This is a genomic window from Arthrobacter sp. NPDC057259, assembly GCF_042668995.1.
In the GTDB taxonomy this organism is placed as follows: Bacteria; Actinomycetota; Actinomycetes; order Actinomycetales; family Micrococcaceae; genus Arthrobacter.
The window spans coordinates 1-54979 of record NZ_JBHUYA010000011.1; the positions used below are offsets into that span (position 1 = coordinate 1).

Here is a 54979-nt window from a genome sequence, read left to right on the forward strand (position 1 = left end):
AACACAAGCCGCTGACGGCCTCCCCGATGCACCCGGGTCTCGTGCGCTCGCAGATGTGTAGCCGCGACCGCCTCCAGCTTCCACGCCCGGCCCGGCCGCACCGGCCTGCGAGCCAGAACAAAGGACCCGTATGACTACCCCAGCCACGCCCGCCCTCGAGGTGGACGGCCTCGGCCTGCAGATCGGCGGCGCCCGCATCCTCCAGGCCGTCGGCTTCACCGTCAACGCCGGCGAGATGATCGGCGTGATCGGCCCCAACGGCGCCGGCAAAACCACCCTCTTCAACCTGATCTCCGGCGTGCTGCGCCCCACCGCGGGCAGCATTGCCCTGAACGGACGGCCGATCACCAACGAGCCGATCCACCGCCGGGCCAGGGCGGGGCTGGGCCGGACCTTCCAGACCTCCAACCTCTTTCCCCGGCTCTCCGTCCTGGAGAACGTCCGGCTCGCCGCGCAGGCCAAACTCGGCGGAAGCCTGAACATCCTGCGCTTCCCCGGTTCCTCGGACGAGGCCACCCGGATCGCCCTGGGCACCATCGCCGAGGTTGGACTCAGCGGCCAGCTCACGACGGCGGCCGGGGACCTCTCGCACGGCGAGAAGCGCAAGGTGGAGATCGCCGTGCTGCTGGCGACGGATCCCGCCGTCGTCCTCCTCGATGAGCCGATGGCCGGGGTGGCGTCGGGGGACGTCCCGTCCCTCACCGCCATCATCCGGGGGATGCACCGGGACCGCGGCTGCACGGTCATGATGGTCGAGCACCACATGGACGTGGTGCTGGGCCTGGTGGACCGGGTGGCCGTGATGCACCACGGCAGCCTGCTGGCCCTGGACAGCCCCGACGCCGTCATGGCCAACCCCACCGTGCAAAGCGCCTACCTCGGAGAACCAGTATGAGCCCCGCCGCGGACCCCCGCCCCGAAACCCCGGGCGCCGCCCCAGGCCCCGTCACGCCGATCCTCACCGTGGACCGCCTCAGCGCCAGGATCGCCGGCCAGCAGGTGGTGGAGGACGTCTCGTTCTCCGTCCCGGCCGCCGGGATCACCGCGCTGCTGGGCCGCAACGGCGTCGGCAAGACCAGCACCATCAAGGCCATCATCGGCCTGATCGACCGCTCCGGGGCGGTCACGCTCGACGGCGAACGGATCGACAAGGACCCCACCTACCGGATCATCCAGCGCGGCGTCGGCTACGTCCCCGAGGACCGCGAGGTGTTCTCCAAGCTCACCGTCGCCGAGAACCTGCGCCTGGCCGAACGCGACGCCGCGCCGCGCCGCCAGCTGGTCGAGGAGCTCTTCCCGGACCTGCTGGCCCGTGCCGGCCAGATGGCCGGGACGCTCTCCGGCGGCCAGCAGCAGATGGTCTCGCTGGCCCGCGCCCTGCTGAACACGAACAAGGTCCTGCTGGTCGACGAACCCACCAAGGGCCTGGCCCCCAAGATCGTCGGCGAGGTCGCCGAGACCCTGGCCGAGGCCGCCCGGACCGTGCCGATCCTGCTGGTGGAACAGAACCTGCAGGTGGTCCGCCAGCTCGCCGGGGACGCCGTCGTCCTCTCCGGCGGCCGCGTGGTCCACACCGGGCCGGCACAGGAGTTCCTCGACGACGCCGCCCTGATCCAGCGCCACCTCGGCGTCTCCAACGACCCGCACCCGGGTGCGGACCAGGCCTCCCACGCTGCCGTGAAAGGCGCCGCCCAGTGAGTACCGTCATCCTCTTGCTCTTCACCGGCCTCGGCCTCGGGGCGCTGTACTTCCTCGTCGCCGCCGGCCTGTCCCTGATCTATGGCCTGATGGGCGTGCTCAACTTCGCCCACGGGGCTTTCCTGACCCTCGGCGCCTTCACCGGCTGGGAGATCGCCCGCCGCGCCGGGTCCGACAACTGGGGGATCTTCCTGGTCTCCCTGCTCATCGGCGCCGCCGCCGGCGCCGCGTTCGCGGCCTTCACCGAGTTCGTCCTGATCCGGCGCCTCTACCAGCGCCACATCGAACAGGTCCTGGTCACCCTTGGCCTCTCGCTGGCCACCGTCGCCCTGTTCGACGGCATCTGGGGGACCGACCCGGTCTTCATCCAGGGGCCTGCCTGGTTCAAGGACACCACCGACATCCTGGGCGCCCGCGTCCCCAACGACCGGTTCGTCTGCATCCTCGCGGCGGTCCTGGTGCTGCTGGCCCTGGTCTTCTTCCTGAAGAAGACCCGCTACGGCATGATCATCCGCGCCGGCGTCGAGAACCGCTCCATGGTCACCGCCCTGGGCATCGACGTCCGCAAGGCGTTCACCCTGGTCTTCACCATCGGCGGTGCCGCGGCCGGACTGGGCGGCGTCCTCGCCTCGCACTACTTCGGCTACGTCTCACCGATGCTCGGCGGCTCGCTGCTGATCTTCGCCTTCATCGTCACGGTGATCGGCGGGCTCGGCTCGCTGACCGGCGCGGCCATCGCCGCCGTCGCCGTCGCCGTCCTCCAGCAGTTCGCCAACTTCTACCTCGGCGGCACCGGCGACTTCGTCGTGGTGCTGGCCCTCGGCGTCGTACTGCTCGTCCGCCCCACCGGCCTGCTTGGGAGAACCGCATGACCACCACCGGCAGCAACACCGAGACCACCACCGACGACGGCGCCGACACCGGCACCGGAGCAGTCCGCCGGTCCCGCCGCCAGGGCGCCACCCACGACGACGGCGCACGCACCGCGGACACGCCCGGCGCCGGCCGCGGCAGGGGAGGCCGCCCCGTCACCGGCCGCCGGATTGCCGGCTGGGCCGCGGGCCTGGCCGGGGTACTGCTCCTGGTCCTCCTGCCGCTGCTCAACCTGTCCCTGCCCGGGATCCTGCCCGGTCCCAGCTACACCCCGGGATCGCTGCAGCTGCTGGCCATGAGCATGCTGATGGCCGCGGCCGCGCTGACCTACCACCTGCTCCTCGGCGTCGCGGGGCTGCTCTCCTTCGGCCACGCCCTCTATTTCGGCGCCGGCGTCTACGGGCTCGCGATCATCCTGAAGAACCTGGAGATTCCGCTGCTGCCGGCCATGGGGCTGACCCTGCTGATCGTGATCGTGCTGGCGCATGTGGTGGGCAGCATCAGCCTCCGCGTCGGCGGCATCCCGTTCGCCATGGTCACCCTCGCCTTCGCCCAGGCCGGCTCGGTGATCGTCGGCCGCAACCCGGACGGCCGGACCGGCGGCGACGAGGGCCTGACCCTGCGCACGGACAACCTGCCCGAGGCCCTGGTGGGCGTGGTGAACACCCGGAACCTCTACTGGCTGGCGCTGGCCGTGCTGGTGGTTGTCTTCATCATCGTCACCTGGGTGCAGTCCTCCCGGGCCGGCCACACCGCCGCCGCGGTCCGCGAGAACGAACTCCGTGTCCGCGTCCTGGGCCTGCAGCCGTACCTGGTGAAGCTGCTGATCTTCGTGGTCTCCGCGATCCTCGTGGGTGTGATTGGCATGGTGTTCCTGCTGCTGCAAAGCGGCGCGGTGCCCCGGGCCATCTCCTCGGACCTGACCATCACCCTGCTGGTCATGGTGGTACTCGGCGGCGTGGGCTCACGCTGGGGCGCCGTGATCGGCGGCGTCTTCTACACCATCCTGGACCAGCGGCTCACCGCGCTGGCCAACTCCGAGGCCGTCAAGGGCCTTCCGGACATCCTGCGGGTACCGTTGTCTGAACCGCTGTTCATCCTCGGCACGCTGTTCATCCTGGTGGTGCTCTTCCTCCCGGGCGGCATCGCCGGGACCGCGGAGCGGCTGGCGCAACGGCGCCGCGGCCGGGCCGGCAACGGCACCACCGAGACGCCGCGGGAAATTCTGGAGGACGCAGCATGACCACCGACACGGCTTCCGCCGCGGTCCACATCGCAGGCCCTGTTCGCGGGGACGGGCTCCACACCCTGGGCCGCTGGACCACCGACCGCAGCCACGCCACCCCGCACCGGGTCGCGATCGATGACCGGGGCTGCGCCCTGACCTACCTCGAACTGGAGCGCCGCGCCGCGGCCCTGGCCGAGGGGTTCCGCGAAGCCGGGTACCGGGTGGGGGACCGGGTGGCGAGCCTCACCGGCAACAGCACCGACCACGTGGTGGCGTTCTTCGCCTGCGCCAAGGCCGGCCTGGTGCTGGTGCCCCTGTCCTGGCGGCTCTCGCCCCGGGAACTGGCCGTGCAGCTGGAACTCGCCGAACCGCACCTGCTGCTCGTCGAGGCGGACCTGGACTCCCTGGGCGCCGCCGCCTGCGCCCTGCTGGCGCACCGGCCACGGACCGCGGCGCTGGGTCCGGGCGGGGTGGAGAAGTCCGTCCCGCCGCCTACCCGGGTCACCCCGGCGCCGGCCGAGCTGCCGCGGCAGTCCGTGCAGGACGACGACGCCCTGCTGATGATCTTCACCTCCGGCACCGAGGGGCCCAGCAAGGCCGCCGTGCTGACCCACGCCAACTGCTTCTGGAACAACCTCTCGCTCTCCCGCACCCTGGACATGGGCAGCAGTGACGTGGTCCTGGCCGTCCTCCCTCAGTTCCACGTGGGCGGCTGGAACATCCAGCCGCTGCTGGCCTGGTGGGTGGGGGCCACGGTGGTGCTGGAGCGCGGCTTCGATCCCGGCCGGGTGCTGCAGCTGATCGACGAACGCGGCGTCACCATGCTGATGGGCGTGCCCACCCAGTACCTGATGCTGGCCGAGCACCCCGACTTCGCCGCCGCGGAACTCGGCGGCCTCCGGCACGCCGTCGTCGGCGGGGCGCCCATGCCCGCGCCACTGCTGCGGATCTGGCACCGCAAGGGGGTGGCGCTGAGCCAGGGCTACGGCCTTACCGAGGCGTCCCCAAACGTGCTCTGCCTGCCCAACCAGGACGCCGAGCGGATGGTCGGCTACTCCGGCAAGCCCTACCCGCACGTCGAGGTGGCGGTCGCCGATCCCACCACCGGGGAGATCCTCGACGGCGCGGCCGCCGGCGAGCTCCTGGTGGGTGGCCCCGGCGTCTTCGCCGGCTACTTCCGCGACCCGGCCGCGACGGCGGCGGTCCTCGCCGGCGGCTGGCTGCACACCGGTGACCTGGTCGAGCGCGACGCCGACGGGTACATCAAGGTGGTGGACCGGCTCAAGGACATCTACATCTCCGGCGGCGAGAACGTCTCGCCCTCCGAGGTGGAGGCCGTCCTCCTGGCCCACCCGGCGGTGGCGCAGGCCGCCGTCGTCGGCGTTGAAGATCCCCGCTGGGGCGAGACCGGGCAGGCGTTCGTGGTGGTCCGGCCCGGGATGGCCACCGACGAGCAGGACCTGCTGGACCACTGCGCCGGCCAGCTGGCCCGCTTTAAGGTCCCGTCGCGGGTGGAACTGGTCGCCGGGCTGCCGCGCACGGCGCTGAACAAGGTGCTGCGCGCCCGGCTCCGGCAGGATCTCGCCGCCCGTCACTCGGACGGCGCCACCCCGACCACCGCATCAACCACCACTGCATCGACCCCCGGAGGCCGGCGATGAGCACCGCACCCCGCACCGCCCGCGGCACCCGCACTCGCGCCAAGCTGCTCGAGGCCGCCGAGGCCGTGTTCGCCTCGGTGGGCTACCACGACGCCTCGATCGTCAAGATCACCGAGGCCGCCGGCGTCGGACTCGGCACCTTCTACCTCTACTTCGACGGGAAGCAGACGATTTTCGACGAGGTGGTGGAGGACCTCAACCGCCGGGTCCGGCACGCCATGACCGACGCCGCCCGCAGCGCCGGTAACCGGATCGACGCCGAACGGGCCGGCTTCCGGGCGTTCTTCCGCTTCACCGCCGAGCACCCCGCGCTGTACCGGATCATCCGCCAGGCCGAGTTCGTCTCGCCCGGCGCCCTCCGCCTGCACTACACCCGGATCGTCAACGGCTACATCGAGGGTCTGAAGTCAGCCCAGCTCGCGGGGGAGGTCCGGGACATGGACCCCACCGTCGCGGCCTGGGCGTTGATGGGCATCGGCGAGCTGATCGGCATGCGCTGGGTGCTCTGGGACGAGGAAGGCGCCGAACCGGCCGCCGGCGCCAGGCCCGAGATTCCCGAGCACGTCTTCGAGGAAATGATGCAGTTCATCGAACGCGGGCTGGCCCCGAACCCCGGCCTTCCCGCCCCCACTACCGCCGCGAACCCCACCCCGCCCCAGGAAGGGACGAACCCATGACCCAGACCACCAGCCAGCAGACCTACCGGACCGTCGAGGTCCCCGTGCGCGGCGGCACCATGCACACCGCCATCTGGGGCCCGGAGGACAGCTCCGACGCCCCGACCATCCTGGCCGTCCACGGCGTCACCGCCTCGCACAAGTGCTGGGCGTACCTGGCCGAGGCGCTGCCCGACGTGCGGATCATCGCCCCGGACCTGCGCGGCCGCGGCCGCAGCAACGCCCTGCCCGCCCCGTACGGCATGACCTCGCACGCGGAGGACCTCACCGCTGTGCTGGCCGAACTCGCCCCCGGCCCCGTCGTCGTGGTGGGCCACTCCATGGGCGGCTTCGCCTCCGTGGTCCTCTCGGACCTGTCCCCGGAGCGGGTCCGGTCCCTGGTGCTGGTGGACGGCGGCCTGCCGCTGCAGGTCCCTGAGGGGCTCTCCGACGCCGAGATCGTCTCCTCCATCCTGGGCCCGGCGGCGGAGCGGCTCAACGCCACCTTCACCAGCCGCGAGGTCTACCGCTCCTTCTGGCGCAAGCACCCGGCCTTCGCCTCCGACTGGGGCCCGTTCGTGGACGACTACGTGGACTACGACCTCACCGGCGAGGCCCCGGAACTGAAGCCGGCCACACGGTACGAGGCGATGGCGGAGGACACCGCGGACCTGCACCGGGGCTCCTCGCTGCTGAAGGCGCTGGCGGACCTCACGGTGTCGACCCAGGTGCTGCGGGCGCCGCGCGGGCTGCTCAACGAACCCGCCGGCTTGTACGCGCCGGGCTACCTCGAGACCTGGGCGGAGAAGCTGCCGTCCCTGCAGGTCCGGGATGTCCCGGACGTGAACCACTACACAATCATCATGGGCGAGCGCGGCGCGGCCGCCGTGGCGGACACCGTCCGGGCCGCCCTCGCGGGGGAGTAGTTTCCCGGCGGGTTCCTAGCCGCCGGCGAACGGCGGCAGGACGTCGACGACGTCGTCCGGGGCCAGCGCCGTGGCGCGGTCCCGGACGGCCACCTCGTTGAGCAGGAAGCTTGAACGGGACAGCAACCGGGCCAGCGGGGGAGTGCCGGCGGGCGGGACCGGACGTTCGACGGCGAGCACGGCTTCGAGCAGGCCGGCGACGTCGGCGCCCTCGGGCAGCTGGAAAGTTTCCTCGTCGACGCCGGCGGCGGCGCGCGCGGCAGCGAAGTAACGGACGATCACGGGTTGGTCAGCCTCCGATGGCGCTCATGCTGCGGTCCGGCTGGACGAAGTCGGGGGCGTCGAGGCCCACGTGGTCCATGCCGTGGGCCTTGGGCTTGGCCCACATGGCGTCCTGCCAGCGTTCGGCGAGCTGTTCGTCGGTGGCGCCGCTGCGCAGCAGCCCCAAGAGGTCCGTCTCCTCGTGCGAGAAGAGGCAGCTCATGATCTTGCCCTCGGCGGTGATCCGGGTGCGCCGGCAGTCGGCGCAGAACGGCTCGGTGACCGAGGCGATGATGCCCACGGTGCCCAGGACGGGTCCCTCCGCGGTGTCCGTGCCGGGGACCCGGGCGCGGACCTCGAAGCGTTCGGCCGGGGCGCCGTCGCGTTCCCGCGGGTCGGTGGACAGGACATAGTCCACGGACAGCAGGTCCCGGATCTCGGCGGCGGTGATCATGTTCCGTCGGGTCCAGCCATGGTCGGCGTCCAGGGGCATCTGCTCGATGAAGCGGAGCTCGTAACCGCGGCCCAGTGCCCAGGCCAGCAGGGAGGGAGCCTCGGCGTCGTTGATGCCGCGCATCAGGACAGCGTTCAGCTTCACCGGTCCCAGGCCCGCGGCCCAGGCGGCGTCGACGCCGGCGAGCACCTTGTTCAGGAATGGACGCCGGGTCAGCTGGGTGAAGGTCTCCTCGTGCAGCGAGTCCAGGGAGACGTTGATCCGGGTCAGGCCGGCGTCCTTCAACGCCTGGGCCTTCTTTTCCAGGCCGACGGCGTTGGTGGTCATGGAGATCGGCAGGTCCGGGTGAGCGTGGCGGAGGGAGCTGATGATGTCCAGCAGGTCCGCGCGGACCAGGGGTTCGCCGCCGGTGAGTCGGAGTTCGCGCACGCCCAGGCTGTCCACGCCGATCCTCACAATCCGGACGACCTCCTCGGCGCTCATCACGGCCGCCTTGGACAGCCACTCAAGGCCCTCGGCGGGCATGCAGTAGCTGCAGCGGAGGTTGCACTTGTCCGTCAGCGACAGGCGCATGTCGGTGGCGACGCGGCCGTAGCGGTCCACCAGGCCCGCGGGAAGCCCGGCCGGGCGTCCGGCCGGCTGCGGCGCCTGCGGGTCGGAGCCACCCTCTGCGCGGGGCTGGGGCATGCCAAGCTGAACAGTCATAGTGTCAGGCTACGCCACCTGCGCCGGGGCATCACCGCCCGGCCGGCGCGAATCCATCCAGCGAACGCAGCCGTGAACCCAGCGGGCGAACGCAGCCGTGAACCCGGCCGCGAATCTCCCCGGCGAATCTATGCTGGGAGGATGAATACCCCGCAGCCGGTGGCGCAGCGATCGGGACCGCCCGGGCCGGAAATCGTAGGACCGCGCGTGTCCCGCTGGGCGGCGGCCTCCGGGTTGGCCGCGGTGGGAGCCGGCGTGGCCGCCGGGGAACTCGCGGCCGGGTTGCTGAGCCCCTCGGTCTCTCCCGTGACAGCGGTGGGCGGGGCCGTGATCGACGCCGTCCCGCCCGGCGTCAAGGAGTGGGCCATCTCCCTGTTCGGCACCGCCGACAAACTCGCCCTGCTCACGGGCATGGGGCTGGCGATCGCCGTGCTGGCCGCCGTCGCCGGTGTCCTGGAACTGCGCCGCCGCTTCGCCGGGGCGGCCGTCGTCGCGGTGTTCGGACTGGCCGGACTCGCCGCGGTGCTGGGCCGGCCGGAGGCGGACGGGGCTGCCGTGCCCGCCCCGCTGCTGGCCGCCGCCGTCGCCGTCGTGCTGCTGCGCTGGCTGATCGGCGCCCTCCGTGACTGGCGGACGACGGCGGGGGAGACGCGCGGTGCCACGGCGCCGGAGAGAGCGTTAGAGCCGGAGACGCCGCCGGAGACACTCCCAGCGGCACTGCCGTCCCCGGACACCGGGAAGGAACCGGCCACCCGACGCCGGTTCCTCCGCAGCTTCTCCATCACGGCGGGTGTCGCGGCCCTCGGCGGCGTGCTCGCCGGCACGCTCCGCGGCGCCACCGCCGCCGTCACCGGCTACCGCAGCACCTTGGCGCTTCCCGCCCCCGCCTCGGCCGCCCCGCTCGTTCCCGCCGGCGCGGACCAGCAGCTGCCCGGCCAGGGCCCGCTGGTGACCCCGGCGGACGACTTCTACCGGATCGACACCGCCCTGCGCGTCCCGGTGGTGGATCCCCGGACCTGGAAGCTCACGGTCACCGGGATGGTGGACCGGCCGGTGGAACTCGACTTCCAGGCGCTGCTCGCCAAACCCCTGATCGAACGGCACATCACCATCGCCTGCGTCTCCAACGAGGTGGGCGGGGACCTGATCGGCAACGCCCGGTGGCTGGGCTGGCCGGTCCGCGAGCTGCTGGCACAGGCCGGACCGCAACAGGGCGCGGACATGGTGCTCTCGCGCAGCGTGGACGGCTGGACCGCCGGGTCGCCGTTGGAGGCCCTCACGGACAACCGGGACGCGATCCTGGCTATCGGCATGAACGGTGCCCCGCTGCCGCTGGAACACGGCTTCCCGGTGCGCCTTGTCGTCCCCGGCCTCTACGGCTACGTCTCGGCCACCAAGTGGCTCACCGAGCTGAAGGTCACCCGCTTCGCCGCCGACGAGGGCTACTGGACCCCGCGCGGCTGGAGCGAGCGCGGGCCGATCAAGACGTCGTCACGGATCGACGTGCCCCGCGCGGGCCGGAAGGTCCCGGCCGGGACGGTGACCTTCGGTGGGGTTGCCTGGGCCCAGCACCGGGGGATCCGCGCCGTGGAGGTGCGGGTGAACCGCGGCGACTGGAAGGCCGCCGAGCTGGCCCCCGGCATCTCCGCTGACACCTGGCGGCAATGGAGACTGGCCCTGCCGCTGGGGCCGGGCAGCTACGAGGTGCAGGTCCGCGCCACGGACGCCACGGGAGCCGTCCAGGTGGAGGCACAGGCCCCCGTCGCGCCGGACGGAGCCACCGGATACCACACGGTTACAGTTGACGTGACCTCCTAACCGGAGCGCCGCCAGACCCCTGCCACACCAGAACCCCAGTCCGCCGAGAAACCCAGCCCGCCGAGCCGAAGGACACGCACCCATGCACTCCCGACCCCAGCCCGCCGCGGCGGGACCGGCCAGCGTCGAGGCGCACCGGGACAAGGTCCGCGCGCTGCTGGCAGGCCTCGCCGTCCGCACCGACACCGTGCCGCTGGCCGACGCGCTGGGCCGCGGACTGGCCCGCGACATCATCGCGCCGCTGGACCTCCCGCCGTTCGCCAACTCCCAAATGGACGGATACGCCGTGCGCAGCGCGGACCTGGCCGAGGGCGGCACCGAGCTGCGCGTCACCGACCCGGTGCCCGCGGGCGCCCAACCCGCCGCCCTGGCCGCCGGGACCGCGGCCCCGATCATGACCGGGGCAATGATCCCGCCGGGTGCGGACGCCGTCGTACCGATCGAAGCGGCCGAGCCGGACGTCTTCCCCGAACCCGGCAGCCCCGCCACCGTCCGGCTGCCCGCCACGGCCACGGGAACCTACGTCCGCGCCGCCGGCAGCGACATCGCCGCCGGGACCCGGGCGCTGGCCGCCGGCACCTACCTGGGCCCCGGGCAGCTGGGACTGCTCGCCGCCCTGGGCCTCGCCGAGGCGCCGGTGCACGCCGCCCCGACGGTGCTGCTGGTCACCACCGGCGACGAGGTGGTGGCCCCGGGCACGCCGCTGGAGGCCGGCAAGATCTACGACGCCAACTCCACCCTGCTCGACTCCGGGCTGCGGCAGGCCGGCCTGGCCGTCACCCGCGCCGGCATCACCGCGGACGACCCGGCCGCCCTCGAGCGGCTGCTCCGCGCCCACGCGCCCGCGGTGGACCTCATCATCACCACCGGCGGCGTCAGCAAGGGCGCCTACGAGGTGGTCCGGCAGGCCCTGGAGGGCCACGGCGTCGAATTCGGCTCCGTCGCCATGCAGCCGGGCGGACCCCAGGGGCTGGGCACCTTCGACGGCGTCCCGGTGCTGTGCTTCCCCGGCAACCCGGTCAGCTGCCTGGTCTCCTTCGAGATGTTCCTCCGTCCCGTCCTCACCGGGCTGCTCGGCAGTCCCGCACCCCGGACCGCCGTCCGCGCCCGGCTGGCCGCGCCGCTGACCTCGCCCGCGGCCAAAGACCAGGTCCGGCGGGGCACCCTTACCCCGGATGGCACCGTGCACCTGGAGGGCGGCCCCGGCTCACACCTGGTGCACGCCCTGGCCCTCTCCAACGCCCTGGTGCACGTCCCGGCCGGTACCGCGGAGCTCGCCGCCGGCGATGAGGTGGAAGTATGGGTGCTGTGAACGACGCAGAACTCTCCCCGCCCGCGCTGACACATCTCCGCCGGGACGGCACCGCCCAGATGGTCGATGTCTCCACCAAGGCCGAGACCACCCGCGAGGCCACCGCCACCGCCACCGTGCACAGCACCGCTGAGGTCCTCTCGCTCCTGGGGTCCGGGGACCTGCCCAAGGGCGACGCGCTCGCCGTCGCCCGGGTCGCCGGCATCATGGCCGCCAAGAAGACGCCGGAGCTGATCCCGCTGTGCCACCCGCTGCCCATCAGCAAGGTCACGGTGGACTTCGAGCTCGGCACGGACACCGTCACCGTCTTCGCCACCGTGAAGACCCGCGGCGTGACCGGGGTGGAGATGGAGGCCCTCACCGCGGTCTCCGTCGCCGCCCTGAGCGTCTACGACATGATCAAGGCCGTCGACAAGCACGCCGTGCTCAACGACATCAAGGTCCTGGCCAAGAGCGGCGGCAAGAGCGGGGACTGGACCCTGTGAGCAGCCACGAATCCCACCAGCACCCCGAACCCCACACCCACGGGGAACCCCATACCCACGGCGAGGTGACCGGCCGGAAGGCGGGGATCGTGATCGCCTCCACCCGCGCCGCCGCCGGAGTCTACGAGGACCTCACCGGCCCCGTCATCGCGGACTGGCTGACCGAACACGGCTTCGAGACCTACCCGGCAATGGTGGTCCCCGACGGCGAACCGGTCGGTGCCGCCCTGCGCGCCCTGCTCAGCCAGCGCCCCTCGGTGATCATCACCAGCGGGGGCACCGGCCTCAGCCCCACCGACTCCACCCCGGAACAGACCCTCCCGCTGCTGGACCGCGAGATCCCCGGCATCATGGAGGGGCTGCGGGCCGTCGGCGCCGCCAAGACACCCACCGCGCTGCTCAGCCGCGGCCACGCCGGCGCCGCGGGCACCACCTTCATCGTCAACCTGCCCGGATCGCCCAAGGGCGTGATGGACGGCCTTGGCGTCCTCGACCCGATCCTCGGCCACCTCTGCGACCAGCTGGAAGGCACCCATGGGCACTGACGCCACCAACCCCAACGCCACCACAACCGACAGCACCACTTCTGACAGCACCGCGTCCGACGGCGCCGTCGGCGGCGCCACGTTCGACATCGTCCACGCCGTCCTCAGCGCCGAGCCCATCTCCGTCGACCAGGCCATCGCCGCCGTGGAGTCGGACACGGCCGGCGCCGTCGTCAGCTTCAGCGGCGTCGTCCGCAACCACGACGGCGGCAAGCCGGTGGACCGGCTGAGCTACAGCGCGCACCCCACCGCCCACCAGGTGATGGCCGACGTCGTCGCCGGGCTCGTCGCCGAACACGCCGCCGCCGGCACGGAGTCCAAGCCGGTCCGGATCTGGGCCGCGCACCGCACGGGCATGCTGGAGATCGGCGACCCGGCCCTGGTCTGCGCCGTCTCCGCCGCGCACCGCGGGCAGGCCTTCGCCGTCTGCGCCGAACTGGTGGACCGGATCAAGGAACAGGTGCCGATCTGGAAGGAACAGTTCTTCAGCGACGGCACCGTCGAATGGGTAGGCGCGGGGGAGTAGCACCTCCGGCGGCCTGTGCCCGCCGACGCCCGCAGCCAGCCGCCCGCGGCGCGTGCCCCGTTACGCGGGGCCGGTCCGGGCGGTAACGGTTCAGGCCGGCCAGCGCCCCGGCGGTAGGGTTGAGCGCATGACCGAACAACTCGCCGTCGCCGTCCTTGGCGCCAACGGACGCATGGGCGCGGAGGCCGTCAAGGCCATCGACGCCGCCGAAGACCTCACCCTCGTTGCCGCCCTCGGCCGGGGCGATTCCCTCGAAACCCTCACGGAGGCCGGCGCACAGATCGTCGTCGACCTGACCGTTCCCGAGAGCACCGAGGCGAACGTCCGCTTCGCCGTCGACCACGGGATGCACGCCGTCGTCGGCACCACCGGCTGGGACGCCGGGCGCCTGGACCGGCTCACCGCCCTCCTCGCCGGCCGGCCGGAGACCGGGGTGCTGATCGCCCCAAACTTCGCGCTGGGCTCCGTCCTGGCCTCCGCCTTCGCCGCCAAGGCCTCCCGCTACTTCGAATCGGTCGAGATTATCGAACTTCACCACCCGGACAAGGTGGACGCCCCCTCCGGCACCGCCGTGCGCACGGCCCAGCTCATCGCCGCCGAGCGCGACGCCGCCGGCGTGGCCCCCAGCCCCGACGCCACCACCAGCGAGCGCCCCGGCGCCCGCGGCTGCGACGTCGACGGCGTCCGGGTCCACAGCGTCCGGCTCCGCGGCCTGGTGGCCCACCAGGAGGTCCTGCTCGGCGGCCCCGGCGAGCAGCTGACCTTCCGCCACGACTCGTTCGATCGCGCCTCCTTCATGCCCGGCGTGCTGCTGGGTGTCCGCAACGTCGCGGCGCACCCGGGCCTCACCGTGGGCCTGGACGGCTACCTGGACCTGGGCCTCTGATGGCGAACGTCCTGGCCGCCTTCAAGGCAAACCGCACCAAGATCTGGGTGGGCGCGGTGACGCTCCTGCTCGTCTTCTACCTGGTGGTCTCGCTGCAGCGCTCGGTGCTGCTGCTCGGCGACCCCAACCTGGTGGCCAAGGCGCTGGGCCTGGCCTACCTGCTGCTGCCCATCGTCGGGGCCTGGGCACTGGTGCGGGAACTGCTCTTCGGCGCCCGCACCGAACGCCTGGCCAAGATCCTCGAGGCCGAGGGCGGCCTGCCGGAGGACACCCTGCCGCGCACCCCCGCCGGGCGGATCATCCGCGAGGCCGCCGACGCCGAATTTGAGAAGTACCGCGTCGAGGCGGAAGCCGCGCCGGAGGACTGGCGGTCCTGGTTCCGGCTCAGCTGCGCCTACGACGCCGCCGGCGACCGGAAGCGCGCCCGCGCGGCCATGCGCGACGCCGTCCGCCTGAACCGCGACGGCGGGAACGCCGGGGGACGCCCCGCCTAGCGGCCCGCGAGGGTTCGGCCCCGGCCCAGCAGGTTCGCGCCGTGGCCGGCCCACTCCAGCGGCCCGCGCCAGGACAGCGTCGCGAAGATCCAGCCCAGCGCCAGGACCGCCAGCGCCTGCGCCCAGAAGACGCCGTCGGGACTCCACCCGGACGGCAGCGGGTGGCCATGCAGGGACGCCATGACACACACGTGCGCCGAGTACAGGCTGAGCGTCATCGCACCGGCGCCGCGCAGGGGGCGGAGCAGGTCCAGCTCCACCCAGTCCGCCAGCCGGGCCAGCAGCAGGCAGGCCCCCAGCACCGCCGCCGCGACCCCGGAGGTGTGCAGCAGGTCCAGGCTGGTGCCCGAGTGCGGGGCCGCGGTGGCCAGCCACCAGCCGGAGCCCGACTGGTCCACGCCGGCGAGGTTGACCTGCAACAGGGACGCCAGCGGATAGTCGGGGTCACCGATCGCCGCCTGCAACGCCGCCCGGCCGCCCCGGTCCTCCATCAGCACCCCGCCGAACCACTTCGCGAAGACGGCGGCGGCCGTCCCGGCGGCCACCAGGCTGACCTGCAGACCGACCCGGCCCAAAGGCAGCCGGCCGAGCGCAAGTCCGATCAACAGGTACGTCAGCCACTGCACCACCGGGTAGTAGCCGGTGAGCAACAGGTCGCCGGCCACCCGGGCAGGCTCCGCGAGATCCGCCCAGCCGGGGTTGTGCCCCAGTTGCAGCGGCGGCTCCGGTGCCAGCAGCCACGGGCGCAGCAGGTAGGCGAGCACCGGGCTGGCCAGCAGCCACCCGGCGGCGAACGCGAACAGGCGCCCCGGCCGCAGCCCGAGGAAGGGCAGGATGCAGAGGAACAGGACGGCGTAATGCACCAGAATGACGGCGATGTTCACCTCGAGGGCCCCCACGCTGAGCCCGACGGCGGCCACCACCAGGGCGCGCAGGGCCACCCCGCGCCGTGCCGCCCAGAGCTCGCGCCCGGCGTAGGGCCGCTCCTTGCCGGTGGACAGCGCCAGTCCCACCCCGGCCAGGACCGCGAACAACGCCGCCGCCCGGCCCGAGAACGCCAGGCCCACCCAGGTGGGGGTGAGTGCCGCGTCGGCCTCGAAGGTGGGCAGGACGTGGGTGGCCATCATCCCCAGCAACGCCAGGCCCCGGGCGGCGTCGACGCCGGTCAGGCGGGGCGTCCGGGGCGTCCCGCCGGCGGTCCTGGAACGGGCAGCGGTACCGCGGGAGGTCATGCCTCGATCGTCTCACGAGGGCCGGTCACGACCCTTGTGTTCGAATATATGTTCGAATAAGATGAGCGGCATGAACCATCCACCAGAACCACAGCCGGCCGGGTTCGGGCCGTCCTCCGGGGTCCTCAAAGCCATGAGCCCCGGCGTCGTCGATTTCCTGTTCCGCCGATTGGTGGCCGGGGAGGCCGCGGAGGACCTCAGCTGGCACAACGAGGGAACCGCCCTGTCCGCCCAGCAACCCGGGGCCGAACTGGCACGCCGGCTCGCCGAGACCGACGTCGAGGCGCTCACGCCGATCGAGCTCTTCCACTACGTCCGCGCGGCGCAGCGGCTGGCCGCCTGGGCGGGGTCGCTGCGGGAGCAGGCGGTGGGCCGCTACTGCGCAGCGCCCGGCACAGCGGGCGGCGCCGCAGCGGGTGCCGCGCCGGGTGCCGCGCCCGAACGGGGATGATGCGCGTCACGTTGCCGTTATTGTTCTAACACTGCGGGGACAAGGTAACGTTTTTGCCATGGCTGACTCTGACATTCGCTCGTACACGTTTGGAACCCTCGTGACCGCCATGGTCACGCCGTTCACGAACGATGGTGACGTCGATTATCAGAAGTCCGCCGAACTGGCCTCCAAGCTCGTCGACGACGGCAACGACGCCCTCGTCATCTCCGGCACCACCGGCGAGACCTCCACCCTGGAGGACGACGAAAAGGAAAAGCTGTTCCGCGTCATCGTCGAGGCGGTGGGGGACCGGGCCAAGGTCATCGCCGGTACCGGCACCAACCACACCTCGCACTCGATCGAGATGGCCAAGCGGGCCGCCAAGGCCGGCGCCCACGGCCAGCTGATCGTCACCCCGTATTACAACAAGCCCAGCCAGGCCGGCATCCAGGCGCACATCGAGGCTGTCGCCGACGCGGCGGACCTGCCCGTCATGGTCTACGACATCCCCGGCCGCGCCGGCGTCCCGATCCTTCCCGAGACCATGATCCGGTTGGCGGACCACTCCCGGATCGTCGCTCTCAAGGACGCCAAGGCCGACTTCGCTGCCGTTACCAAGGTGCTGGCCAACACGGACCTTGACGTCTACTCCGGCGACGACGGCCTCACCCTGCCCTGGATGGCCGCCGGCGCCGTCGGGCTCGTCAGTGTTTCCGCGCACGTCGCGACCCGGCAGTTCCGGGCCATGATCGACGCCGCGCTTGCGGGCGACTTCGCCACCGCCCGCACCCTACATTTCGAACTGGACCCCGTGGTCCGTGCAGTGATGACCCACATTCAGGGCGCTGTAGCTGCGAAGCAAGTTCTCAAGTGGCAGGGAGTCCTGCCCAACTCGGTTGTCCGTTTGCCCCTCGTGGAGCCGGGCGAAGCCGAGATCGAAACAATCCGCGAGGACTTGGCGGAGGCCGGGCTCGTCTACGCCTGATCCGGCCCCGCGCCGCATCACGCCCCGACCTGCCATGCCCCGCCTGGAAAGTAGTGCACTATGACCCAAACCGCCCTCCCCGGCCTCGTCACGCCGCCGAAACTGGCCGCCAATACCCTGCGGATCGTCCCGCTGGGCGGCCTCGGCGAGATCGGCCGCAACATGACGGTCTTCGAAATCGGCGGCAAGCTGCTGATCGTTGATTGCGGCGTCCTCTTCCCCGAGGAGACCCAGCCCGGCGTCGACCTGATCCTCCCGGACTTCTCCTACATCGAGAAGCGCCTCGACGACGTCGTCGCCGTCATCCTCACCCACGGCCACGAGGACCACATCGGCGCCGTCCCGTACCTGCTGCGCCTGCGCAACGACATCCCCCTCGTCGGCTCGCAGCTGACCCTGGCGCTGATCGAGGCCAAGCTGCAGGAACACCGGATCAAGCCGACCACCATGATCGTCAACGAGGGCCAGGTCGAGAAGTTCGGCCCCTTCGAGTGCGAGTTCGTGGCCGTCAACCACTCCATCCCGGACGCCCTCGCGGTCTTCCTGCGCACCGCCGGCGGCACCGTGCTGCACACCGGTGACTTCAAGATGGACCAGCTGCCCCTCGACGGCCGCATCACCGACCTGCGCCACTTCGCAAAGCTCGGCGAGGAAGGCGTGGACCTGTTCCTCTCGGACTCCACCAACGCCGACGTTCCCGGCTTCACCACCGCGGAAAAGGAGATCGGCCCCACCCTGGACCGCCTCTTCGGCCAGGCGTCCAAGCGCATCATCGTCGCCTCCTTCTCCTCGCACGTGCACCGCGTCCAGCAGGTGCTCGACGCCGCGGCCAACCACAACCGCAAGGTCGCCTTCGTCGGCCGGTCCATGGTCCGCAACATGGCCATCGCCGCCAAGCTCGGCTACCTTGAGGTGCCCGCCGGCATCCTGGTGGACATCAAGAACATCGACAACCTGCCGGACAACCGCGTGGTGCTGATGTCCACCGGTTCCCAGGGCGAGCCGATGGCCGCGTTGTCCCGCATGGCCAACGGCGACCACCGCGTCGTCGTCGGCCAGGGCGACACCGTCATCCTGGCCTCCAGCCTGATCCCGGGTAACGAGAACGCCGTCTTCCGCATCATCAACGGCCTGCTCAAGCTCGGCGCGGACGTGATCCACAAGGGCAACGCCAAGGTGCACGTCTCCGGCCACGCCGCCGCAGGCGAGCTGCTCTACTGCTACAACATCCTCGAGCCGCTCAACGCCATGCCGGTGCACGGCGAGACCCGGCACCTGATCGCCAACGGCAAGATCGCCCTGGATTCCGGCGTGCCGGAGGAGAGCATCCTGTTGGCGGACAACGGCACCGTGATCGACCTGCGCGACCACGAGGCGGACATCGTCGGCCAGGTCGAGGTCGGCTTCGTCTACGTCGACGGCTCCAGCGTCGGCGAGGTCACCGAGGCGGACCTCAAGGACCGCCAGACGCTCGGCGACGAGGGCTTCATCTCGATCGTCACCGTCATCCACCGCGCCACCGGCAAGGTCGTCTCCGGCCCGGAGATCCACGCCCGCGGCGTCGCGGAGGACGACTCGGTCTTCGACGAGATCATCCCGAAGATCAACGTCGCGCTCGAGGACGCCGTCAAGAACCGCGACCACACCACGCAGCAGCTGCAGCAGGTCGTCCGCCGGGTTATCGGTACCTGGGTCAACCGCAAGCTGCGGCGCAAGCCGATGATCATCCCGGTGGTCCTCGAGGCGTAGGCCCCGGCAGCACCAGCAGCACCCGAACGGCTCCTCCCTCCGGTTCCGCCTCCGCGCGGCCCGGCCGGGGGAGCCGTCCGGCGTTAACCGGCCCCGCCGCGCCGTGAAGCCGCCAAGAGCGGGGGAACGCCGTGAGCCAGCCGGGCCGGGGAGCGCCAACATGGCCCGCTCCGCCCCGGAAATCCGGGGCATCCGGCCGGTCCTCGGGTACCGTGGCAGGTATGGCGACACGAACTACTTCCGCGCCTAGAGGCAACTCAAGCGGCAGCCCGAGGGGCAAATCAGGCACATCTTCGGCCAAAGGCTCCAGCGCAGCCGCGTCCAAATCCCGCACGCAGGGGACGGCCCGCACCCGGCAGATGGCCGCCGTCGAGCCGCACCAGCCCTGGCTGGTCCGCGTCGTCGCTGGCGCCTGGCTCGGCGTCGGGCACGTCCTGGGCGCCGGGATCCGCCGCATCGGCTCCGACGTCAGCGACCTCCACCCCGAGGACCGCCGCGACGGCGCCGCCCTGTTCAACCTGGTCCTCGGCGTTTTCGTGGCAACCTTCGCCTGGTGGGGCTTCCGCGGCTGGCTCCCGGACCTGGTCTACGGGATCGTTAACGGCACGTTCGGCTGGATGGCCCTGCTCCTGCCGCTGATGCTGTTCGTCTGCGCCTTCCGGCTCTTCCGCCAGCCGGTGGACGGCCGCGGCAACAACCGCGTCGGTATCGGCTTCCTCATCATGACCTTCGCCGGCTGCGGCCTCGCACACATCATCGGCGGCCAGCCCGGCGTCGCCGAGGGCTTCGACGGCCTCCGCCGCGCCGGCGGCATGCTCGGCTACCTCGCCGCCGCGCCGCTGGCCACCATCCACCCCGCCGTCCCGGTGGCCCTCTACAGCCTGCTCGCGTTCACCTCCCTGCTGATCGTCACGGCCACACCGTTCGGCGCCATTCCCTCCCGGATACGCGGCGCCTACGAACACCTCATGGGCATCGATCTCCGGGACGAGCCGGAGACCAACGCCCACGACCGCAGCTACCTCTACGAGAACGACGCCCCCGCGCCGAAGAAGAAGCGCAAGCGGCTCTTCGGCAAGGACCAGGACGCCGCCGACGCCCGCCTCGAGGGCTACGTCGGCGACGAGGCCTTCGAGCACGCCGTCGTCGACGACGAACCCGACGACGCCCACGACGACGGCGGCCGTCGCGGCCGGAAGGCACCCGCCGTCGCGCCCGGCGTGCGCCGGCCCACCCAGGCCGAGATCGCCGTCGAGAAGATCAAGGCCGCCCAGGGCCTGGGCGCCGCGGCGGACGGCGCCACTCCGGAGAACGCCACCGAAGCGATCCCGCAAATCACCCCCGGCATGATCGCCGCCGGGTCCGTCACCGCGGGCGCCGCCGCCGCGCCCAAGGTCCCGGCCAACCCCGTCGCCCCCGCACCGCAGCCCACCCCGATCCCGCAGCGGACCGAGCAGCTCTCCCTCGCCGGGGACGTCACCTACACGCTGCCGGCCTCGGACTTCCTGACCCCGGGCTCCATCCCCAAGGAGCGCACGGAGGCCAACGACGCCGTCGTCGCCGCCCTGACCGACACCCTGACCCAGTTCAACGTGGACGCCACCGTGACCGGCTTCAGCCGCGGCCCCACCGTTACCCGGTACGAGATCGAACTCTCGCCCGGCACCAAGGTCGAACGCGTCACGGCCCTGTCCAAGAACATCTCCTACGCGGTGGCCAGCTCCGACGTCCGGATCCTCAGCCCCATCCCGGGCAAGTCCGCGATCGGCATCGAGATCCCCAACACGGACCGCGAGACCGTCTCCCTGGGCGATGTCCTCCGCAGCCAGAACGCCCGCCGCACGGACCACCCGATGGTGATGGGCGTCGGCAAGGACGTCGAGGGCGGCTACGTCGTGGCCAACCTCGCCAAGATGCCCCACTTGCTCGTGGCCGGTGCCACCGGTGCCGGTAAGTCCTCGTTCGTGAACTCGATGATCACCTCGATCCTGATGCGCGCCACCCCGGACGAGGTGCGCATGGTTATGGTGGACCCCAAGCGCGTGGAACTGACCGCCTACGAGGGCGTCCCGCACCTGATCACCCCCATCATCACCAACCCCAAGAAGGCCGCCGAGGCGCTGCAGTGGGTGGTCCGCGAGATGGACGCCCGCTACGACGACCTGGCCAACTACGGCTTCAAGCACATTGACGACTTCAACAAGGCCGTCCGCGCCGGGAAGGTCCACCCGCCCGTGGACTCCAAGCGCGTCATCCGCCCTTACCCGTACCTGCTGGTGATCGTGGACGAGCTCGCCGACCTGATGATGGTCGCCCCGCGCGACGTCGAAGACTCGATCGTACGCATCACCCAGCTGGCCCGCGCCGCCGGCATCCACCTGGTGCTCGCCACGCAGCGGCCCTCGGTGGACGTCGTCACCGGCCTGATCAAGGCCAACGTCCCGTCCCGGATGGCGTTCGCCACCTCCTCGGTCACCGACTCCCGCGTCGTCCTCGACCAGCCCGGCGCGGAGAAGCTGATCGGCCAGGGCGACGCCCTCTTCCTGCCCATGGGCGCCTCCAAGGCCATGCGCGTCCAGGGCGCCTGGGTCACCGAATCCGAGATCCACAAGGTGGTCGAGCACGTCAAGGGCCAGCTGCAGGCCGTCTACCGCGAGGACGTCGCCCCCGAGGCGGAAAAGAAGCAGATCGACGACGACATCGGAGACGACCTCGAGGTGCTGCTGCAGGCCACCGAACTGGTGGTCACCACGCAGTTCGGCTCCACTTCGATGCTGCAGCGCAAGCTCCGCGTCGGCTTCGCCAAGGCCGGCCGGCTCATGGACCTGCTCGAATCCAGGGGAGTGGTGGGACCCTCCGAGGGTTCCAAGGCCCGCGACGTGCTGGTCAAGCCGGACGACCTCGCGGCCGTGCTGGCGGCCATGAAGGGCCAGGAGGCCCCGGCCGCGGCCGACTCGCAGACCGCCGCGCTGAGCGACAACGCCAACGCCAACATCGCCCAGGGCGGCTACGCCGAGGACCTCGTGGCGGCGGACCTGGACAACCGCGCCCAAAGCGTCGACTACTATGACGGCGCGGACGGCGGCGAGGACGAGGGCTCCGAGGACGCCTGGTCGCTCACCGGCCGGTAACCGGTGCAGACGGTAGCCTAAGAGAGTGACTAGCGCCGAGAACAACCCCGGGTCCGCCCCGCAGATCTGGAACCTGCCCAACATCCTGACGATGCTGCGGATCGCGCTGGTGCCCTTCTTCATCTGGTGCCTCGTTGCGGATGCCCCGGGCCTGCACGCCGGCAACGGGCCGTGGCGCTGGGCCGCCGTCGCCGTCTTCGCCGTCGCCATCTATACGGATAAGCTCGACGGCGACATCGCCCGCAGCCGCGGCCTGGTCACCGACTTCGGTAAGATCGCGGACCCCATCGCGGACAAGCTGCTGATCGGTTCGGCCCTGGTGATGCTCTCCCTGCTGGGCGAACTGCCCTGGTGGGTGACCGCCCTGATCCTGATCCGCGAGTGGGGCATCACCGCACTGCGTTTCTTCGTTATCCGCTACGGCGTGATCCCCGCCTCCCGCGGCGGCAAGCTCAAGACCGTCGTGCAGACCGCGGCGATCTTCCTCTACGTCGTCCCGCTCGCCGCGATCGCCCCGTGGCTGGGCGTGCTGGGCTTCATCGTGATGCTCGCGGCCCTCGCCATCACGGTCTGGACCGGCGCCGAGTACGTCATCGAGGCCATGAAGCTCCGCGCCCGCGGCATCAAGGCGCAGCAGCAGAAGATCCAGGAGGGCGCCCCGTGACCGGCCCGGAAGCCCACCCGACGCTGCACCCGGGAGCCCACCCGAACCTGCACCGCCTCGCCGGCGAGGCCGTGCAACGGTCCGTGGCCGCCGGCCTGACGGTAGCCACAGCCGAGTCCCTCACGGCCGGCATGGTCGCCGCCGTCCTCGCCGACACGCCCGGCGCATCCGCGATGCTCCGCGGCGGCGTGGTCGCCTACGCCAACGAGGTCAAGGCCGCGGTGCTCGGTGTCCCGGAGGTCCTCCTCGAGACGGCCGGATCGGTCGACGGGGACGTGGCCGCCGCCATGGCCGCGGGCGCCCGCCGCGCGTGCGGCGCCGACGTCGGCGTCTCCACCACCGGCGTCGCCGGCCCCGACGCCCACGACGGCAAACCCGTGGGCACCGTCTTCATCGGCGTCGCCACCGCGGAGGGCGCGGCGTCGTACCCCTACCGTTTCGAGGGCAGCCGTCAAGAGATCCGGGCGCTCTCCTGCGGCGCCGCACTCGAACGGCTGCTCGACGCCGTCGGCGGTGCTACCGGACCGTAAAGTAACGGGGAACAAAACGTGATTTCGAATAGTTGTTACATTGTGTCGCCACCGAAGAAGGGCGGCGCATAGGATGAAGTCACCGAGACGTTCGCACCGAAACGGCGAACCGACCAACGAGGGAGCAAGGCGATACAGATGGTAAAGCAGCCCGTATCCGTAAACGGCGTTGTCCGCTGGAAGGATGTGGGCCTCGCCGATCAGGCTAAGAGCGAACAGAAGGAGCGCAAGATGGTTGTACTTCGTCACGAAATTGGCGACGTCCTGCGCGACGTCCGCCAGCGTCAGGGCCGTACCCTCCGCGAAGTCTCGCACAGTGCCCGAGTATCCCTGGGCTACCTGAGCGAAGTGGAGCGCGGCCAGAAGGAAGCCTCCTCGGAGCTGCTCTCCTCGATCTGCACGGCCCTCGATGTCCCGCTTTCCAGCATGCTCCGCGAGGTCAGCGACCGTGTGGCCGTGGCCGAGGGCGTGGCAGTGCCGGACACCGTTCCGCAGGAATTCTCCCAGCGGTACGGCCGTGATTTGGACAGTGAACTGAACGACGAACTGGGAACCGGACTGCTCTCGGGCGCCCGCTAAACCCAGCGTCACCCAAAGCATAAAAAAGGTCCCCGGCGGTGTGCCGGGGACCTTTTGCGTGTCGCCGCAGGTCTCTTAGAGGTCTTCGTCGCGCGGGAAGCCATCCCGTTCGTAGCTGGCATTGAGCCGGGCCATGTACCCGGCGAAGGCCGCCAGGTCCCCGGCGGGCCACTCCGCCAGCCGGTCCCGGAACACCTCGCGCCGGGCGTCCTGCACCAGGTGCATCTTCTCCTCGCCCAGGGCCGTCAGGCTGATCGCCTGCGCCCGGCCGTCCAGCGGGTCCGCGGCCTTGGACACCAGGCCGAGGCCCTCCAGGAACGCCACCTGGCGGCTGACCGACGGCTTGCCCACGCCCAGCCATGCCGCCAGCTCGGTCAGGCGGATCGGCCCCCGGGCCCGAAGCACCGAGAGCAGGCCGTACGCGGCGGGTTCCATATCCGGGTGCACCTCGCGGGAGAGCCGCTGCGAGACGGAACGGGCGCGCCGCCACAGCAGGCTCAGCTGGTGTTCCACCTCGGCGATGGACTCGTCGGGGGAGGCCGCGCCGGCCCCGGAACCCTGCTCCGGCGTGGTCGCGGCGTGGTCAATGGTGCTCATAGCAACCATTCTAGGGTCCGCCCCGCGCTCGGCTTCCGTGAGAGACTTGTGCGGTGCGAATCAGCGACTTCTGGCGGCTCATGGACGACGAGTTCGGTGCCGGCTACTCCCGCGTCCTCAGCAGTTCCCTGGTTCTGGCCGGCGTGGGAGGACGCACCGCGGACCAGGCGCTGAGCGCCGGCATCCCTCCCAAACAGGTGTGGCTGGCCATGTGTGACGTCCAGGACGTGCCTGCGGAGCGCCGGCTCGGCCGCGACATCAAACCCGGCGACCAGGGCCCGCTGAACTAAACCACGGCGACGTCGGCCCGGGAACCGGTCCGGTGAACCATGCCCGGACCGTGGGCGCCTGGCCTCCCGCGGTGCCTGACACGCCGGGGGATTGTTCGAATATCTGTTCGGGTCGGGCTATGCTTTTTTCAAAGCGTTTTCCACATACGCGACGACGGCGGCAACTTTGTCAGTGGCTGCCCCTAACGTCGGTGATGACAGCAACGGCCGTGACGGCCACTCTCCAATGAGAAAGTTTTTGAGGTGTGAATCATGGCCGCAGCCCCGGATCGCCAGAAGGCGCTCGACGCAGCACTCGCCCAGATTGACAAGCAGTTCGGCAAGGGCTCGGTCATGCGCCTGGGCGACGAAGTCCGCGCCCCCATCGAGGTCATTCCCACCGGCTCCATCGCCCTGGATGTCGCCCTTGGCATTGGCGGCCTGCCCCGTGGCCGCGTCGTAGAGATCTACGGCCCCGAATCCTCCGGTAAGACCACCGTGGCGCTGCACGCCGTCGCCAACGCCCAGCGCCAGGGCGGCATCGCGGCCTTCATCGATGCCGAACACGCCCTGGACCCGGAATACGCTGCCAAGCTGGGCGTGGACACGGACGCGCTGCTCGTCTCGCAGCCTGACACCGGTGAGCAGGCCCTGGAAATCATGGACATGCTGGTGGGTTCCGGCTCGCTGGACATCGTCGTGATCGACTCCGTCGCCGCGCTGGTGCCCCGCGCCGAAATCGAAGGCGACATGGGCGACAGCCACGTCGGCCTGCAGGCCCGCCTGATGAGCCAGGCCCTGCGTAAGATCACCGGCCGGTTGAGCCAGACCAAGACCACCGCCATTTTCATCAACCAGCTCCGCGAGAAGATCGGTGTCTTCTTCGGCTCCCCGGAAACCACCACCGGTGGTAAGGCGCTGAAGTTCTACGCCTCTATCCGCATCGACGTCCGCCGGATCCAGACCCTCAAGGAGGGCGCGGACTCGGTCGGCAACCGGACCAAGGCCAAGATCGTCAAGAACAAGATGGCCCCGCCCTTCAAGATCGCCGAATTCGACATCATCTACGGCCAGGGCATCTCCCGCGAGGGCGGCATCATCGACATGGGTGTCGAGCACGGCCTGATCAAGAAGTCCGGTTCCTGGTTCACCTACGACGGTGACCAGCTGGGCCAGGGCATGGAGAACTCCCGCCGCTTCCTCCGTGACAACCCGGAGCTGGCAGCGGAGCTGGAGCGCCTGATCAAGGAAAAGCTCGGCGTCGGCGTCAAGGCAGCCGACGCGGAAGAGTCGCCGAAGCTGAAGGCCGTTGACGGGTTCTAAGCCACGGGCTTCTCAACGACCGGCGCCGGAGCTGGACGCCGACGCGGACCCCGCGTCGGTGGCCCGCACCATCATCCTGCGCCAGCTGACCGGCTCCGCCAAGAGCCGGCACCAGCTCGAGCGCAAACTCGCCGAGCGGAACATTCCCGAGGATGTGGCCGAGGCCGTGCTGGACCGCTTCGAGGCGGTCCGGCTGGTGGACGACGCGGAATTCGCCCGGATGTGGGTCAGGAGCCGCTCGGAAAACCGGAAGCTCGCCAGGGGAGCCCTGCGCCGGGAACTGGCCGAGAAGGGCGTCGCGGAGGACGCGGCGGCCGAGGCGCTCGCCCAGGTGACCGACGAGCAGGAAGACGCGGCCGCCCGGCAACTGGTGGAGCGGAAGCTGCGGTCCCTGCGCGGCCTCGAGGACCGGGCGGAACGGGACAAGGCCGTCCGGCGTCTGGCATCCATGCTCGCCCGGAAGGGCTACCAGCCGGGACAGGCCTTCCGGATCGTCAACGAGGTCATCGACGCATCGCTGCAGGACGGCGGCGCGGGCGACGTGCCGCCCTTGGATGACTGAGCTTGGCCCTGGATTAGTCCGGCCCTAGGACGCCACTCGTCGTGTCTCGTCATCGGCATCCCTGACGCCCTCCCACAGCCGGTCCAGGGACAGCCCGAGAGCCTCGGCCAACGCAGCGATCGTCGGAAACGCCGGGGTGGCGATCCGGCCGGTCTCGATCTTGCGCAGGGTCTCGGGGGAGACCCCGGCGGCCAGGGCCACGTCCAGCATCGACCGGTCGCCGCGGGCCTCGCGTAGCAGCGTGCCCAGGCGCTGGCCGCGGCGGACCTCGTCCGGGGAGAGCGGGAGTCTGACCATGGGAACTAGTGTACCGGGATAATATGGCCGGTATAGTTATTGGATGATCGAGATTCTCAACGCCGCCGAACTGGACCGGGCCCGCGGGTCCGGTGCCCTCGTCGCAGGCATCCTGCAGACCGTCAAGAGCCGCACCACCGTCGGCACCAACCTGCTGGACATTGATCGTTGGACCAAGGACCTCATCGCCGCTGCCGGCGCCGAATCCTGCTACGTCGACTACGCGCCCTCCTTCGGCCGCGGACCGTTCGGCCACTACATCTGCACGGCCGTGAACGACGCCGTCCTGCACGGATTGCCCCACGACTACCGCCTGGCCGACGGCGACCTGCTCACCCTGGACCTCGCCGTCTCCAGGAACGGCATCGCCGCTGACTCTGCCATCAGCTTCCTCGTCGGCGACACGCGTCCCGCCGCGAGCGTCGCGATGATCGAGACCACCGAACGCGCCCTGGCCGCCGGCATCGCGGCGGCGAAGCCGGGCGCCCGGATCGGTGACCTCTCTGCCGCCATCGGCGACGTCCTCACCGCGGCAGGCTACCCGGTCAACACCGAATTCGGCGGCCACGGCATCGGCTCCACCATGCACCAGGACCCGCATGTGCCCAACACCGGCCGACCCGGCCGCGGTTTCACGCTCCGGCCGGGCCTGCTGCTCGCGCTGGAGCCCTGGGTCATGGAGGACACGGCCACCCTGGTCACCGACGCCGACGGCTGGACACTCCGCAGCGCCACCGGCTGCCGGACCGCCCACAGCGAACACACCATCGCCATCACGGAGGACGGGGCCGAGATCCTCACCCTCGCTCCGCCCGCGTAGTCCGCGCCCCGGGCGGAGCCGGTACCCTTAACGGGTGAGTTTGACCATTCCCTCCCCAGCCGACAGCCCCTCGACGCACGCCGATTCCTCGGCGTCGGATGCGGCGGCGTCCGCGCCCGCCCGCACGTACCAGGTGCGCACCTTCGGGTGCCAGATGAACGTGCACGACTCCGAGCGTATGTCTGGCCTGCTGGAGGCCGCCGGCTACGTCCGCTCCGAGGGGGAACTGGCCGACGTCGTGGTCTTCAACACCTGCGCCGTGCGGGAGAACGCGGACAACAAGCTCTACGGCAACCTTGGCATCCTTCGCCCGGTCAAGGATGCGAACCCGGGCATGCAGATCGCCGTCGGCGGCTGCCTGGCACAAAAGGACCGCGAGACCATCCTCAAGAAAGCGCCGTGGGTCGATGCGGTGTTCGGCACCCACAATGTCGGCGCGCTGCCGGCCCTGCTGGACCGGGCCCGCCACAACGACGAGGCACAGCTGGAAATCCTCGAATCCCTCGACGTCTTCCCCTCCACGCTGCCCACCAAGCGCGACTCGGTGTACGCCGGCTGGGTCTCCATCTCCGTCGGCTGCAACAACACCTGCACCTTCTGCATCGTCCCGGCCCTGCGCGGCAAGGAAAAGGACCGCCGCCCCGGCGACATCCTCGCCGAAATCCAGGCCCTCGTGGACGACGGCGCCATCGAGGTCACCCTGCTGGGCCAGAACGTGAACTCCTACGGCGTCGAATTCGGCGACCGCCAGGCCTTCTCCAAGCTGCTGCGCGCCTGCGGGGAGATCCCCGGACTGGAGCGGGTCCGGTTCACCAGCCCGCACCCCGCCGCCTTTACCGACGACGTCATCGAGGCGATGGCGGAGACCCCCAACGTCATGCCGCAGCTGCACATGCCGCTGCAGTCCGGCTCGGACAAGGTACTCAAGGACATGAAGCGCTCCTACCGCTCCACGAAGTTCCTGGGCATTCTCGACAAGGTCCGGGACAAGATCCCGCACGCCGCGATCTCCACCGACATCATCGTCGGCTTCCCCGGGGAGACCGAGGAAGACTTCCAGGCCACCCTGGACGTCGTGGAACGCTCCCGCTTCGCCACCGCCTTTACCTTCCAGTACTCCAAGCGGCCCGGCACCCCGGCCGCCGACCTGCCCGAACAGCTGCCCAAGGCCGTGGTCCAGGAACGCTTCGAACGGCTCACCGCCCTGCAGGACAGGATCGCCGCCGAGGAAAACGCCCGCCAGGTGGGCCGCCGGGTCGAGGTCATGGTCACCGCCCAGCAGGGCCGGAAGGCGGGGGAGACCCACCGGCTCTCGGGCCGCGCCCAGGACCAGCGCCTGGTGCACTTCTCCGTGCCGGACGGCGCCGAAACCCCCCGCCCCGGCGACCTCGTCACCGTGACCGTCACCGGGGCCGCATCCTTCCACCTCATCGCCGACCCCGCGTCGCTTGAGGACTACCAGCTGCGCCGCTCCCGCGCCGGCGACGCCTGGGACCGGTCCCAGGCCGACTCATGCGGTGCACCCGCCCCCGCCGCGGCGGGCGGCGGCAAGGCCGGGGTGTCCCTCGGCATGCCCGCGCTGCCCGTGCGCGGCCGCTGACGCCGTGACCGGAGCCGAACTGTCCGCCGCGCCGCCGCCGGTGATCGCCGTCGTCGGCCCCACCGGCTCGGGGAAATCCGATCTGGCCGTCGCCCTCGCGCTGGCGCTTGACGGCGAGGTGGTCAACGCGGACGCCATGCAGTTCTACCGCGGCATGGACATCGGTACCGCCAAGATCACCGACGCCGAGCGGCGAGGCGTCCCGCACCACCTGCTCGACATCATGGACGTCACCGAGGAAGCCAGCGTCTCGGACTTCCAGCGGCAGGCCCGGGAGGCCATCGACGGCATCCACGCCCGCGGGAAACGCGCCATCCTCGCCGGCGGGTCCGGGCTCTACGTCCGGGCCGCCCTGGACGTCCTGGACTTCCCCGGCACCGACCCGGCCGTCCGGGCCCGTCTCGAGGCCGAGGAGGCGGCGAAAGGCCTGGCCCCGCTCCGGGCCCGGCTGGAGCAGGTGGACCCGGTCTCGGCCGGGCGCCTGGGCGACGCCCGGCGGGTCATCCGTGCCCTCGAGGTGTACGAACTGACCGGCCGGCCCTTCAGCTCCTTCATGCCGGACCGCACCTACCACCGCCCGGCCGTCCAAATCGGCCTCCAGGTGGACCGGGAGCAGCTGCGCGAGCGCCTCGCCGCCCGCGTGCACGCCATGGTGGACCGCGGCCTGCTCGAGGAGGTGCGCCGGCTGGACGCCGAGGGCCTGCGCCGCGGAAAGACCGCCTCCCGCGCCCTCGGCTACGCCCAGTTCCTCAAGGTTCTCGACGGCGAATCCGACATCGCGCACGCCGCCGAGGACACCATCGCCGCCACCCGGAAGTTTGCCCGCCGCCAGCTCACCTGGTTCCGCGCCGACCCGCGGATCGCCTGGCTCGACTGGCAGGCCCCGGACCTCGTGGCGAAGGCAACGCAGCTGGCGTTGGTCCCGGCGGGAGGCGGCCCGGTAGCCTTGGACCATGGATGACACTCTCGCCGGAACCGCCGCCTCGACGGCCCACGCCGCCGACACCACAGCACTGGCCGGGCTCGCCTTCTCCAAGGGCCATGGCACCGGCAACGACTTCGTCCTGATCGCGGACCCGCACGGGGCCCTGGAAGTGACCGCCGAGCAGGTCGCGGCCCTCTGTGACCGGCACCGCGGCATCGGCGGCGACGGGCTGATCCGCGCCGTCCCCTCCCGGTTCCTGCCCGAGGGCGCCGAGCTGCTCGCGCAGCACCCGGAGGCGGAGTGGTTCATGGACTACCGCAACGGTGACGGATCGCTCTCCGAAATGTGCGGCAACGGCGTCCGGGTCTTCGTCCACTTCCTGGTCCAGCAGGGCCTCGTGGACCTGCCCGCCGGGGAATCCCTCGTGATCGGCACCCGCGCCGGTATCAAGACCGTCGTCCGCACCGCCTCCGGCTACTCCGTGGACATGGGTCCCTGGGAATTCATCTTCCCCGGCGAAGCCACGGCCCGGGCCATGGACTCCCTCGTCAGCGCCCACGGCCTCGACGTTGCCCGCCCGGCCCTCTCGGTCAGCATGGGCAACCCGCACACCGTCGTCGCCCTCGCCGAGCAGGCAGAACTGGACGCCACCGAACTGTTCACCGCACCGCGCGTCGACCCGGAGCCGCCACACGGAACCAACGTCGAGTTCGTCGTCCCCGCCGAGCCGCTGGTCCACGACGGCATCGGCGCCATCAGCATGCGCGTCCACGAACGCGGCGTGGGCGAGACCCTCTCCTGCGGCACCGGCGCGTGCGCGGCCGCCGTCGCGATCCGGCACTGGGCCGGTCAGGGCGCGCCGGACGCCTGGAACGTCACGGTGCCCGGCGGCGTCGTCGGCGTGAAGTTCTTCGTCGCCCCCGACGGCCACGAGCACGTCGAGCTCAGCGGCCCGGCCGTGATCGTCGCTAGCGGGACGCTTTCCTGACCCGAAGGATCCGGAACGACTTCGAGGTGCTCTCCCGGGTCACCGTGAAGCTGCTGTCGAGCTCCGTGCCCAGCCAGCGCTGCAGCGAATCCGAGCCGAGGTTCTTCTGCACCACCAGCCACGCCGACCCGCCCGGCGCCAGCCGCGGCAGCCAGAGCAGCAGCAGGGAATGCAGCTCGTCCTTACCGATCCGGATGGGCGGGTTGGACCAGATGGTGTCGAAGCGCAGCTCCGGGTCCACCTCGCCGGGGGTGCTGGCCGTGACGTTCTCCAGGCCCAGCAGTGCCGCGTTTTCGTTGGTCAGAGCCACGCAGCGCTCGTTGACGTCCACGGCGTAGACGTGGGCGTGCGGGGCCTTCAGCGCCATCGTCAGCGCGATCGGACCCCAGCCGCAGCCGATGTCCAGCAGGTTCCCCTGCGGGGCCGGGGCCGGGACATCCGCCAGCAGCACCGCGGTGCCCTTGTCGACGCCGTCGGGACTGAAGATTCCGCTGGAGGTCTGCAGCTGTCGCGGCGTGCCGGCCAGTTCCACGGCGAGGGGCTTGCGGGTGAACGGCCCGGCCGGCTGGGCGCTGAAATAGTGTGCAGACTCCATAACGTGCCAGAGTAGTTGGCCGTCCGCGGGCTTGGGAAACCGGAAAGGTGCGCTCTGGTAAACTTGGAGGCATGTTCCTGATCTTCGAATAGCCGGCCACCAGGCAACCGGCACAGGCGCCCGCCTCAACGGGTGATCCGCCCTCCAGCGACGCAGGCCCCGCCCTCCGCTGGACCCCTCCGGCCGCGGCGACCCGCGGCCTGTTCCGGCACTCATTCCAGCAACGCCGGAAACTCCACGCCTCGAAGATCCCACCGCACGGCCCCGCCGTCACCCGCGGAACCGACCGGCGTGCAGCACCGCCCGTGAGGAAACCTTTCCAGGACCCACGGACCCCACCCGCCGCTCCGCCGAGGAGCCCGCCCGTCCGCGGCACCGCCGCCGCAGGACAGCCAGGAGGCACGGATGACCCCACATCGTCAGCCCAGCGCGAATTCCGCAGCGCACCGCACCGATCAGCATTATTCTGAAATGGCAGACCCTTCAAAGGAGACCATGACCAGTCAGCCCAACACCGGACCCGATTCAGCAGCCCAGGACATGAGTCCTGCCGAGATCCAGGCTGTGATCGACCGGATTCTTTCCAAGGATTCCCCCGCCCGGGACACCGGCGCCGCCGACGCGGACACCGCCGAACCCCGCGCGGTCCTGGGCCGGGCCCAGGCCATCTCCGGCCTGGCCACCGAGCACGGCAGCTACGACGGCGACCAGCAGGACCTCGAAGAGCGCCGCGCCCTGCGCCGCACCGCCGGGCTCTCCACCGAACTCGAAGACGTCACCGAGGTCGAATACCGGCAGCTCCGGCTGGAGCGCGTGGTGCTGGCCGGCCTCTGGTCCGAGGGCACCCTGGCCGACGCCGAGAACTCCCTCCGCGAACTCGCCGCGCTGGCCGAGACGGCCGGCTCCGAGGTGCTGGACGGGCTGGTCCAGCGCCGGGCAAAGCCGGACCCGGGAACCTTCCTGGGCTCGGGCAAGGCCCAGGAGCTCAAGGACATCGTGATGTCCACCGGTGCGGACACCGTGGTGGTCGACGCCGAACTGGCGCCCTCCCAGCGGCGTGCGCTCGAGGACATCGTCAAGGTCAAGGTGATCGACCGGACCGCGCTGATCCTGGACATCTTCGCCCAGCACGCCAAGAGCCGCGAGGGCAAGGCCCAGGTGGAACTGGCCCAGCTCGAGTACCTGCTTCCCCGCCTCCGCGGCTGGGGCGAGTCGATGTCCCGCCAGGCCGGTGGCCAGGTGGGCGGCGCCGGCGCCGGCATGGGCTCCCGTGGCCCCGGTGAGACGAAGATCGAACTGGACCGTCGGCGGATCCGCACCCGGATGGCCAAGCTGCGCCGCGAAATCGCGGCCATGAAGCCGGCGCGTGAGACCAAGCGGGCCAACCGCCGTCGTAACGCCGTCCCGTCCGTCGCGATCGCCGGCTACACCAACGCCGGGAAGTCCTCGCTGCTGAACCGGCTGACCGACGCCGGCGTGCTGGTGGAGAACGCCCTGTTCGCCACCCTGGACCCCACCGTGCGCAAGGCCGAGACCTCCGACGGCCTGGGTTACACCCTGGCCGACACCGTGGGCTTCGTCCGCTCGCTGCCCACGCAGCTGGTGGAGGCGTTCCGGTCCACCCTGGAGGAGGTCGCCGACTCGGATCTGATCCTGCACGTGGTGGACGTCTCGCACCCGGACCCCGAGGGCCAGATCGCGGCCGTCCGGTCCGTCTTCAGCGAGGTCGACGCCCGCAAGGTGCCCGAGATCATCGTCCTGAACAAGGCCGACGCCGCGGACCCGTTCGTGGTGGAGCGCCTGAAGCAGCGCGAACCGCGCCACGTGGTGGTCTCCGCCCGCACCGGCGAGGGCATCCCCGAGCTGCTGCGGGCCGTCAGCGAAGGCATCCCGCGGCCCAGCGTGAAGCTGGAACTGATGATCCCGTACAGCCGCGGCGACGTGCTCAGCAAGCTGCACGAGACCGAGGCGGAGATCGTCAGCCTGGACCACGAGGAGACCGGCACGCGCGCCGTCGTCATGGTGCGCGAAGGCCTGGCGGCCGAGCTGGATCCCTTCGTCCGCAATGACTGAACCGGCCGTGGCGGAAGCGGACAGCGACGCACGCCCGGCCCCCAGCGGCGCCACCGGCGAGGAGCTCGTGATCGAGCTCCTCGACCGGGCGGTCGCCGCGATGGGCGGGCAGAGCCGTGACGGCCAGCACGAAATGGCCCGCCAGGTGGCCCGCGCCATCGACACAGGCGACCACCTGCTGGTCCAGGCCGGCACCGGCACCGGAAAGTCCCTGGCGTACCTGATCCCGCTGATCGCCCACTCGCTGGACAGCGACAAGCCCACCCTGGTCTCCACGGCCACCCTGGCCCTGCAGACCCAGATCGTCGGCCGGGACCTGCCGCGACTGCTCAAGGCCATCACCCCTGCCCTGAAGCGGCCCGTCAAGATCGCCCTGGTCAAGGGCCGGTCCAACTACGTGTGCCGGCACAAGCTCGAGGGTGGGTTCCCGTCCGAGGAACCCGCCGAGGGCCAGCTCTTCTCCCTGGGTGAGGACACCTCGGTCCCGCACTTCGCCGCCGCCATGGGCGGCCCCTCCTCGCAGCTGGGCCGGGAAGTGGTCCGCCTCCGGGAATGGGCCGAGGACACGGCCACCGGCGACCGCGACGAACTGCTCCCCGGCGTGACCGACCGCGCCTGGCGGCAGGTGTCCGTCACCGCCATGGAATGCCTCGGCGCGCAGAAGTGCCCGTCGGCCGCCGAATGCTTCAGCGAACTGGCGCGCCAGGACGCGGCGGACGCCGACGTCGTGGTCACCAACCACGCCATGTTGGCCGTGAGCGCCTTCGAGGGCCTGGCCGTGCTGCCCGAATACGACGTCGTCGTCGTGGACGAGGCGCACGAACTCCAGGACCGGGTCACCGGGGCCGTCTCCGGCCAGCTCTCCGTGGCCATGGTCCACGCCGCCGCCTCGGGCGCCCGCAAGCACACCGGCATCACCGTGGACGCGCTGAACAACGCCGCCGCGAACCTTGAGCTCGCCGTTGCGGGGGTGCCCGGCGGACTGATGCCCAATGGCCTGAACAGCGAACAGCTCGACTGCGTGGACCAGCTCCGGGACGCCTGCCGTGCGGCGCTCTCCGACTCCAAGGGAGACGGCTCCACCACGGCCGACGGCGGCCGGCAGCTGGCGCGCTCCCGGCTGATGGTGATCCTGGAGCTCTGCGAACGCCTGCTCGCGGCCCGCGAGAACCGCGAGGTGGTGTGGTTCTCGCGGCAGAGCACCTTCGACCCGCAGCAGGGCTACTCGCAGCCGGATGATTCGGCGCCCGTGCTGATCAACATCGCCCCGCTCAGCGTGGCCGGGCGGCTGCGGGAGGGCCTGTTCGCGGACCACACCGTGGTGCTGACCTCGGCCACCCTCGCCATCGGCTCGGCCTTCGAACCGGCCGCGGGGGGCCTGGGCCTGGTGGGCCCCGGCGCCCCGAGCTGGACCGGCGTCGACGTCGGGTCGCCGTTCGAATACCCCAAGCAGGGCATCCTCTACGTCGCCAAGCACCTGCCCAAACCGGGCCGGGGGACCGCGCCCGAGGCCCTGGACGAGCTCGAGAAGCTGATCCGCGCCTCCGGCGGCGGCGCGCTCTGCCTCTTCTCCTCCCGGCGCGCCGCGGAGGAGGCCGCCGACGCGCTCCGGCCGCGGCTGGGCCTGAGCATCCTCTGCCAGGGCGAATCCACCATGACCGCGCTGGTCAAGCAGTTCGCGGACGAACCGGACACCTGCCTCTTCGGCACCATGTCCCTGTGGCAGGGCGTTGACGTGCCCGGCAACTCCTGCCGGCTGGTGGTGATCGACCGGATCCCGTTCCCGCGGCCGGACGATCCGCTGATGACGGCCCGCTCCCGGGCCGTGGCGCAGGCCGGGGGCAACGGCTTCATGAGCGTCTCGGCCACGCACGCGGCGATCCGGCTGGCGCAGGGCGCGGGCCGGCTGATCCGTTCGACGTCGGACCGCGGCGTGGTGGCGGTGCTGGACTCACGGCTGTCCACCGAGCGTTACGGCGGCTTCCTCCGGGCCGCGCTGCCGCCGTTCTGGGCCACGACGGACCCGGCGGTGGCCGTGGCGTCGCTGGAGCGGCTCGCGAAAGAAGCCGCGCAGGGGTCGTAGGCCCCCGGGGCAGGGACGTTTTGGCGGGGTTTGGCGGCGCTCAGGCCTCGGCGTCCGGGCGGGGTGGGGGGCCTCAGGTCCGGGCGTTCAGCGCGTTCAGCCGGTCCCTGGCCGGCGGCGTTGCCCGCGCTACAGGGAGCGGAGGACCGAGACGACCTTGCCCATGATGACGGCGTGGTCGCCCAGGATCGGTTCGTACTGGGTGTTCTGCGGCAGCAGCCAGGTGTGGCCGTCGCGCTGCCGGAACGTCTTGACCGTGGCTTCGTCATCGAGGAGGGCGGCCACGATGTCGCCGTTGACGGCGTCGTTCTGCCGGCGCACGACCACCCAGTCCCCGTCGCAGATCGCGGCGTCGATCATGGAGTCACCCGCGACCTTGAGCATGAACAGCTCACCGTGGCCCACGAGCTGGCGCGGCAGGGGGAGGACGTCCTCCACCACCTGGTCGGCCAGGATCGGGCCACCGGCGGCGATCCGGCCCACAAACGGGACCATCGCCGTGTCCGTGGCGCTGGCCAGTTCCGACACCGCGAGTCCGCCGACGGCCTTCAGCCCGCGGGGCTGTTCGACGCCGGAAATCGGGGTGGATCCCTCGTCCAGGGTCAGCGGCATCAGGACTTCCATGGCGCGGGGACGCTTGGGGTCCCGGCGCAGGTAGCCCAGCTTCTCCAGCTGGGAGAGCTGGTGGGTCACACTGGAGAGGCTGGCCAGCCCCACCGTGTCCCCGATCTCGCGCATTGACGGCGGATAGCCGTTGTTCGTCACGGACCGCTGGATGGTTTCGAGGATCTTCTTCTGACGGACGGTGAGGCTCTTGGGCGCCCGGGCAGGCTGGGCGCCGCGCCGGGTTGCCCTCCCGCCGGTGGCTTGTGCTGCCATGGTCGCCGTGCCTTCCGTTCGTGGTGCGGATCCGTGGCCGGCGGACCGAGTGAAGCGGCCCGATTGCTGCGAATCCTAAAAATGTCAGTGCCTGCCGTTTGACTGCTCTTGATCACCGCTGGCGGGTGTTCGACAGGTTTCAGACTGCAGGTGCGGAGTGCGGGTCCCTCGAGGGACCGGTTCCGTGCTTCAAAAATAGGTCAGCCGCCGGTGTTTTTCAAACATTTGTTCTAGCGAGTCTCGACAGAGTTCGTTCATAGGTGCTAAAAAGAGAACAGCAAGATTCGAAGATGTGTTCGAAGATTGCGAGTGGAGAACCACGGCCGGTTTCGGCTTTGTGTTCGAAGCGAATGATGGTTCAGCCGGTTGGCGGCAGGTACGAGGAGTACGCCGGGCGGCAACGACAAGTCCAGGAGGGCTCAGTTCATGTCAGCAAGAAGCGCTTTCGCCGGTTCGCAGTTTTCCGACGCCGGAAGGCCGGCACTGTATCTCGTGCCGGATACCGCCACGGCCTTCTCCGGGGCGGTAGCTCCGTTCGCGGCCCCGGCCGACGCTTACGCGACCGCCGGGAGCGCGTCAGCTGTACGCCGGGCCCACTCATCGGCCCAGGCTCCCTTGCGGCTGACCCGGCGGGGACGCTTCGTCTTCTTCGGACTGCCCCTGATCCTGCTCGCGGCCCTGCTGCTGTCCCTGGCAGGCTTCCTGACCGCGCCGGCGAAGGCCGCCGATTCCCCGGCATCGCTGGCGACCACCCCGACGGTCACCGTGACCGTGCAGCCCGGGGAGTCCCTGTGGACCATCGCCGGCACCGTCGACCCGAAACGGGATCCGCGGGACGTGGTCGCCGAGATCGTGCAGCTGAACAACCTCGACGCCGCACCGGTCCTGCCCGGCCAGCAGCTCTTCGTTCCGACCCCCTGAGCTGAATCCCCCGGGACGGAGCGTCCGCCGACCTCGGGATGGCCATTCGCCGGCCGCGGGATGGGCCTTCGTTGGTCACGGTTTCGGGCCAGACAGTCCTCTCACTTAAACTGGGGACGTGACTGACCAGCTTGAGCGACTCAACCGACTTCCCCTCCGGACCAACCTGCGGGGCCTGCGCCCCTACGGTGCTCCCCAGCTGGACGTTCCGATTCTCCTGAACGTCAACGAGAACACCCATGGCGTCCCCGCCGACGTGCGGGCAGCGATCGCGGAGGCCGTCACCGAGGCGGCCGCCGGGCTCAACCGCTATCCGGACCGGGAGTTCACCGAACTCCGCGGGGCGCTGGCCGAATACCTTGGCCACGGGCTGGACGCCACGAACATCTGGGCCGCCAACGGTTCCAATGAGGTGCTGCAGCAGATTCTCCAGGCCTTCGGCGGTCCAGGCCGCAACGCCCTCGGTTTCCCTCCCACGTACTCCATGTACCCGCTGCTCGCTGCCGGAACGGACACCGGCTACGTCGCCGGCGTCCGCGGTGAGGGCTACAGCCTGACCGCCGAGTCCGCCGCCCGGCAGGTCCGCGAGCTGCAGCCGAACATCGTCTTCCTCTGCTCGCCCAACAACCCCACCGGCACGGGCCTTGGCCTTGATGTCGTCGAAGCCGTCTACGAGGCGGGGGAGGCCAGCCAGGCCATCATCATCGTCGACGAGGCGTACCACGAGTTCGCCCACGAGGGCACCCCGAGCGCCCTGACCCTGCTGCCGGGCCGGGAACGGCTGATCGTCTCCCGCACCATGAGCAAGGCCTTCGCCCTCGCCGGTGCCAGGATCGGCTATATGGCCGCGGCGCCCGAGGTCACCGACGCGCTGCGCCTGGTGCGCCTGCCGTACCACCTCTCCGCCATCACCCAGGCCACCGCACTCGCCGCCCTCCGGCACCGCGAGGCACTGATGGCCGACGTCGAGGACATCAAGCGGCAGCGCGATCGGATCGTCACCGAGCTGACCCGAATGGGCCTTACCCCGGCGTCGTCGGACTCGAACTACGTCTTCTTCGGCGGGCTCACGGACCCGCACCGGGTCTGGCAGGAACTACTCGACGCCGGCGTTCTGGTCCGCGACGTCGGCATCCCCGGCCATCTCCGGGTCACCGCCGGAACCGAGGCGGAGACCACCGCCTTCCTGGAGGCCCTTGAACGGATCCTCACCGCCCACCGCGGCTGAGCCCGCGTCCACCCCCACCTTCCGCACCGCCGGGTCAGCCCCGCCGGCCCCGCGCGACCGCCCCTGCGACCGCCGGGCGTCCCGGGCGTGCCGGGCCCTAGACTTGATCCAGGACCCGCGCGCCGCCGTCACAGGCCGGGCGACCGCCACCTAGCCAAAAGGACACCCATATGAGCACCACCGGATCAGCCGCTGCCCAGGCCCGGACCGCCCGCCTGGAACGGACCACCAGCGAATCCTCCGTCCTGGTCGAGATCGACCTGGACGGCACCGGCGTCTCGGACATCAGCACCTCGGTGCCGTTCTACGACCACATGCTGACCGCCCTGAGCAAGCACTCGCTGATCGACATGACCGTCAAGGCCACCGGTGACACCCACATCGACGTGCACCACACCGTCGAAGATGTCGCCATCACCTTCGGCGAGGTCCTCAAGACCGCACTGGGCACCAAGGCCGGGATCCGCCGCTTCGGCGAGGCCACCGTGCCCCTCGACGAGGCCCTCGCACACGCCGTCGTGGACGTCTCCGGCCGTCCCTACCTGGTCCACGCCGGCGAACCCGCCGGGCAGGAATACCACCTGATCGGCGGCCACTTCACCGGCTCGCTGACCCGCCACGTCTTCGAGGCCATCACGCTGCACGCCGGAATCTGCCTGCACATGAACGTCACCGCCGGCCGCGACCCGCACCACATCGTCGAGGCCCAGTTCAAGGCGTTCGCCCGGGCGCTCCGTGCCGCCGTCGAGCCGGACCCCCGCGTCGAGGGCATTCCCTCCACCAAGGGCGCACTGTGACCGGGAAGGTGCTGCGCGACGGCGCCATCATCGATCCGGAGGCCGGCCGCAAGCCCGCCTCCCCGGAGGGCAAGCCCACCGTCACCGTCCTGGACTACGGCTCCGGCAACGTCCGCTCCGCCGTGCGCGCCCTCGAGCGCGCCGGCGCCGAGGTCATCCTCAGCTCCAAGCCCGAGGACGTCCTCAACGCCGACGGCCTGGTGGTCCCCGGCGTCGGCGCCTTCGAAACCGTCATGAACGAACTGAAGGCCGTCGATGCCATCCGGATGATCGGCCGCCGCGTCGCCGGCGGCCGGCCGGTGCTGGCCATCTGCGTCGGCCTCCAGGTCCTCTTCGAGGCCGGCGTGGAGCACGGCACGGTCGCCGAAGGCATGGGGGAGTGGCCAGGCAAGGTCGAGCTGCTGCCCGCCGACGTCGTCCCGCACATGGGCTGGAACACCGTCGACGTGCCGGAGGGCTCGCTGCTGTTCGACGGGGTGGAGAAGGAACGCTTCTACTTCGTGCACTCCTACGGCGTCCAGCACTGGGACTTCGACGTGATCCAGCCGCGGATGGCAGCACCGCTGGTGACCTGGTCCGAACACGGCGCCCCGTTCATCGCGGCGGTGGAGAACGGCCCGCTCTGCGCCACTCAGTTCCACCCGGAGAAGTCCGGGGACGCGGGCGCCCGCCTGCTGCGCAACTGGGTCGGGAGCCTGCGCCCCGCCCGCAACGCCGGCACAGGCACCACTGCGGAAGCCCCGGCAACCCCGGAAGCGACCGCCTGAATGTGGTCCCTGGTACTGATGGGCCTCGCCGGGCTGCTGGTGGGCGGAGCGCTCTCCTTCCGCCAGCAGAAAAGCCCGCTCTGGGTCCAGATCGTCTTCTACATTCTGGCCGGCATGTCCCTGCTGGCCGCCTACCTGCTGACCCTGCCCGGCGCCTGACGCCCCGCGCCGCCCCCGCCACCTACCTTGTGAGGACTTCACGATGACCACCGAAAACCCGCTGCCGATCCTGGAACTGCTCCCCGCCGTCGACGTCGTCAATGGCCAGGCCGTGCGCCTGGTCCAGGGCGAGGCCGGCAGCGAAACAAGCTACGGCACCCCCCTCGAAGCGGCCCTGAACTGGCAGGAACAGGGCGCCGAGTGGGTCCACCTGGTGGACTTGGACGCTGCCTTCGGCCGCGGTTCGAACGCGGAGCTGTTGCGCGAGGTGGTCGGCCGGCTGGACATCAAGGTGGAACTCTCCGGTGGCCTGCGCGACGACGAATCCCTCGAACGCGCCCTGGACCTCGGCGTCGGCCGCGTCAACCTCGGCACCGCCGCGCTGGAGAACCCGGAGTGGACCGACCGGGTGATCGAACGCTTCGGCGACAAGATCGCCGTCGGCCTCGACGTGCGCGGCACCACCCTGGCCGGCCGCGGCTGGACCAAGGAGGGCGGCGACCTCTGGGAGGTCCTCGGCCGCCTCGAGGAGGCCGGCTGCGCCCGCTACGTCGTCACCGACGTCACCAAGGACGGCACCCTGCAAGGCCCCAACGTGGAGCTGCTGCGCCAGATGGTCGAGAAGACCGGCAAGCCCGTCGTCGCCTCCGGCGGCATCTCCAGCCTCGAGGACCTCAAGGTCCTCCGCTCCCTGGTCCCGCTCGGGGTCGAGGGCGCGATCATTGGCAAGGCGCTCTACAACGGCAACTTCACCCTGCCCGAGGCACTCGACGTCGCCGGCCGCCGCTAGGCCGGTCCCTTCATGCCGCAGGAAACAGTGCCGCAGGAACCCCAGCCCGGCCACCGCGCCCTCCCCGGCCACATCGCCGCCGCCCTCGCCGGCGCCGGGGGAGCGACGGACTCCGCCGGGCAGCCCTGGGCAGGACGCAGCCTGGCCGGCGACGGAGCGACCATCCATAACTTCGAGGACGACGACGGCGCGGCCGACGCCGGCTACCTCGCCGCCGTCGCGGCCCTCGCGGCAGGCACCGGGGACGAAGCCGGTGTCGTCGCGGCCCTCGCCACGGCCCGGGTCTTCGTGCCGATCGTCGCCAGCCTCGCGGAGGAGGGCGACGCCGTGGCCGGGGCCCACGGGACCGGGCTGCACGGGGACAAGCAGGCCGACATGGCGCTGGTGACCCTCAAGGCGCCGGACGGCCGCACCGCCCTGCCGGTCTTCACCTCCGCGGAGAACCTCACCGCCTGGCACCCCGAGGCCCGCCCGGTGGCCGTCTACGCCGCCCGCGCCGCGCTCTCCGCCGTCGCCGAGCATGCCGAACTGCTGGTCCTGGACCCCGGCTCGGCCGCCACGTTCGTGGTGCGCCGCCCGGCCGTATGGGCGCTGGCCAAGCAGCACGGCTGGGTCCCCAGCTACCGGGACCAGGCGGTGGCCGACGCCGTCGCCGCCTCCGCGGCCGGGGTAAGGGCGCTGCGCCGGGTCGAACTGCGCCCCGGCGGGGGAGTGGCCTCGGCGCAGGCCGACGGGACGCAGCTGCCCGGCGGCGGTGCCGGGCCGGAACTGCGCGTGGTGCTGTACCTTGAAGACGGGCTCAGTGCCGCCGAGGTGCAATCCCTGGTGGCCGGCCTGAACGAGGACTGGGCCCGGAATGAAGCTTTCGCCGAGCGGGTTGACTCGATCGAAATCAAGCTGCAGCGCGCAGCACCCTGACCGGCGGCCCGCCTCTCCCGCGGTGCCGGTCACGGGCCGCGCCACCGAGAGAAATGCAAGGCAAAGGAACGCCGTCCCGTGAACTTCGCGCTTTACCGTGAGCTGCTGGCAGTGCGGCCCATCAGGAACCTACTGATTGTCGGGATGGTGGCCCGCATCCCGCACTCGGCCGCGGGCGTGCTCCTGACCCTGCACATCGTCCTCACCCTGGGCCAGGGCTACGCCGCGGCCGGGACCGCCGCCGCCGTCATGACCATCGGCATCGCCGTCGGCGCCCCGTGGCGCGGCCGCCGGGTGGATACCGTGGGCCTGCGCCGGGCACTGATCCCGTCCGTCCTCTCGGAGACGGTGATCTGGACCATCGCCCCGCACGTCAGCTACCAGTTGCTGTTGCCGCTGGTGTTCGTCGGCGGCCTCTTGACCCTGCCGATCTTCAGCGTGGTCCGGCAGTCCCTGGGCATCCTGGCCACCGGGGACCAGCGCCGCACCGCGTTCGCCCTGGACGCCATTAGCACCGAACTGGTCTTCATGATCGGTCCGGCCGCCGGCGCGATCGTCGCCACCGCCGGCTACTCCGTGCTGGGCCTCGGCATCGTGGGCGTCGCCACCTCACTGTCCGGGCTCTTCCTGATGTGGATGAACCCGCCCACGCGGTCCGTCGCCACCGACGCCGAGCCCGAGGCCGCCTTCGAGGCGGATCAGCAGCAGGGCGCCGAGGCCGCCGTCGTCGCGGCCGCCCCCGCGCACCTGCAGGAGGCAGCGGCGGAACTGGCTCCCCTCGCCGCCGCCGAGCACCGCCGTCAGGATCGGCTGGGACTGCGGCACAAGGTGCGGCACAACTTCGCCTGGTTCACTGCCTCGGTCGCCGCAGTCTTCGCCGTCGCCGCCGGCTCCGGCATGGTCCTCAGCGGCACCGACGTCGGCATCGTCGCCGCCTTGCAGACCGGCGGCCACCAGGCCGAGATCGGCATCGTCTTTCTGTTCTGGTGCGCCGCCTCGGTGATCGGCGGCGTGGTCTACGGCGCCATGCACCGGCCCGTTTCCCCGGTGCTCCTGCTGCTCGGCATGTCCGCCCTGACCCTGCCGATGGCGTTCGCCCACGACACCTGGGCCCTGGCGTTCCTGTCCCTGCTGCCGGGCGTGCTCTGCGCCCCGGTACTCTCCGCCGCCTCGGAGAAGGTGGCCGACCTGGTTGACGAGGAACGACGTGGCGAGGCGATGGGCTGGTACGGCTCGGCCCTGACCGGCGGTGTGGCGCTCGGCGCTCCGCTGGCCGGGCTCTTCATCGACGGCGTGGGCGCCGGGGCGGGCTTCGTCTCGGTCGGCGCGGCCGGGGTGCTGCTCTGCCTCGTGGGTCTGGTGCTCCAGCGCCGGCGCAGGCGCCGGCTCGCCGCCGTCTGACGAGGGCCCAGTGCCTCCCGGCCTTAACGACGACGGCGGGCGGACCGCACTGGTCCGCCCGCCGTCGTCGTTACCGCCGTGTGTTTGTGGTCAGTTGACCGCGCCGGTGTACTTCTCGCCCGGGCCCTTGCCGGGCGCGTCCGGAATGACGGACTCCTCGCGGAAGGCCAGCTGCAGGGAGCGCAGGCCGTCGCGCAACGGTCCGGCGTGCTGGGAGCCGATCTCCGGTGCCGCCGCGGTGACCAGGCCCGCCAGTGCGGTGATGAGCTTGCGGGCCTCGTCGAGGTCCTTGAGTTCTTCGGCATTGTCCTCGGCGGCGAGGCCGAGCTTCACGGCGGCGGCACTCATCAGGTGCACGGCGGCGGTGGTGATGACCTCGATCGCGGGGACCTCGGAAATGTCGCGGATCTGCTGGGAGACGTCCGCCTGCTCGCCCGCCGGCTGGAAGACGTGCGAATTACGTTCTGGTGTACTCATGCTGGTAAGCTTGTCACAGACCGACTGGATGTCGTTATTTTGCCGGAGTCGCACAGATTCCAGTGAAGACGGCGTCCAGTTTGCAAGCGGAGATCTCTCCCACCCGCGTCAGCCGCGCGAATTCCTTCGGGAGTCAAGGTTGCCGGGTACCTGGTCGGGCGCTTGACCCACGCACTGCGTGCCGGACAAGCGCATGTTGCCCCACAGGGCGGCAGTTCCGATCTTCGAGGCCTTCGATTGCTACCGGCAATGGGAGGCCTTCTTCTTTTGCCGGAGAAGTACCCCCACGATCACAGGAGCTTTAACATTAGCGAGCCAAGAATCAATGAGCGTATCCGCGTCCCCGAGGTGCGGTTGGTCGGCCCTGCAGGTGAACAGGTAGGAGTCGTCCGTATTGAGGATGCCCTGCGTCTGGCTGCCGAGGCTGATCTGGATCTCGTTGAAGTTGCACCGCAGGCCAAGCCTCCGGTGTGCAAGCTGATGGACTTCGGCAAGTACAAGTACGAAGCCGCCGTCAAGGCACGCGAGGCCCGGAAGAATCAGACCAACACGGTGCTGAAGGAAATCCGTTTCCGCCTCAAGATCGACAAGCACGACTACGAGACCAAGCGTGGACACGCGCTGCGGTTCCTCGGCGCCGGCGACAAGGTCAAGGCCATGATCCAGTTCCGCGGCCGTGAGCAGCAGCGCCCCGAGATGGGCATCCGTCTGCTGCAGCGTTTCGCCGAGGACGTCGCCGAGGTGGGCGTGGTGGAATCCAGCCCCCGCATCGACGGCCGCAACATGGTCATGGTGGTCGGCCCGCTCAAGAACAAGGCCGAAGCCAAGGCGGAAGCCCGCCGCGCCACCCAGCGCGCCGAGGCTAAGGCCGAGAATGAGGCCAAGGCGGCGCGGGTCAACACCAACGGCGGCGAAGCCCCCCTGACGCAGTCCCTCGCGGACCTGCTGCCGGAGGGCTACCAGGTTCGGACCGAGGCTGCGGAACCCGTAGAGGCACCCGCTGCCGAGGCGCCGGCCGCCGCTCCGAAGGCCGAGGCCCCCAAGGCTGAGACCCCGAAGGCTGCGGCTGCGAAGGCGGAGGCCCCGAAGGCTGAAGCTCCCAAGGCTGCGGCTCCGAAGACGGAGGCCCCGAAGGCGGAAGCTCCCAAGGCCGCGGCTCCGAAGGCACCCGCTCCGAAGGCTGCGGCACCCAAGGCTCCGGCCGCGAAGCCGGCCGCCGAGGCATCCGCCGCGAAGCCCGCTCCGAAGCCTGTTGCCACGCCCAAGCCGGTAGCACGGCCCGCGGCTCCCAAGCCGGCGGCACGGCCCGCGGCCCCCAAGGCCGCGCCGAAGCCTGGCAGCAAGAAGACCAACTGATTCACGGCCGCCGGACCGCAAGGTCCGGTGGCAGTCAACCAGCACGCCGCCCCGAGGGGCGGCTGCCCGAAAGACTGCAGACCCGTTCTGCGGATACGTAAGGAGATCGGTTCCCATGCCGAAGATGAAGACCCACAGCGGTGCTAAGAAGCGCTTCAAGCTGACCGGTAGCGGCAAGCTGCGCCGCCAGCAGGCCAACCGCCGCCACTACCTCGAGCACAAGTCCTCCAGGCTGACACGCCGCCTCGCCGGCGACAAGATCGTCTTCAAGGGCGACGCCAAGGTCATCCGGAAGATGCTCGGCATCTAAGTTCCAAGTACCCGGACCGATTGCCGCCGGCAACGGTCCACCTACCACTAAGGCTTCTCAGGCCAGCCGGGATTTCCGGCAGTAGACGCTTGGGATCAGATTTTGAAGGAGTACGCACGTGGCACGTGTGAAGAGGGCGGTAAACGCCCACAAGAAGCGCCGGGTTGTTCTTGAACGCGCAAAGGGTTACCGCGGTCAGCGTTCGCGCCTGTACCGCAAGGCCAAGGAACAGCTGCTGCACTCGTTCGTGTACAGCTACGGCGACCGCAAGAAGAAGAAGGGCGACTTCCGCCGCCTGTGGATCCAGCGCATCAACGCTGCATCCCGCGCCAACGGCCTGACCTACAACCGCCTGATCCAGGGCCTGAAGGCCGCTGAGGTCGAGGTTGACCGCCGCATGCTGGCCGAGCTGGCCGTCTCCGACGCCACCGCCTTCGCCGCGCTGGTCCAGGTCGCCAAGGACTCGCTGCCCGCCGACACCTCCGCGCCGGCCGTGCAGGCCGAGGCTGCCGCCGCCCCCAAGGCTGCGAAGAAGCCGGCTGCCAAGAAGACCGCCGCCGAGAAGGCTGCCAAGTAATACCGGAGCTCCGCTCCGGGCCTCGCGGCTCAGTTCAGGAACCGCTCTTCGGAGCAACTAAGGTTCTTATATGAACGAAACCGGGCGCCCGCACGCTGAACCACTGTCCAATCCCCGAGCCGATCGGGTCAGGAAGGTGGCGCAGCTTGCCGGGCGCCCGGCGCGTTTAAAGCGCCGGGAGTTCCTGGCCGAAGGCCCGCAGGCGGTCCGCGAGGCCCTGACCCTGCACCAGCAGCGGCTCGCCGACGGCAGGGACGGCGTCGTCCTTGAGGTCTATGCCAGCGAGGACTGCCTGGACCGGCACCCGGAACTCGAAACCCTCGCGGAGGGCACACGGGCGTTCCTCGCCACCGATGAGGTTCTGGCGGCCATGGCGGACACGGTCACCCCGCAGGGCATCCTGGCCGTCTGCCGCTTCCTCGACGTCGAACTGGCCGACGTCCTCGATGCCGGACCCCGCCTCCTGGCCGTCCTGTGCGAGGTCCGGGACCCCGGCAACGCCGGTACTGTGCTTCGTGCCGCCGACGCCGCCGGAGCGGACGCCGTCATTCTCAGCTCCTCCAGCGTGGACATTTACAACCCCAAGGCGGTGCGGTCCACCGCGGGCTCGATCTTCCACCTCCCTGTGGTCCTCGGCGCAGACATCGCCGAGACCGTCGCAGCCTGCACGGCACGCGGCATCGGAGTCCTCGCAGCGGATGGCTACGGACAGCTGAACCTGGACCGGCTGCAGGACGAGTGCGCCGCCCGGCGGCTCGGCGGCGCGGACACGGGATCGGACTACGACCTGGCCCACCCCACCGCCTGGCTGTTCGGCAACGAGGCCCAGGGCCTGTCCGAGGAACAACTGGCGCTGGCCGGCCATCGGGTAGCGGTGCCTGTCTACGGGTCGGCGGAGAGCCTCAACCTCGGGACCGCCGCCACCGTCTGCCTGTACGCGAGTGCGCGCTCCCAGCGCGCCGCCGGCTGACGAGACGTCTTCTAACTCCCACGACGCGAACAAACGACGGCGGGGGCCCACCGTGTGGTGGGCCCCCGCCGTCGTATGTGTCCCGCGGGGCTCAGTGGCCCGGGCGGGGGATGAGAATTACGTAGTCCGGTTCCGACCGGTGATGGCGCCGTAGATTCCGGCGACGACGAGGCCGCCGACGATGGCCAGGATCCAGGAGCCGAGGTTCCAGAATTCCATCTTGCCGCCGCCGAAGAGCAGGTCGCCGATCCAGCCGCCGACAATGGCACCAACCACACCGAGAACGAGGCTGGTGACCCAGCCGCCGCCAACCCGGCCAGGCATGATTGCCTTAACGATTGCACCTACAATGAGTCCGAGAATGATCCAGCCTAGAAAGCCCATGTCTCCTCCTACATATTCGTCGGCATTCACCTTAGGAATCCCGATTATGGCTTCAAGCTAACACACGGCCCACGGCCTGTCAGCAGTCCCACCCTCAATCGTTATGTGCCCTCTTTGGCCCCGCCGGCACGCGGAATCCGGGTCCCTCCCGGTACGGTTGACCCCTGGAGTCCGGGGCCTCGAAAACGCCCGGCGGCACCGATCATTTGTCTAAAGGAGAACGGCCCGTGGCTGCTAACGGCGGTACCAAGGCGATTGTGGCGGCGCTGACCGCCAACCTCACGATCGCCGTCCTGAAATTCGTCGCCTTCCTCCTGACGATGTCCTCGTCGATGCTGGCGGAGGCGATCCACTCCGTCGCCGACTCCGGCAACCAGCTGCTGCTGCTCCTGGGCGGCAAGCGCGCCACCAAGCAGGCCAGCCCGGAGCACCCCTTCGGCTACGAACGGGAACGCTACATCTACGCCTTCATCGTCGCCATCGTGCTCTTCAGCGTCGGCGGCCTGTTCGCGCTGTACGAGGCGTGGGGCAAGCTGCAGCACCCGCACGGCATCGAGGGCGGGTTGTGGTGGGTTCCGCTGGCCGTTCTCCTCGGCGCCATCATCGCGGAGTCGTTCTCCTTCCGTACGGCCATCCGCGAGTCCAACCCCCTGCGCGGCAACCAGAGCTGGATCCGCTTCATCCGCAACGCCAAGCAGCCCGAGTTGCCCGTGATCCTGCTGGAGGACTTCGGTGCGCTGCTCGGCCTGTTCTTCGCCCTCCTGGGGGTGGGGCTGACCCTCATCACCGGCAACGGCATCTGGGACGCCCTGGGCACCGGCATGATCGGACTGCTGTTGGTGGCGATCGCCGCGGTTCTGGCGATCGAAACCAAGTCGCTGCTGCTGGGCGAGTCGGCCACGAAGGCGGATGTCGCGAAGATCCGCGGCGCGATCGAGTCAGATGGCACCGGCATCATCCACCTCAAGACCATGCACCTGGGACCCGAGGAACTCCTGGTCGCGGCGAAGATCAGCGTCGGCGCGGCCGACTCCGGCCGTGAGATTGCTGCCGCGATCGACGCCGCCGAGGCCCGGATCCGCGATGCAGTCCCCACCGCCCGGATGATCTACCTGGAACCGGACCTGCAGCGCGGCGCGGCCGTTTAGGCCGCACCGCACCACCGAATCACCGGTCCGGGCCGCCGGCAGGCCGCCGGGAGGGAGCGGGGCCGGGACTCGGTCGCGGTTACCGGACCAGCGGCCTCCGGCGTTCCACGGCTCCGCTGAGGACGGCGACGCCGAGGCCCAGCAAGGCCAGCACGGCACCGACCAGGGCGGGGGCCACGTAGCCCCAGCCCCAGGCGATGACCAGGCCGCCGAGGAAGGCGCCGAGGGCGTTGGCCACGTTCAGGGCGGCGTGGTTCAGCGAGGAGGCAAGCGACGGCGCGTCGGGGGAGGCGTCCAGCAAACGGGTCTGCAGCGCCGGGACCAGCATGGAACCCGCGCCGCCGACGACGAAGACCATCAGGTACGCGGACCACGGCCAGTGCACCGCCACGGCGTACACCACCAGGGCCACGGCGACGCCGGGGAGTACCCAGTAGATGGTGCCCATGACGGACTTGTCGGCGATGCGTCCCCCGACAATGTTGCCCACCACCATGCCGACACCGTATAGCGCGACGACCAGGGGCAGCCATTCAGCCGGGATCCCGGCGACGTCGGTCATCGTGTGGGCGATATAGGTGTAGGTCGCGAAGAAGCCGCCGAAGCCCACGACGCCGATCAGCACCGCCAGCCAGACCTGCAGCCGCTTGAGGGATGCGAGTTCCCGGCGGATGCTCGCGTCAGCGTGGGGTGCTTGGTACGGGACAAACTTCCACAGCATTGCCATGGTGGCGATCCCGATGATGCCGACCAGGAGGAACAGCAGCCGCCAGCCGAAGTTCTGGCCCAGCCAGGTGCCGAACGGGACGCCGATGACGTTGGAGACCGTCAGGCCGGCCATCACCATCGAAATGGCCCAGCCGCGGCGGGTGGGGGCAACCAGCGAGGACGCGATCACCGCGGCGACGCCGAAGAACGCGCCGTGCGGCAGGCCGGCCGCGAAGCGGGACACCAGCATGGTGCCGTAATCGGGGGCGATGACCGAGCTGAGGTTCGCGAGGCTGAAGAACAGCATGAGGCCCAGGGCCAGATACTTGCGGGGGAGCTTCGCGCCGACGGCGGCGAGCAGCGGGGCGCCGACCACGACGCCGAGCGCATAGGCGGAGATCAGGTGCCCGGCCTCCGGGGTGCTGATGCCCAGACCGTGCTCGACCTCCTTGAGCAGGCCCATCATCGTGAATTCCGTGGTGCCGATGCCGAAGCCGCCCATGGCCAGCGAAATGATGGCGAGGGTCAGGTTGTAGGAACCGGTCCGGGGTGTGGTGGGGGCGTCGTTAGTTAAAGTCATCCATCTGCTTTTCGATCAGTGAGTGGTCAGTGCCCGGCCGTGGCCGTGGATCAGGGGTTTGCGCAGTTCCGTGTGTGCCAACGCGTGGCGGGCGGCCCGCTATTCCGGATCCGGACTGCGCGGCCGTTCCATTCTCTCCCGGGGCGGGGGTGCGGCGGCACCTAGACTGGGGTCGTGACTGAACTCATCAACGTCGTCGGCGGTGCGATCGTCGATTCCCTGGCCCGGCCCCGGACCCTGCTGGTGGCGAGGCGGACCGCGCCGCCCCGTTTCGCGGGCATGTGGGAGTTCCCCGGCGGCAAGGTGGACCCGGGGGAGACGTCGGAGCAGGCGCTGCACCGGGAACTGTCCGAGGAGCTCGGTGTTCGGGTGGTACTGGGACCTGAATTACCCGCACCCGGGCCGGAAGGCTGGCCGTTAAACCCGACGGCGGTGATGCGGGTTTGGTTCGCCGAACTCGACGGCGGGACCCCGCAGCCGCTGCAGGACCACGACGAACTCCTTTGGGTGCCCCTGGCCGACCCGGAACAGGTGCTGGCGCTGCCTTGGATCCCCGCGGACCTGCCGATCGTCGAGGCGCTCCTCGCGGCCGTCGCCGCGCAGGCCTCAACGCACTAGCCTCAACCAACTAGCCGCGACCCGCCAGGCCCAGCTCGCCAACCCCAACTCGCAAGACCTACCCTCTATCCGCAGCCCGGACGCCGCCCTACATGGGTAACCGGACCTCAGAACAGCGTGGGCTGGGCGGCCACCGGTTCGGCGGCCGACTCCCCGGTACCGGAGTGATCGCCGCTGCCCGCGGTGCCCCGTCCATGCCTGATGCGCGCCGAGCCCGGCAGGCTGCCCGCCGGGTACCGGGCCTCCTCGTCGCGCGGGTCCTGGTCGATGTCCTCGTGACTGAAACCCGTGGAGCCGATGAAGCCGTGGCGGGCCTTGAAGAAACGGACCCGGCCGGCCAGCCAGGCGCGGTATTCCTTGGACGCGTAGGACCCGCCGCCGTACAGCCGGCGGTACTTTCCGGCGAGTTGGGGGTGTTCCCTGGCGATCCACTGCATGAACCATTCCCGGGTCCCGGGCTTTAGGTACAGGGCCCCGGCGCTGACTCCCGTGGCCCCGGCCGCCGCCAGCGAACCGAAAAGGGAGTCGAGGGCCTCATCCGAGTCGGACAACCACGGCAGGATCGGCATGGCCATCACGCCGCAGGGCAGGCCGGCCTCGCGCAGCCGGGAAATCAGCTTTAACCGGGCCCGGGGACCGGGTGTTCCGGGTTCCACCGCCTCGGACAACTGCTCGTCCGTCATGGCCAGGGAAATGCCCACGCCCACCGGTACCTGGGTGGCCGCGTGTTTCAGCAGCGGAATGTCGCGGGCCAGCAGGGTTCCCTTGGTGAGGATGGAGAGGGGCGTGCCGGAATCGGCAAGGGCGCGAATGATGCCGGGCATCAACTGGTAGCGGCCCTCGGCGCGCTGGTAGGGGTCCGTGTTGGTGCCCAAAGCCACCTGGTGCCGTTGCCACGACGGTTTCGCCAGCTCACGGCGCAGCACCTCCGCCGCGTTGACCTTGACCACCACCTGGCTGTCGAAGTCCAAGCCGGCGTCGAAGTCGAGATAGGTGTGGGTCTTCCGCGCGAAGCAGTAGACGCATGCATGGCTGCAGCCGCGGTAGGGGTTGATGGTCCATTCGAAGGGCATCCGGGAACCGGCGGCCACCTTGTTGAGCACCGATTTGGCGGTGACCTCGTGGAAGGTGACCCCGGCAAACTCCGGGGTGGTGACGGAACGGACCAGGCCCGCCAGCGGCAGCAGCGCCGGTGCGGGCAGCGGGGCCGTCTGGCCGTCGGGGGCCTGCGTCCCGGTCCTGGGCGTCTCTGCATTGAGTGCCTCTGCATCGACTGCTTGTGCATTGAGTGCCTGTGCGTCCCACCTCATGACCTCATTCGAATATATGTTCGATCATAAGTCAAGGCTGCCCGTCCCGTCTCACCCCGTGCCGGGCAAGCACCGACCCGGCTGCGCCGGCCGGCCGGCACCACCGGTCACTGTCCCTCCGGGGCCGCCGAGACGATTGCTAGGCTGGCCCCATGATCCTCCTGACTGGCTTTGAACCCTTCGGCGGCGAAACGACCAACCCCTCCTGGACGGCGGTGCGGCATGCGGCCGGCGTGCTGCGGGCCGAGGGCCTGGAGGTGGCCACCGTGGAACTGCCGTGCGTCTTCGGCGATTCGCTGGCGGCACTGGACGCGGCGCTCCGGGAGCACCGCCCGGACCTGGTGGTATGTGCCGGGCAGGCGGGCGGCCGGACCGGCATCTCCCTTGAGCGGGTCGCCATCAACTGTGACGATGCGCGGATCCCGGACAACGCCGGGAACGCGCCGGTGGACGAACCCGTCCTCCCGGATGCCCCCGCCGCCTACTTCGGCACCCTGCCGGTCAAGGCCGCGCTGCAGGAACTGCGCCGCCGCGGAATTCCCTCCGAGGTGTCGCAGACGGCGGGAACCTACGTCTGCAACCACGTCTTCTTCGGCCTGATGCACGCCCTCCGCGACGAGCCCGGCATCCGCGGCGGATTCGTTCACGTTCCCTTCGGCCCGGATCAGGTGCAGCCCGGAAGCGGCGCGGCCTCCCTGCCGCTGGAGCAGATGGGGGAGGCGCTCGCCGTCGTCGTCCGGACGTCCCTGGCGACCACCACCGACCTCAAGCTGGCCGCCGGCGCCATCCACTGACGCGGAGGAACCACACCTGATATCGCGCTGCGGCTTCTCAGTCGAGAAGCTCCCAGACGACGCCGACGGCGGCGGTGACCGAGGCGCTGCCTGCCTCCACCGCGACGGGCTGGGCCGCGGCCGTGCGCTGCAGCGGCACCGGCGGCAGCGCGGGCGGGGACGCCGGATTCTCGGTCACAGAGAGGACCTTGCCCAGCCGCGCCCCTGCCAGGGCGGCGAACTGCCCGGCCCGCGTCAGCGCGTCCTCCCAGGCCATCTCCCGGGCCTCGGACTCGAGGGCGGCCGGATCCGCGAAGCCGAGGTCGATCCCGTGCAGCCGGGCGTCGTCGGCCCCGGCCCGCACCGCGTCGGCGACGACTGCCGCGGAACCGGCCAGGTCGCGGAGCCGGACCCGGAGCGTCCCGGTCGCCAGGTAGCCCGTCACGCGCTGGCCCTGGCCCTCCTGCCAGGTGACCTCGGCGCGCAGGGACAGGCCGGTGCTGGTGATGTCCCGATCCGTCACGCCGTGGCCCCGCAGTGCATCCGTGATGGCGGTCGCGGCGGCACCGGCGTCGCGGTAGGCAGCCTCCACGCCCGGGCGGCGGGACTCGACGCCGATCGAGAGGGTCAGCAGGTCCGGCGCGGACTCGGCGGTGCCGGTGCCCGTCACGGACAGGGTCCTGGGGGAGTCGGTCATGGTGGTCTCACTTTCCGCCGTCGCGGCCTGAGAGGCCGCGGTTGTTGGGTTCGTCGCGGAGGTCGGGGGAACGCCGCCATCCGCGGGGCCGCGCGTGGACGTGTTCCGGGTAGCCGCCGGCGCCCAGGCCCGCGTGCCGTTCGAAGGGGTTGGCCGTGCCGGGGTTTCCGGCACGCCACAGGGACCAGCCGGCCGCGGCGAAGTACAGGGGAAGGAACGGGATTCCGCAGCACAGCGCGTACTGGGTGCTGTGCCGTTCCTCGTGGCCCAGCAGCCCGGGGAAGCCCGCCCCGTCAGGGAAGCAAGGGGAAGGGGAGGACGAAGAAGAGGAGGATGACGAAGGGCAGGAAGGCGGGGGAGATTCGCCGCCGAAGACCCGGTCCGCGTCGGCCCGAAACAGCACGACATTGCCCACCGTGAATGCCGCCGCGTAGGGCAGTTTCCACCGGTAGCCCGCGGCGAGGATCAGGCCGCGCGGTCCGGACGCCACATGGCAGCGGGCACCCGCGGCCAGCAGCAGGCCCAGCAGGGTGCTGCCGTTGAGCACGTTGGCCAGCTGCCGCAGCCTCGCTCCGGTCCCCATGGGGCCATGCTAGACCCCGGCCGGGGCTCCGGCGCCGTCAACTAGACTGGTTCAGACACCACCCGACTCGTAGCGAAGAACAGTAGATGACTGACACCTTGCCGGGCGCCGCCGTCCCGAACCCTCTGGATGAAGCCGCCATCAACGCCGCCGTAGAGCAGGCCGTCGCCGCCATTGCCGCGGCCTCCACCCTCGAAGAGCTCAAGGCCGCCCGCCTTGCGCACACGGGCGAGAAGTCCGCCCTGAGCCTGGCCAATCGCGAAATCGGCGGCCTGCCCAAGGATCAGAAGGCCGCCGCCGGCAAGCTGATGGGAGCCTCCCGCGGACGGGTCAACAAGGCGCTCGCGGACCGCACTGCGGAACTCGAGGCCGAGAACGACGCCCGCATCCTGGTCGAGGAGACCGTCGACGTCACGGCCGCCCCGCGCCGTCGTCGTGCCGGTGCCCGCCACCCGCTCTCTACCCTCCAGGACCGCGTCGCTGACATCTTCGTCGGCATGGGCTGGGAGATCGCCGAGGGCCCCGAGGTTGAATCCGAGTGGTTCAACTTCGACGCGCTGAACTTCAAGCCGGACCACCCGGCCCGCGAAATGCAGGACACCTTCTTCGTAGAGCCGCCCGAGGCCCACCTGCTGATGCGCACCCACACCTCCCCGGTGCAGGTC

The 54979-nt window shown here is 70.5% G+C and carries 59 protein-coding genes (1 of these 59 cut by a window edge); 46 read left to right on the forward strand and 13 right to left on the reverse strand.

The features are described 5' to 3' along the window. Positions 1-130: 130 nt before the first annotated feature. The 7 genes from ACFUCU_RS15695 to ACFUCU_RS15725 are packed head-to-tail and all read left to right on the forward strand — an operon-like array spanning position 131 to position 7042. Complete coding sequence (locus tag ACFUCU_RS15695; RefSeq protein WP_377973407.1) at positions 131-895, forward strand: ABC transporter ATP-binding protein; 765 nt, start codon at positions 131-133, stop codon at positions 893-895. Further along, positions 892-1698, forward strand: coding sequence for an ABC transporter ATP-binding protein (locus tag ACFUCU_RS15700; protein ID WP_377973408.1), 807 nt, complete (start codon positions 892-894; stop codon positions 1696-1698). Before ACFUCU_RS15695 ends, ACFUCU_RS15700 begins: the two co-directional genes overlap by 4 nt. Then, complete coding sequence (locus ACFUCU_RS15705) at positions 1695-2570, forward strand: branched-chain amino acid ABC transporter permease (protein ID WP_290258334.1); 876 nt, start codon at positions 1695-1697, stop codon at positions 2568-2570. Before ACFUCU_RS15700 ends, ACFUCU_RS15705 begins: the two co-directional genes overlap by 4 nt. Next, positions 2567-3814: a branched-chain amino acid ABC transporter permease gene (locus ACFUCU_RS15710; RefSeq protein WP_377973409.1), complete on the forward strand. Its 1248-nt coding sequence runs from the start codon at positions 2567-2569 to the stop codon at positions 3812-3814. Before ACFUCU_RS15705 ends, ACFUCU_RS15710 begins: the two co-directional genes overlap by 4 nt. Beyond that, the gene (locus ACFUCU_RS15715; protein ID WP_377973410.1) at positions 3811-5460 is read left to right on the forward strand and encodes a class I adenylate-forming enzyme family protein; all 1650 of its coding nucleotides are present in this window, start codon (positions 3811-3813) and stop codon (positions 5458-5460) included. Before ACFUCU_RS15710 ends, ACFUCU_RS15715 begins: the two co-directional genes overlap by 4 nt. Next, entirely contained in the window at positions 5457-6137 is a 681-nt protein-coding gene (locus ACFUCU_RS15720; protein WP_290258331.1) for a TetR/AcrR family transcriptional regulator, read from the forward strand. Before ACFUCU_RS15715 ends, ACFUCU_RS15720 begins: the two co-directional genes overlap by 4 nt. Next, a complete protein-coding gene (locus ACFUCU_RS15725; protein WP_290258330.1) occupies positions 6134-7042 on the forward strand; it encodes an alpha/beta hydrolase in 909 nt (302 codons plus the stop codon). The genes ACFUCU_RS15720 and ACFUCU_RS15725 overlap by 4 nt, the downstream gene beginning before the upstream one ends. A 15-nt stretch (positions 7043-7057) precedes the next feature. On the opposite strand, the gene ACFUCU_RS15730 is transcribed toward ACFUCU_RS15725, so the two are convergent. Then, positions 7058-7324 carry a MoaD/ThiS family protein gene (locus ACFUCU_RS15730; protein WP_377973411.1) on the reverse strand — a complete coding sequence of 89 codons (267 nt, stop codon included), beginning with the start codon at positions 7322-7324 and terminating at the stop codon, positions 7058-7060. Between the two features lie 7 nt (positions 7325-7331). Further along, positions 7332-8462, reverse strand: a complete 1131-nt coding sequence (moaA, locus tag ACFUCU_RS15735) for a GTP 3',8-cyclase MoaA (protein WP_377973412.1) — start codon at positions 8460-8462, stop codon at positions 7332-7334. A gap of 141 nt (positions 8463-8603) precedes the next feature. On the opposite strand from moaA, the gene ACFUCU_RS15740 reads away from it, so the two are divergent. The 7 genes from ACFUCU_RS15740 to ACFUCU_RS15770 all read left to right on the forward strand — a co-directional run bounded on the left by ACFUCU_RS15740 (position 8604) and on the right by ACFUCU_RS15770 (position 14528). After that, positions 8604-10280: a molybdopterin-dependent oxidoreductase gene (locus tag ACFUCU_RS15740; RefSeq protein ID WP_377973413.1), complete on the forward strand. Its 1677-nt coding sequence runs from the start codon at positions 8604-8606 to the stop codon at positions 10278-10280. 82 nt (positions 10281-10362) lie between these two features. Beyond that, positions 10363-11592, forward strand: coding sequence for a gephyrin-like molybdotransferase Glp (gene glp, locus ACFUCU_RS15745; protein WP_364137196.1), 1230 nt, complete (start codon positions 10363-10365; stop codon positions 11590-11592). After that, positions 11580-12077, forward strand: a complete 498-nt coding sequence (gene moaC, locus ACFUCU_RS15750; protein ID WP_364137198.1) for a cyclic pyranopterin monophosphate synthase MoaC — start codon at positions 11580-11582, stop codon at positions 12075-12077. Before glp ends, moaC begins: the two co-directional genes overlap by 13 nt. After that, positions 12074-12622 carry a MogA/MoaB family molybdenum cofactor biosynthesis protein gene (locus ACFUCU_RS15755; protein WP_364137200.1) on the forward strand — a complete coding sequence of 183 codons (549 nt, stop codon included), beginning with the start codon at positions 12074-12076 and terminating at the stop codon, positions 12620-12622. The genes moaC and ACFUCU_RS15755 overlap by 4 nt, the downstream gene beginning before the upstream one ends. After that, positions 12612-13148: a molybdenum cofactor biosynthesis protein MoaE gene (locus ACFUCU_RS15760; RefSeq protein ID WP_364137202.1), complete on the forward strand. Its 537-nt coding sequence runs from the start codon at positions 12612-12614 to the stop codon at positions 13146-13148. Before ACFUCU_RS15755 ends, ACFUCU_RS15760 begins: the two co-directional genes overlap by 11 nt. A 127-nt stretch (positions 13149-13275) precedes the next feature. Continuing rightward, on the forward strand, positions 13276-14034 hold the full coding sequence (dapB, locus tag ACFUCU_RS15765) for a 4-hydroxy-tetrahydrodipicolinate reductase (protein WP_290258321.1): 759 nt from the start codon (positions 13276-13278) through the stop codon (positions 14032-14034). Further along, positions 14034-14528 (forward strand): hypothetical protein, encoded by a 495-nt coding sequence (locus ACFUCU_RS15770; RefSeq protein ID WP_364137205.1) that lies wholly within the window; start codon positions 14034-14036, stop codon positions 14526-14528. Before dapB ends, ACFUCU_RS15770 begins: the two co-directional genes overlap by 1 nt. On the opposite strand, the gene ACFUCU_RS15775 is transcribed toward ACFUCU_RS15770, so the two are convergent. Then, entirely contained in the window at positions 14525-15760 is a 1236-nt protein-coding gene (locus ACFUCU_RS15775; RefSeq protein ID WP_364137207.1) for a heparan-alpha-glucosaminide N-acetyltransferase domain-containing protein, read from the reverse strand. The two genes, ACFUCU_RS15770 and ACFUCU_RS15775, sit on opposite strands and share 4 nt — an antisense overlap. 70 nt (positions 15761-15830) lie before the next feature. Here ACFUCU_RS15775 and ACFUCU_RS15780 point away from each other — a divergent pair, with 70 nt between their 5' ends. From ACFUCU_RS15780 to ACFUCU_RS15810, 7 genes are all read left to right on the forward strand, one after another. After that, entirely contained in the window at positions 15831-16211 is a 381-nt protein-coding gene (locus ACFUCU_RS15780) for a hypothetical protein (RefSeq protein ID WP_377973414.1), read from the forward strand. Between the two features lie 58 nt (positions 16212-16269). Beyond that, complete coding sequence (gene dapA, locus ACFUCU_RS15785; protein WP_377973415.1) at positions 16270-17178, forward strand: 4-hydroxy-tetrahydrodipicolinate synthase; 909 nt, start codon at positions 16270-16272, stop codon at positions 17176-17178. 60 nt (positions 17179-17238) lie between these two features. Next, a complete protein-coding gene (locus tag ACFUCU_RS15790) occupies positions 17239-18927 on the forward strand; it encodes a ribonuclease J (RefSeq protein WP_364137211.1) in 1689 nt (562 codons plus the stop codon). A 221-nt stretch (positions 18928-19148) separates the two neighbouring features. Further along, positions 19149-22058, forward strand: coding sequence for a DNA translocase FtsK (locus ACFUCU_RS15795; RefSeq protein ID WP_364137213.1), 2910 nt, complete (start codon positions 19149-19151; stop codon positions 22056-22058). 25 nt (positions 22059-22083) lie between these two features. After that, on the forward strand, positions 22084-22722 hold the full coding sequence (gene pgsA, locus ACFUCU_RS15800) for a CDP-diacylglycerol--glycerol-3-phosphate 3-phosphatidyltransferase (RefSeq protein ID WP_364137215.1): 639 nt from the start codon (positions 22084-22086) through the stop codon (positions 22720-22722). Continuing rightward, positions 22719-23252 carry a CinA family protein gene (locus tag ACFUCU_RS15805; RefSeq protein WP_377973416.1) on the forward strand — a complete coding sequence of 178 codons (534 nt, stop codon included), beginning with the start codon at positions 22719-22721 and terminating at the stop codon, positions 23250-23252. The genes pgsA and ACFUCU_RS15805 overlap by 4 nt, the downstream gene beginning before the upstream one ends. Before the next feature lie 138 nt (positions 23253-23390). After that, complete coding sequence (locus ACFUCU_RS15810) at positions 23391-23831, forward strand: helix-turn-helix domain-containing protein (protein ID WP_290258312.1); 441 nt, start codon at positions 23391-23393, stop codon at positions 23829-23831. A 75-nt stretch (positions 23832-23906) separates the two neighbouring features. Here the strand turns inward: ACFUCU_RS15810 and ACFUCU_RS15815 are convergent, their stop codons facing one another. Continuing rightward, on the reverse strand, positions 23907-24437 hold the full coding sequence (locus ACFUCU_RS15815) for a MarR family winged helix-turn-helix transcriptional regulator (RefSeq protein WP_377973417.1): 531 nt from the start codon (positions 24435-24437) through the stop codon (positions 23907-23909). A gap of 44 nt (positions 24438-24481) precedes the next feature. Here ACFUCU_RS15815 and ACFUCU_RS15820 point away from each other — a divergent pair, with 44 nt between their 5' ends. The 3 genes from ACFUCU_RS15820 (at position 24482) to ACFUCU_RS15830 (ending at position 26582) form a co-directional block, all read left to right on the forward strand. Then, positions 24482-24718 (forward strand): DUF3046 domain-containing protein, encoded by a 237-nt coding sequence (locus tag ACFUCU_RS15820; protein ID WP_377973418.1) that lies wholly within the window; start codon positions 24482-24484, stop codon positions 24716-24718. Between the two features lie 252 nt (positions 24719-24970). Next, positions 24971-26020 carry a recombinase RecA gene (gene recA / locus ACFUCU_RS15825; RefSeq protein ID WP_290258309.1) on the forward strand — a complete coding sequence of 350 codons (1050 nt, stop codon included), beginning with the start codon at positions 24971-24973 and terminating at the stop codon, positions 26018-26020. 58 nt (positions 26021-26078) lie between these two features. Further along, complete coding sequence (locus ACFUCU_RS15830; protein WP_290258308.1) at positions 26079-26582, forward strand: regulatory protein RecX; 504 nt, start codon at positions 26079-26081, stop codon at positions 26580-26582. 24 nt (positions 26583-26606) lie between these two features. Here the strand turns inward: ACFUCU_RS15830 and ACFUCU_RS15835 are convergent, their stop codons facing one another. After that, positions 26607-26879 (reverse strand): helix-turn-helix domain-containing protein, encoded by a 273-nt coding sequence (locus tag ACFUCU_RS15835; RefSeq protein ID WP_290258307.1) that lies wholly within the window; start codon positions 26877-26879, stop codon positions 26607-26609. Positions 26880-26922: 43 nt separating this feature from the next. On the opposite strand from ACFUCU_RS15835, the gene map reads away from it, so the two are divergent. Genes map through dapF form a run of 4 tightly spaced genes read left to right on the forward strand, consistent with a single transcriptional unit; the run spans position 26923 to position 31212 of the window. After that, a complete protein-coding gene (gene map / locus ACFUCU_RS15840) occupies positions 26923-27699 on the forward strand; it encodes a type I methionyl aminopeptidase (protein WP_377973419.1) in 777 nt (258 codons plus the stop codon). Positions 27700-27733: 34 nt separating this feature from the next. Further along, positions 27734-29299: a tRNA (N6-isopentenyl adenosine(37)-C2)-methylthiotransferase MiaB gene (gene miaB / locus ACFUCU_RS15845; protein ID WP_377973420.1), complete on the forward strand. Its 1566-nt coding sequence runs from the start codon at positions 27734-27736 to the stop codon at positions 29297-29299. 4 nt (positions 29300-29303) lie between these two features. Continuing rightward, positions 29304-30260, forward strand: coding sequence for a tRNA (adenosine(37)-N6)-dimethylallyltransferase MiaA (miaA, locus tag ACFUCU_RS15850; protein WP_377973421.1), 957 nt, complete (start codon positions 29304-29306; stop codon positions 30258-30260). Further along, entirely contained in the window at positions 30253-31212 is a 960-nt protein-coding gene (gene dapF / locus ACFUCU_RS15855; protein WP_377973422.1) for a diaminopimelate epimerase, read from the forward strand. The genes miaA and dapF overlap by 8 nt, the downstream gene beginning before the upstream one ends. Here dapF and ACFUCU_RS15860 read toward each other — a convergent pair. After that, a complete protein-coding gene (locus ACFUCU_RS15860) occupies positions 31193-31807 on the reverse strand; it encodes a class I SAM-dependent methyltransferase (protein WP_377973423.1) in 615 nt (204 codons plus the stop codon). The genes dapF and ACFUCU_RS15860 overlap by 20 nt on opposite strands. A 495-nt stretch (positions 31808-32302) precedes the next feature. Here ACFUCU_RS15860 and hflX point away from each other — a divergent pair, with 495 nt between their 5' ends. Together hflX and ACFUCU_RS15870 are read left to right on the forward strand one after the other, a co-directional pair. Then, positions 32303-33880, forward strand: a complete 1578-nt coding sequence (gene hflX / locus ACFUCU_RS15865; protein WP_364137230.1) for a GTPase HflX — start codon at positions 32303-32305, stop codon at positions 33878-33880. Beyond that, a complete protein-coding gene (locus ACFUCU_RS15870; RefSeq protein WP_377973424.1) occupies positions 33873-35963 on the forward strand; it encodes an ATP-dependent DNA helicase in 2091 nt (696 codons plus the stop codon). The genes hflX and ACFUCU_RS15870 overlap by 8 nt, the downstream gene beginning before the upstream one ends. Before the next feature lie 129 nt (positions 35964-36092). Here ACFUCU_RS15870 and lexA read toward each other — a convergent pair whose 3' ends face one another. Further along, complete coding sequence (gene lexA / locus ACFUCU_RS15875; protein WP_377973425.1) at positions 36093-36842, reverse strand: transcriptional repressor LexA; 750 nt, start codon at positions 36840-36842, stop codon at positions 36093-36095. Between the two features lie 615 nt (positions 36843-37457). On the opposite strand from lexA, the gene ACFUCU_RS15880 reads away from it, so the two are divergent. From ACFUCU_RS15880 to ACFUCU_RS15915, 8 genes are all read left to right on the forward strand, one after another. Continuing rightward, a complete protein-coding gene (locus ACFUCU_RS15880; RefSeq protein WP_290258573.1) occupies positions 37458-37763 on the forward strand; it encodes a LysM peptidoglycan-binding domain-containing protein in 306 nt (101 codons plus the stop codon). 118 nt (positions 37764-37881) lie between these two features. Beyond that, positions 37882-38991, forward strand: a complete 1110-nt coding sequence (locus ACFUCU_RS15885; protein ID WP_377973426.1) for a histidinol-phosphate transaminase — start codon at positions 37882-37884, stop codon at positions 38989-38991. Between the two features lie 170 nt (positions 38992-39161). Next, positions 39162-39788, forward strand: coding sequence for an imidazoleglycerol-phosphate dehydratase HisB (hisB, locus tag ACFUCU_RS15890; protein ID WP_377973427.1), 627 nt, complete (start codon positions 39162-39164; stop codon positions 39786-39788). Continuing rightward, the gene (hisH, locus tag ACFUCU_RS15895; RefSeq protein WP_377973428.1) at positions 39785-40555 is read left to right on the forward strand and encodes an imidazole glycerol phosphate synthase subunit HisH; all 771 of its coding nucleotides are present in this window, start codon (positions 39785-39787) and stop codon (positions 40553-40555) included. Before hisB ends, hisH begins: the two co-directional genes overlap by 4 nt. Beyond that, a complete protein-coding gene (locus tag ACFUCU_RS15900; RefSeq protein WP_290258295.1) occupies positions 40556-40714 on the forward strand; it encodes a hypothetical protein in 159 nt (52 codons plus the stop codon). Positions 40715-40757: 43 nt separating this feature from the next. After that, on the forward strand, positions 40758-41504 hold the full coding sequence (gene priA / locus ACFUCU_RS15905) for a bifunctional 1-(5-phosphoribosyl)-5-((5-phosphoribosylamino)methylideneamino)imidazole-4-carboxamide isomerase/phosphoribosylanthranilate isomerase PriA (RefSeq protein ID WP_290258294.1): 747 nt from the start codon (positions 40758-40760) through the stop codon (positions 41502-41504). Between the two features lie 12 nt (positions 41505-41516). Beyond that, on the forward strand, positions 41517-42422 hold the full coding sequence (locus ACFUCU_RS15910; RefSeq protein ID WP_377973429.1) for an SseB family protein: 906 nt from the start codon (positions 41517-41519) through the stop codon (positions 42420-42422). A 78-nt stretch (positions 42423-42500) separates the two neighbouring features. Next, complete coding sequence (locus ACFUCU_RS15915) at positions 42501-43823, forward strand: MFS transporter (protein ID WP_377973430.1); 1323 nt, start codon at positions 42501-42503, stop codon at positions 43821-43823. Positions 43824-43913: 90 nt separating this feature from the next. On the opposite strand, the gene ACFUCU_RS15920 is transcribed toward ACFUCU_RS15915, so the two are convergent. Then, positions 43914-44300, reverse strand: a complete 387-nt coding sequence (locus tag ACFUCU_RS15920) for a DUF1844 domain-containing protein (RefSeq protein WP_290258291.1) — start codon at positions 44298-44300, stop codon at positions 43914-43916. 249 nt (positions 44301-44549) lie between these two features. On the opposite strand from ACFUCU_RS15920, the gene infC reads away from it, so the two are divergent. The 4 genes from infC (at position 44550) to ACFUCU_RS15940 (ending at position 47513) form a co-directional block, all read left to right on the forward strand. Beyond that, positions 44550-45656: a translation initiation factor IF-3 gene (infC, locus tag ACFUCU_RS15925; protein ID WP_377973431.1), complete on the forward strand. Its 1107-nt coding sequence runs from the start codon at positions 44550-44552 to the stop codon at positions 45654-45656. A 115-nt stretch (positions 45657-45771) separates the two neighbouring features. Further along, positions 45772-45966: a 50S ribosomal protein L35 gene (rpmI, locus tag ACFUCU_RS15930; protein ID WP_009358635.1), complete on the forward strand. Its 195-nt coding sequence runs from the start codon at positions 45772-45774 to the stop codon at positions 45964-45966. A gap of 118 nt (positions 45967-46084) precedes the next feature. Further along, positions 46085-46543, forward strand: coding sequence for a 50S ribosomal protein L20 (gene rplT / locus ACFUCU_RS15935; RefSeq protein ID WP_290258288.1), 459 nt, complete (start codon positions 46085-46087; stop codon positions 46541-46543). A 70-nt stretch (positions 46544-46613) separates the two neighbouring features. Then, entirely contained in the window at positions 46614-47513 is a 900-nt protein-coding gene (locus ACFUCU_RS15940; protein ID WP_377973432.1) for a TrmH family RNA methyltransferase, read from the forward strand. A gap of 117 nt (positions 47514-47630) precedes the next feature. Here ACFUCU_RS15940 and ACFUCU_RS15945 read toward each other — a convergent pair whose 3' ends face one another. Continuing rightward, positions 47631-47897 (reverse strand): GlsB/YeaQ/YmgE family stress response membrane protein, encoded by a 267-nt coding sequence (locus ACFUCU_RS15945; protein WP_056740672.1) that lies wholly within the window; start codon positions 47895-47897, stop codon positions 47631-47633. Between the two features lie 227 nt (positions 47898-48124). Here ACFUCU_RS15945 and ACFUCU_RS15950 point away from each other — a divergent pair, with 227 nt between their 5' ends. Then, positions 48125-49045: a cation diffusion facilitator family transporter gene (locus ACFUCU_RS15950; protein WP_377973433.1), complete on the forward strand. Its 921-nt coding sequence runs from the start codon at positions 48125-48127 to the stop codon at positions 49043-49045. Between the two features lie 79 nt (positions 49046-49124). Here the strand turns inward: ACFUCU_RS15950 and ACFUCU_RS15955 are convergent, their stop codons facing one another. Next, positions 49125-50333 (reverse strand): MFS transporter, encoded by a 1209-nt coding sequence (locus ACFUCU_RS15955; protein WP_364137254.1) that lies wholly within the window; start codon positions 50331-50333, stop codon positions 49125-49127. A gap of 174 nt (positions 50334-50507) precedes the next feature. On the opposite strand from ACFUCU_RS15955, the gene ACFUCU_RS15960 reads away from it, so the two are divergent. Next, a complete protein-coding gene (locus tag ACFUCU_RS15960; RefSeq protein WP_377973434.1) occupies positions 50508-50951 on the forward strand; it encodes a (deoxy)nucleoside triphosphate pyrophosphohydrolase in 444 nt (147 codons plus the stop codon). Positions 50952-51058: 107 nt separating this feature from the next. On the opposite strand, the gene ACFUCU_RS15965 is transcribed toward ACFUCU_RS15960, so the two are convergent. Then, positions 51059-52261, reverse strand: a complete 1203-nt coding sequence (locus ACFUCU_RS15965) for an Rv2578c family radical SAM protein (RefSeq protein ID WP_377973435.1) — start codon at positions 52259-52261, stop codon at positions 51059-51061. A gap of 152 nt (positions 52262-52413) precedes the next feature. Here ACFUCU_RS15965 and pcp point away from each other — a divergent pair, with 152 nt between their 5' ends. Beyond that, on the forward strand, positions 52414-53055 hold the full coding sequence (pcp, locus tag ACFUCU_RS15970) for a pyroglutamyl-peptidase I (RefSeq protein ID WP_377973436.1): 642 nt from the start codon (positions 52414-52416) through the stop codon (positions 53053-53055). 37 nt (positions 53056-53092) lie between these two features. Here pcp and ACFUCU_RS15975 read toward each other — a convergent pair whose 3' ends face one another. Together ACFUCU_RS15975 and ACFUCU_RS15980 are read right to left on the reverse strand one after the other, a co-directional pair. After that, positions 53093-53731: an SIMPL domain-containing protein gene (locus ACFUCU_RS15975; protein ID WP_377973437.1), complete on the reverse strand. Its 639-nt coding sequence runs from the start codon at positions 53729-53731 to the stop codon at positions 53093-53095. 7 nt (positions 53732-53738) lie between these two features. Continuing rightward, positions 53739-54314 carry a hypothetical protein gene (locus ACFUCU_RS15980; RefSeq protein WP_377973438.1) on the reverse strand — a complete coding sequence of 192 codons (576 nt, stop codon included), beginning with the start codon at positions 54312-54314 and terminating at the stop codon, positions 53739-53741. A gap of 86 nt (positions 54315-54400) precedes the next feature. Here ACFUCU_RS15980 and pheS point away from each other — a divergent pair, with 86 nt between their 5' ends. Further along, a protein-coding gene (pheS, locus tag ACFUCU_RS15985; protein ID WP_377973439.1) for a phenylalanine--tRNA ligase subunit alpha crosses the window boundary here: on the forward strand, positions 54401-54979 show its 5' portion. The gene runs 483 nt beyond the window's last position; 579 of the gene's 1062 nt are visible here — the first part of the coding sequence; the start codon lies at positions 54401-54403; the stop codon falls past the right edge of the window.

Excerpts from the sequence above, each read along its gene's own strand:
- ACFUCU_RS15940 (WP_377973432.1), top strand. The coding sequence starts at position 46,614 with ATGAACGAAACCGGGCGCCCGCACGCTGAACCACTGTCCAATCCCCGA.
- ACFUCU_RS15790 (WP_364137211.1), top strand. The coding sequence starts at position 17,239 with ATGACCCAAACCGCCCTCCCCGGCCTCGTCACGCCGCCGAAACTGGCC.
- ACFUCU_RS15760 (WP_364137202.1), top strand. The coding sequence starts at position 12,612 with ATGGGCACTGACGCCACCAACCCCAACGCCACCACAACCGACAGCACC.
- priA (WP_290258294.1), top strand. The coding sequence starts at position 40,758 with ATGACCACCGAAAACCCGCTGCCGATCCTGGAACTGCTCCCCGCCGTC.
- ACFUCU_RS15965 (WP_377973435.1), bottom strand. The coding sequence starts at position 52,261 with ATGAGGTGGGACGCACAGGCACTCAATGCACAAGCAGTCGATGCAGAG.
- ACFUCU_RS15980 (WP_377973438.1), bottom strand. The coding sequence starts at position 54,314 with ATGGGGACCGGAGCGAGGCTGCGGCAGCTGGCCAACGTGCTCAACGGC.
- hflX (WP_364137230.1), top strand. The coding sequence starts at position 32,303 with ATGACCAGTCAGCCCAACACCGGACCCGATTCAGCAGCCCAGGACATG.
- ACFUCU_RS15775 (WP_364137207.1), bottom strand. The coding sequence starts at position 15,760 with ATGACCTCCCGCGGTACCGCTGCCCGTTCCAGGACCGCCGGCGGGACG.
- ACFUCU_RS15780 (WP_377973414.1), top strand. The coding sequence starts at position 15,831 with ATGAACCATCCACCAGAACCACAGCCGGCCGGGTTCGGGCCGTCCTCC.
- hisB (WP_377973427.1), top strand. The coding sequence starts at position 39,162 with ATGAGCACCACCGGATCAGCCGCTGCCCAGGCCCGGACCGCCCGCCTG.
- ACFUCU_RS15975 (WP_377973437.1), bottom strand. The coding sequence starts at position 53,731 with ATGACCGACTCCCCCAGGACCCTGTCCGTGACGGGCACCGGCACCGCC.
- ACFUCU_RS15770 (WP_364137205.1), top strand. The coding sequence starts at position 14,034 with ATGGCGAACGTCCTGGCCGCCTTCAAGGCAAACCGCACCAAGATCTGG.
- lexA (WP_377973425.1), bottom strand. The coding sequence starts at position 36,842 with ATGGCAGCACAAGCCACCGGCGGGAGGGCAACCCGGCGCGGCGCCCAG.
- ACFUCU_RS15835 (WP_290258307.1), bottom strand. The coding sequence starts at position 26,879 with ATGGTCAGACTCCCGCTCTCCCCGGACGAGGTCCGCCGCGGCCAGCGC.
- moaA (WP_377973412.1), bottom strand. The coding sequence starts at position 8,462 with ATGACTGTTCAGCTTGGCATGCCCCAGCCCCGCGCAGAGGGTGGCTCC.
- rpmI (WP_009358635.1), top strand. The coding sequence starts at position 45,772 with ATGCCGAAGATGAAGACCCACAGCGGTGCTAAGAAGCGCTTCAAGCTG.
- ACFUCU_RS15920 (WP_290258291.1), bottom strand. The coding sequence starts at position 44,300 with ATGAGTACACCAGAACGTAATTCGCACGTCTTCCAGCCGGCGGGCGAG.
- glp (WP_364137196.1), top strand. The coding sequence starts at position 10,363 with ATGCACTCCCGACCCCAGCCCGCCGCGGCGGGACCGGCCAGCGTCGAG.
- moaC (WP_364137198.1), top strand. The coding sequence starts at position 11,580 with ATGGGTGCTGTGAACGACGCAGAACTCTCCCCGCCCGCGCTGACACAT.
- dapF (WP_377973422.1), top strand. The coding sequence starts at position 30,253 with ATGGATGACACTCTCGCCGGAACCGCCGCCTCGACGGCCCACGCCGCC.
- ACFUCU_RS15740 (WP_377973413.1), top strand. The coding sequence starts at position 8,604 with ATGAATACCCCGCAGCCGGTGGCGCAGCGATCGGGACCGCCCGGGCCG.
- ACFUCU_RS15695 (WP_377973407.1), top strand. The coding sequence starts at position 131 with ATGACTACCCCAGCCACGCCCGCCCTCGAGGTGGACGGCCTCGGCCTG.
- ACFUCU_RS15710 (WP_377973409.1), top strand. The coding sequence starts at position 2,567 with ATGACCACCACCGGCAGCAACACCGAGACCACCACCGACGACGGCGCC.
- ACFUCU_RS15910 (WP_377973429.1), top strand. The coding sequence starts at position 41,517 with ATGCCGCAGGAAACAGTGCCGCAGGAACCCCAGCCCGGCCACCGCGCC.
- ACFUCU_RS15945 (WP_056740672.1), bottom strand. The coding sequence starts at position 47,897 with ATGGGCTTTCTAGGCTGGATCATTCTCGGACTCATTGTAGGTGCAATC.
- recA (WP_290258309.1), top strand. The coding sequence starts at position 24,971 with ATGGCCGCAGCCCCGGATCGCCAGAAGGCGCTCGACGCAGCACTCGCC.
- ACFUCU_RS15715 (WP_377973410.1), top strand. The coding sequence starts at position 3,811 with ATGACCACCGACACGGCTTCCGCCGCGGTCCACATCGCAGGCCCTGTT.
- ACFUCU_RS15860 (WP_377973423.1), bottom strand. The coding sequence starts at position 31,807 with ATGGAGTCTGCACACTATTTCAGCGCCCAGCCGGCCGGGCCGTTCACC.
- ACFUCU_RS15700 (WP_377973408.1), top strand. The coding sequence starts at position 892 with ATGAGCCCCGCCGCGGACCCCCGCCCCGAAACCCCGGGCGCCGCCCCA.
- pcp (WP_377973436.1), top strand. The coding sequence starts at position 52,414 with ATGATCCTCCTGACTGGCTTTGAACCCTTCGGCGGCGAAACGACCAAC.
- ACFUCU_RS15725 (WP_290258330.1), top strand. The coding sequence starts at position 6,134 with ATGACCCAGACCACCAGCCAGCAGACCTACCGGACCGTCGAGGTCCCC.
- ACFUCU_RS15900 (WP_290258295.1), top strand. The coding sequence starts at position 40,556 with ATGTGGTCCCTGGTACTGATGGGCCTCGCCGGGCTGCTGGTGGGCGGA.
- ACFUCU_RS15720 (WP_290258331.1), top strand. The coding sequence starts at position 5,457 with ATGAGCACCGCACCCCGCACCGCCCGCGGCACCCGCACTCGCGCCAAG.
- ACFUCU_RS15815 (WP_377973417.1), bottom strand. The coding sequence starts at position 24,437 with ATGGTTGCTATGAGCACCATTGACCACGCCGCGACCACGCCGGAGCAG.
- map (WP_377973419.1), top strand. The coding sequence starts at position 26,923 with ATGATCGAGATTCTCAACGCCGCCGAACTGGACCGGGCCCGCGGGTCC.
- ACFUCU_RS15810 (WP_290258312.1), top strand. The coding sequence starts at position 23,391 with ATGGTAAAGCAGCCCGTATCCGTAAACGGCGTTGTCCGCTGGAAGGAT.
- dapA (WP_377973415.1), top strand. The coding sequence starts at position 16,270 with ATGGCTGACTCTGACATTCGCTCGTACACGTTTGGAACCCTCGTGACC.
- ACFUCU_RS15955 (WP_364137254.1), bottom strand. The coding sequence starts at position 50,333 with ATGACTTTAACTAACGACGCCCCCACCACACCCCGGACCGGTTCCTAC.
- dapB (WP_290258321.1), top strand. The coding sequence starts at position 13,276 with ATGACCGAACAACTCGCCGTCGCCGTCCTTGGCGCCAACGGACGCATG.
- ACFUCU_RS15870 (WP_377973424.1), top strand. The coding sequence starts at position 33,873 with ATGACTGAACCGGCCGTGGCGGAAGCGGACAGCGACGCACGCCCGGCC.
- ACFUCU_RS15795 (WP_364137213.1), top strand. The coding sequence starts at position 19,149 with ATGGCGACACGAACTACTTCCGCGCCTAGAGGCAACTCAAGCGGCAGC.
- infC (WP_377973431.1), top strand. The coding sequence starts at position 44,550 with ATGGGAGGCCTTCTTCTTTTGCCGGAGAAGTACCCCCACGATCACAGG.